Origin of the sequence: Xenorhabdus ehlersii (assembly GCF_003610465.1) — a bacterium.
GTDB classification, from domain to species: domain Bacteria; phylum Pseudomonadota; class Gammaproteobacteria; order Enterobacterales; family Enterobacteriaceae; genus Xenorhabdus; species Xenorhabdus ehlersii.
The window spans coordinates 1-57,671 of the sequence record NZ_RAQI01000007.1 but is presented as its reverse complement, the minus strand read 5'-3'; the positions used below and the strand labels follow the sequence as shown (position 1 = coordinate 57,671).

Genomic DNA, 57,671 nt, shown 5'->3' with positions numbered 1-57,671 from the left:
CTGCCAGAATTTGCTGCCCTGCCCCTAAAGATGGCGTATTTGTCACTGCACCGGAAAAAATACCTAAAATAATGGGTAAAGGAACATCAAACAATTTGTGAATAATTGCAGCAACTAATCCACCAATAATAACAATCAGGACAGCAAAACCATTTAATTTAAGGCCAGAAACTCGCAGGGAAGAAAAAAAGCCCGGCCCAACTTGAATACCAATAGAATAAACAAACAGAATTAAGCCAAATTCCTGAATAAAATGCAGCATGTCATTACTGAGAGACAGAGAATACATCTGGGCAAAATGACCAACTATAATCCCACCAAACAAAACCCCACCAATTCCAAGACCAATATCCCCTATTCGCCAGTTGCCTATCCATAACCCCAATGCGGCAGACAGCGCCAACAAGCTCATTGTTAATGCAATATCACTCATGACCCGCTTCCTTTACCAAAGGTTAATCGTTCGAAAAATTGATCATTTTCCCTTGTCACCCATAAATGATGGCTTACCATCAATTAAATATTGGCACGAATTAACCTCAAGTTATGTGTTTTAAACCACATACTGTGTGCTTTGAACTTAAAAAAGAAATTTAAATTCACATCACAAAAAATTATCAAATTTAGCGATAAATGCTATAGCAAACTGAATATTACCTGACTATAGTAAATAGTATTAAAAGGTAAACAGCTTTAAAGGGTAAACAGTTTTAAAATACCTGTCATGCTTTGGAAAAGTGGCGTTAATAGCGAATAAAGTATTTGGACATTGGCAAATTAACTCATTGAGATCATGGAAACGATGAAAAATTGTAAAGTGCTTCTATTACTATGTACCACATTAGGATGGTTACTGGTTACTGGTTGTTCCAGCATCATGACCCACAGCGGTCCCTATCAAGGTTATTATTCTGGAGCAAAAGCCAATATTGGCATGTTGCAAGATGACAAAACGGGATGGCTTATGAAGCCCTTGCTTGCGATCGATCTGCCGTTTTCTGCCTTCTTAGACACGCTTCTGCTTCCCTACGATTATGCTCGTTCCGATCAAGATAGCGCAAAGCAATCCCCCAAACACCGTATAGAGCAGCTCGATAAAAAGCCAATCGTCATACTGCCTGCACCAGAAACTGTAGACCACGATACTTAGAATAGAAACTATGAGCTATATCAGCGTATTATCGGGCATCACCATTAATCGGCAATGCCCATTCTGCTCTGTTTGTTTTCAGATAATCCCTGTTTCCACCACAAATATCTGTCGGTAACCACCAATATCACGCATAAAAGCAACATAGCGATCATCCGGTGATATCACTATCGCATCAGCGGAAGGTGCATCATCAGTGCGTTCCGTTAAACGCTGAATTTTTCCAGTCTGGCTATCACAAAGGACAACACTATTATCACAAACACAGGCAATCAACCGCCCACGGCTATCCCAGCTAAATGCGGATTGTATACTGTGCTTGCTATAAGTTATCTGCATGGGTTTACCACCATTTGGTGAGACATACCATAGCTGGACAATCCCTTTTTCATCTTTCATCAGAAAACAGATTTTACTGCCATCTGGCGATGTTCTTAGCCAATGACGTGGAACATTCACCACTCCCGGCCAGCGATTATCGTGCGTAAAAGTCAGGCGTTTCTGTTTCACTCCCGCAGGCGGTGCCGGTAATGTTGTTTCTGTACCAGCCAAAAGTTGGTCGCCCGCAATGGCGTATTCATCGTTATTTTCTGGCAGATCAACGAGATAAATTTCCGGTATTTTTTCGCCATTGGTGGCGTATGTATCCCCAATAAAAGCCAGTGCCCAACGTTGCCATTGACCATTATCTTTGCGATATCCTCGCTGCCCAATCCATCCTTCTTCATAAGCTCGACTGATGTCATCACTGCCGGGATGCGGGCAGGCCGTCGTCTCGCTAACCACAACCGAGAAATAGCTACCACCGTATTCTCTCGGATGTTTTTTGGCTGGCATTACAGCTCGCAAAGGAACGGCCACCGCCACATTACGTAAATCAAGCGCAGGATCTAACTCATGCATCACATGATCATTGTAAGTAAAGCTTAGGCGGCTGCCATCGGGGCTGAAAACGTGGACATGTGTTCCACCGCGCAAAGCGCCAGCGGTATAAGGTGGAGTGATATCCATGGCATCAATGTTAATTGCCACATTTGGCTGCATATCGGAAACAATGACACCACGGCGATGATGAAAATCATATTGCCACTGCGCATCGGGTTTTTCCGGGCCATGAATAAAGGCATAACGAACTGGCTCTTGCGGACTCACAGTCACAACACCGACATGCGCGCCATCCTTTGCCTGATAGATAATTTCAGTTTTCCCATGATTAACATGAATTTTTTCTATCGTTAAACCGGTAAAAGATGCACCATCGGGACGAACATCGTATACCAACCATTGGCTGTCTGGCGTCCAAACATTTATATTAGTTATCTGATGGCTACGGCTATCGAATGTAATCTGACGTTCCTTAAAAACCATTTTACTGCCTTATTTTGCGAGGTTTCGGATAATAAAAACTAATTTTATTCAAATTCGGCTAAAAAATTTCAGTCGAGACGTTATTATTTCAACAGTACCCTTTACTTCTACGTTATATTTTATGTAATTAAATTTATGTTACTCAGTGTCCTTTATATCATTGGTATTACGGCTGAAGCCATGACAGGCGCCTTAGCCGCAGGTCGTCGAAAAATGGATGTATTCGGCGTTATCATTATTGCTTCCGTGACAGCCATCGGTGGTGGCACCGTCCGTGATATTATTTTGGGGCACTATCCCCTTGGCTGGGTAAAAAATCCAGAGTATATAGTGACCGTTGCCTGTGCTGCCGTGCTCACTATCTGGGTTGCTCCCATGATGAAACACCTACGCCGTCTGTTTCTCATTCTTGATGCCATTGGCTTAATTGTCTTCTCCATCATTGGTGCACAAATCGCGTTAGATATGCACTATAGCCCGATCATCGCAGCCATTGCCGCCGTCATCACTGGCGTTTTTGGTGGTGTATTGCGCGATATGTTTTGCAATACCATCCCCCTGGTATTCCAAAAAGAGATTTATGCCGGTGTCTCTTTTGCCGCCGCATGGCTTTATATTGCTTTACTACATACGCCATTACCCCCGGACATCGTCATCTTGATTACGCTTGTTGCGGGACTAGCTGCACGATTGATTGCTATTCGTTATCGTCTTGGATTACCTATCTTCAATTACGATGGCACAGACCACTGATACCATAGTGAATAGGAGCAACCTTTTGCCCCTATTCACTTAATATCTCTTGTTTATTCTCAATATCCCGCAAAGACAAAATATGCATTACCGCCTTAATCTCAGGATGCTGTAAAAAAGCCAAGATTTTTTCTCTTTGTTTTACTGTTAATGCGTGTTTCGCCTTTGCGTCGGATAATATCGTTTCCCACTGCCATCCCAGTCTATCTGCTTGCTTATCCGTAAAGTGCTTGGCATAAGGCAGGCCAATGGCTTCGTGCCATAGCGAAAGTGGCTGTAACTTTGCCTGCTGGAATTGGGAGAAGATCAATTTTGCACGTTGAGTTCCAATATTAGTCACGGCCTCAAGCTGTTCCTTATCCAAATCCAACCAATCCGTTAAATTTGCCACCAGCCCATGTTTTACCAAAGCTGACCACGTTCCTTGCCCAATGCCTTTCATTTTCAATTTTTCTCCAAGCCATGTCAGACGGGCGATAAACTGTTGCTGGCAATAATGATCATCATGAGTTTCATTTTGATGTTCGAATGTCAGGCAACTCAGGAAATGATAATCCTGCTCATTAGGTGGTTGAATATCAGGACGTTCCATCATACGCCACACCACTTTATCGAGTTTAGGTATACCATGCCCCGCTAATGCCACCGTAATTTTATCGCCAGGATAGACATTCCACTGCTTCCAACGTTTGATCGAACCGATGTTGACTCGACTCACCTGTCGATCATCCACCTTTACTTTTTCCAGCTCTAATACAACGGTTATTCTCCCTGTCCGGCCTATTGTGAAATTAACACCTTTTACAGCTGTCACTTGCTGCCGCAGTGGATATTTCCATGCAATCGCCCAACTGTTTGATCCGGTTAGCCATTGTCGGCCTGCTGGCTCAATCTCCTGGCGTAACACAACACCATCCGTAGCAAAAGGGAGGCGCCGGACAAAATAATCTTTCCATCTTTTTTCGGCATCTTCTGCTGTGGCAATGAAGTGGCTATATTGCTGTGTAATGGGGAAACCCATTGCAGCCAATTTTTCCAGTTTCACCGCCATTTCATTTGGCCCATCCGGCCAGCCCCAAATAAAAATACCAACTTGTTTCAGTTCCGGTGCTGGAGTTTTACGCATCATTAAGCCCGCAACTTTACTGCGCGCACCTTGACTCCCCGAAGCAAACTGCCGATGTTGTTCCTGCTGCCAGAAAAGCTCACCTTGTAATACCAAATGTTCAGGGGCATTTTTAATCCGCTGAGGAATACTGGGAATAAACTCGCTTTTCTCCATCCAGTCTATTCCTTCAATACCATCCCCACGGCTGATTAACTGCACTAATTGACCTTTTTCATACACCAAAGTCACCGCAACACCATCGATTTTAGGTTGCAGCCACACCCCTGTGCGCCCCTGAAACCACTGTCGAATCTCCTGTATTCCTTTCAACTTATGCAAGCCTGTATGCTGGACAGGATGAAGCTGTTTCCCTGCCTGTATCTCAGAGGAAAACACAGGAATCACAGAAATGTCGGCAACAGGGCTAACAGAGAGTAAAGTGCTGTCTGATCCGTGATTTAAACAACTTTGCCAAATTCTCAAGGTTTCCAATAATTGATCGTAAATTTCATCATCTATTTCACTAATTCCCTGCTGGCGATAAAGATGATCCCACTTAGCCACCTGCTGTATCAGGTGCCTAATTTCATTCTGAAATTTTTCTTGTTGCCAGTCAGGACACTGAACCTTATTTGCAAATGCCATTGGCATACCAGATAGCAATATCCATACTGTTATTAAAAAACTGACGAGAAAATTAAGCATCCTTGCTCCTTGGCTTCCTTAAAACGGCTTCCTAAAAATTGATTCCAAGACACGGACAGAGAATAAAAAGCAGGAGAATTTTTACCAAGTGGCAAAAAAGAAGTTTGCGAGAAGTTTCGAAAAATAAATATGCAATTTCTGCAACCAACTATTTTTGCTGAAAATGTCTCGCAAAAAATCTCATTAATGCCAGTTTGTTAAGAAAATATTTTGGTGAAATACCTGTTGGCATGTATTGTAGCGCTGCATGGATTAATGTATCCGTGTATACTATGCGGGATCTTATATTCCTGCGCTTGCATTTATTTATACCCAATCAGTCAAGAAATCATCATGAACCAAGGAACGTTATATATTGTTTCTGCGCCGAGTGGAGCAGGCAAATCAAGCCTTATTCAGGCTTTATTAAAAACCCAGCCCTTGTATGACACTCAGGTTTCTGTTTCGCATACGACACGGCAAGCTCGCCCAGGCGAAAATCATGGTGAACACTATTTTTTCGTCACGGTGGATGAATTTCAAAATATGATCAACCATGATGAATTTTTGGAATATGCCTGTGTTTTTGGTAACTATTACGGCACATCCCGAAAAGTCATCGAAGATACACTCGCCAGTGGCGTTGATGTTTTTCTTGATATTGACTGGCAAGGTGCACAGCAAATCCGCCAGAAAATGCCAACAGCTCGCAGCATTTTCATTCTTCCACCCTCTAAGGAAGAGTTGCTCCGCCGCCTGTGTGGGCGTGGTCAGGACAGCGAAGAAATCATTGCCAAACGAATGGCTCAGGCTGTCGCGGAAATGGAACATTACAACGAATATGATTACGTCATCATCAATGACGATTTCAATACGGCATTGGCCGATTTACAATCTATTATTCGTTCAGAGCGTCTACGATTAGATCGTCAGACCCAGCGGCATGATGCCTTAATCAGCAAATTATTGGCAGACTGAACCAAGTTTCAGTATTATGCCCAGTCATTTATTTATCTGTGGAGTAGCACTCATATGGCACGCGTAACTGTTCAAGACGCAGTAGAAAAAATTGGTAACCGTTTTGACCTGGTGTTGGTCGCTGCTCGCCGAGCACGCCAATTGCAAGTAGGTGGCAAAGATCCCCTCGTTCCAGAAGAAAACGATAAGATGACTGTTATTGCCCTGCGTGAAATCGAGCAAGGTCTTATCAACAACAAAATTCTCGATGTTCGTGAGCGCCAGGAACAGCAAGAGCAAGAAGCCGCAGAAATCAAAGCCGTTTCTGCCATCGCTGAAGGTCGTCGTTAATTTTACGGTAGGTCTGCCTTGTACCTGTTTGAAAGCCTGAATCAGCTGGTTCTGAAATATTTGCCTGAAGATCAAATTGATCTGCTTAAACAGGCCTATGTGGTTGCGCGGGATGCTCACGAAGGGCAAACCCGTTCCAGCGGTGAGCCATACATCACTCACCCCGTCGCCGTTTCCTGTATTTTGGCTGAAATGCGCCTTGACCATGAAACACTTATGGCGGCACTTTTGCACGATGTCATTGAAGATACTCCTGCAACATTTCAGGATATAGAACAGTTATTTGGCACGGCCGTTGCCGGATTGGTGGAAGGTGTATCCAAGCTGGATAAACTGAACTTCCGCGACAAAAAGGAAGCACAGGCTGAAAACTTCCGCAAAATGATCATGGCGATGGTGCAGGATATCCGCGTCATTTTGATCAAACTGGCAGACCGTACTCACAATATGCGAACCCTTGGCTCCCTGCGCCCCGATAAACGGCGGCGCATTGCCAGGGAAACGCTGGAAATTTATAGTCCGCTGGCTCATCGTCTGGGTATTCATCACCTAAAAACCGAGCTGGAGGAACTTGGGTTTGAAGCCCTGTATCCAAACCGCTATCGCGTAATTAAAGAAGTTGTGAAAGCCGCTCGCGGTAATCGCAAAGAGATGATCCAGAAAATTCTGTCGGAGATTGAAGGCAGGTTAACGGATGCCGGTATCAAATGCACAGTCAGTGGCCGTGAAAAACATCTCTATTCGATCTATCGTAAGATGCGTCTGAAAGAGCAGCGTTTCCATTCCATCATGGATATTTACGCCTTTCGTGTCATCGTCAATAATCTTGATACCTGCTACCGCGTATTGGGGCAAATGCACAGTTTGTACAAACCACGCCCCGGCAGAGTGAAAGATTATATTGCCATCCCTAAAGCCAACGGTTACCAATCCCTCCATACCTCCCTGATAGGCCCGCATGGGGTGCCCGTCGAAGTTCAGATCCGTACCGAAGATATGGATCAAATGGCGGAAATGGGGGTTGCCGCACACTGGGCCTATAAAGAACAAGGGGAATCCGGTACAACTGCGCAGGTTCGTGCCCAACGCTGGATGCAGAGCCTATTGGAACTCCAGCAAAGTGCCGGCAGCTCTTTTGAATTTATTGAAAGCGTTAAATCTGATTTGTTCCCTGATGAGATTTACGTTTTTACCCCTGAAGGACGAATTGTTGAGTTACCGGCTGGCGCGACCCCTGTCGATTTTGCTTATGCCGTCCATACCGATATCGGCCACGCCTGTGTTGGTGCACGCGTTGATCGTCTGCCTTATCCTCTCTCACAAACGCTTAGCAGTGGGCAAACTGTCGAAATTATTACTGCGCCAGGGGCTCGCCCTAATGCTGCATGGCTGAACTTTGTCGTTAGTTCCAAAGCACGTGCCAAGATCCGCCAGTTATTGAAAAATCTGAAACGGGATGATTCCATTAGTTTGGGGCGTCGTTTGCTCAATCATGCACTCGGTAACGGCACCAAAGTTGCCGATATTCCGCAAGAAAATATCAACAAAGAGCTGGCAAGGATGAAGCTCGCTACTTTGGATGATTTGTTGGCGGAAATCGGATTGGGTAATGCCATGAGCGTGGTTGTCGCCCGCAACTTATTATTGGGCTCACCGGAAAAAGGACCGCACAACAACAGCAATACTTCCCGTAAGCTGCCTATCAAGGGCGCTGATGGTATTTTGATTACCTTTGCTAAATGTTGTCGCCCAATTCCAGGCGACCCGATTATTGCCCATATCAGCCCCGGAAAAGGTTTGGTAATCCACCACGAATCCTGTCGCAATATCCGTGGATATCAGAAAGAACCAGAAAAATTCATGCCTGTTGAGTGGGATAAAGATATCAATAGCGATTTTATTGCTGAAATTAAAGTCGATATGTTTAACCATCAGGGAGCATTGGCAAATCTGACTGCTGCCATTAACGATGTAAACTCCAGTATTCAAAGCATGAATACAGAGGAAAAAGATGGCCGTGTCTATTGTGCTTTCATCAGGCTGACGACCAAAGACCGTATCCAGCTGGCGAATATCATGCGTAAGATACGTATCATGCCAGACGTGATGCGAGTCAGCCGTAACCGAAACTAGAGGTTATGAATCCTAAACGTTACGCACGCATTTGCCAGATGATGGCAATGCGTCAACCTGACCTGACAATCTGTTTAGAAGAAGTTCACAAACCCCATAACGTATCCGCCGTTATTCGTACTGCGGATGCTGTTGGTATTCACCAAATCCATGCTATTTGGCCTACTGAGCAATTAAGAACCCAGCTCTCTTCGGCGGCGGGTAGTAATAGCTGGGTTCAGGTGAAAACACATTCCACAACTGAACAGGCTATTCACCAATTTAAATCTGATGGAATGCAAGTGCTGGCGACCCATCTTTCTGATAAAGCCGTCGACTTCCGTCAAATTGATTACACTAAACCTACCTGCATCATTATGGGGCAGGAGAAAAAAGGTATCTCAAAACAAGCCATCGCCCTGGCAGATCACGATATCATTATTCCGATGGCAGGTATGGTGCAATCATTGAATGTCTCTGTCGCCTCTGCCTTGATTCTGTATGAAGCACAACGGCAGCGCCAATTGGCAGACATGTACCAACGGGAGAAAAGCATTCTGCCAGAAGAGGAACAGCAAAGGTTACTGTTCGAAGGAGGATATCCCGTGTTGGCTGCTGTTTCTCGTCGTAAGGGCCTGGAGCAACCTTTGATAGATAAACAAGGGCAAATTATCGCAAGTGAATCATGGTGGTCAGCTATGCAAGCAACATCAGCCGCGCAAAAAACAACTGCACCATCAGCAAGGAAATAAATCACACTGACGGAGAAATCGTATGAAAGGCCAACTACTTGATGCCATCCCCTTAACCACATTGCGTGGTGTTGGAGCCAATCAGGTCACTAAACTCGCTAAGTTAGGGTTGGTCAATCTACAAGATCTGCTTTTGCATATGCCTCTCCGTTATGAGGATCAAACCCGCCTGTATACCATTAATGAATTACTGCCCGGTACTTATGCTACGGTAACAGGTGAAATATTACGCACCAATGTGACGTTTGGGCGTCGGCGCATCATGACCTGCCAAATCAGTGATAGCACAGGTATATTGACCCTGCGTTTCTTCAATTTTACTGCCGCCATGAAAAATAATCTGGCCGCAGGAAAGCACATTGTTGCTTATGGGGAAATTCGTCGCGGCAATCAAGGGCCAGAGATTATCCATCCTGAATATAAAGTCCAGCAACACGCCAGCCGTATCCACCTGCAAGAGACGTTAACCCCCATCTATCCCACGACCGAGGGAGTACGCCAGACGACGCTGCGCAAGTTAATCGATCAGGCATTGGAAATATTAACTACCTGTGCCATAAATGAATTGCTGCCGGAAGAATTTAGCCAGAATATCATTAGCCTGCCTGATGCACTGCGTACATTGCACCATCCCCCGCCGGATACTTCTCTGGCCGATTTGGAGAATAGCCGACATCCAGCCCAGCGAAGGTTGATTCTGGAAGAATTGCTGGCGCATCATTTAAGTATGTTGGCAGTCAGGGCTGGAACCCAGCGCTTTCATGCATCCCCCTTAACGGCAGATGATTCGCTAAAGCAGAAGCTTCTGAGCCAGTTACCATTCTCACCCACAGGCGCACAAGCCCGTGTCGTTGCAGAAATAGAACATGATTTGGCAAAAAATGTCCCCATGATGCGTCTGATACAAGGGGATGTCGGTTCGGGAAAAACATTGGTGGCAGCACTGGCAGCCGTCCGTGCCATTGTTCACGGCAAACAAGTGGCTCTGATGGCACCAACTGAGCTTTTGGCAGAGCAACATGCCAATACCTTCCGTCAATGGCTTGAACCACTCGGTATTCAGGTCGGTTGGTTGGCTGGCAAACAGAAAGGCAAGGCACGTCAGGCACAGCAAGAGGCGATAGCAAGCGGTCAAGTAAGCATGGTTGTCGGTACTCATGCCATGTTTCAGGAGCAAGTAAAATTTGCCGGATTAGCACTGGTTATCATTGATGAGCAACATCGATTCGGTGTTCATCAACGTCTGGCATTATGGGAAAAAGGGCGCGAACAAGGCTTCTATCCCCATCAATTGATCATGACTGCAACCCCTATTCCACGCACATTGGCAATGACCGCCTACGCCGATCTGGATACTTCTATCATTGATGAATTGCCACCAGGCCGAACACCAGTCACAACGGTTGCCATCCCGGATACTCGCCGGAATGACATTATCCAACGTATCAAAAGCGCCTGTCTGGATGAAGGCCGTCAGGCTTACTGGGTGTGTACCTTGATCGAAGATTCGGAAGTAGTGCTAGAAGCGCAAGCAGCGCAAGCAACCAGCGAAGAGCTGACACTGTCATTGCCTGAATTGAAAATCGGCTTAGTGCACGGGCGGATGAAACCGGCAGAAAAACAAACCGTCATGGAGGCGTTCAAACAAGGTGAAATACAATTGCTGGTTGCCACGACAGTAATCGAAGTCGGGGTAGATGTGCCCAATGCCAGCCTGATGATCATCGACAATCCCGAACGGCTAGGGTTAGCCCAGTTGCACCAGCTTCGAGGACGCGTCGGGCGTGGAGCCATCGCTTCTCACTGTGTCCTGCTCTATAAAACTCCACTGACCAATACAGCCAAAATTCGCCTGCAAGTTTTACGGGACAGTAACGATGGTTTTGTGATTGCCCAGAAAGATTTGGAGATCCGCGGGCCAGGTGAATTACTTGGTACGCGCCAAACGGGCAATGCAGAATTCAGGATCGCGGATTTATTACGGGATCAAAGTATGCTTCCTGAAGTTCAGCGTATCGCCCACTATATCCACCAACGCTACCCTGAACATGCCAAGGCGCTAATTGAACGCTGGTTGCCGGAGCGTTCTCAATATAGTCATGCTTAAGTTCCAGCCGCTGAGAATTTCAGCGGCCTATTTCACCAAGATATTGAGCGAACCAAAAGTAAATTAATTTAACCTGCTACAGATGGGAACACCGGTAATAACAGATACAATTTGATGACAGCAGCGTTGACAATATCAAGGAAGAATGCCCCCACCATGGGAACGAGTAAGAATGCCACATGCGATGGTCCAAAACGGTCGGTGATCGCTTGCATATTCGCGATGGCTGTTGGTGTTGCCCCTAAGCCAAAACCACAGTGGCCGGCTGACAAGACTGCCGCGTCGAAATTCTTGCCCATGATGCGGTAAGTGACGAAAACAGCATATAAAGCCATAACCACTGCTTGCACGGCAAGAATGATCAACATTGGCAGCGCAAGGGAAGCCAACTGCCACAGTTTCAGGCTCATCAATGCCATTGCCAGGAACAGCGATAAACTAACGTTACCCAAGACCGACACCGCTCGGTCAAAGACCCGATAAAAACCAAGCAGGGATAAGCCGTTACTGAGAATGACACCAACAAACAGGACACATACGAATGTCGGTAATTCAAAGGCTGTGCCTTGTAGCAGTTTCTCAATAAACTTACCGGCCAATAAGCAAATGGAAACCATAGCAATAGTTTCCACCATCACTAATGGCGTAATAAGCCGACCAGTATAAGGTTTCTCAAATGCCGTCGGCAGCTCGGTATCCTCAGCTCCCAATCCTGGAGTTTTGGTATTTTTCACCAACATGCGGGCAACTGGGCCGCCAATTAAGCCACCTAAAATCAGACCGAATGTTGCACATGCCATTGCCACTTCTGTAGCATTTTCAAAACCATAGCGTTCAGTGAATACCTTGCCCCAAGCGGCTCCTGTTCCATGCCCACCAGACAGTGTAATAGAGCCTGCCAGCAATCCCATTAATGGATCGAGACCAAGCATTTTCGCCAACGCAATGCCTACGGTGTTCTGTACAAATAACAGGCCAACAACCACGCAGACAAAAATGACCAAGAATTTTCCGCCTGCTTTCAGGCTGGCAAGGTTAGCGTTCAAGCCGATGGTGGCAAAGAACATCAACATGAGAGGCTCTTGGAGAGACAAGTCAAAACTGACTTCCCAACCCGTGGATTGTTTAACCGCCAGCAGAACTAGCGCAACCAATAATCCACCTGCGACTGGCTCAGGGATCGTATATTTCTCAAGGAATGGGACTGATTGTACGAGTTTTCTTCCTAGTAGCAAAACCAGTGTGGCAGCAACGAGCGTGCCATAAATATCCAGATGATACATCGATGTACCTCATCCATTGTTAATATTATGTGAATTTAATGTGACGTTATAATCATCCTATAAAAACGCCAAGAGCAGGTAAGGGTTGGATTAGAAAGAAAATTACGCATAAACACAAGTTAAAACATTTAAAAATGTGACGAAATTAATTTGTATTTCATTATGAAAACTTTAAGCAAACGATTGCTTTGATGATAAGAATCGTTAAAATGCACTTTTTGTCTATCTGGAATTTCACAATATGGTCAATTTACCCCGTGAATCCAATTCATCAGAAGTTCCCAATAAATCAAACAATGAACTTATCTATCGCCTGGAAGATAAACCACCGTTCCCACATGCCCTATTTGCTGCATGCCAACATTTACTAGCAATGTTTGTAGCTGTTATTACGCCAGCAATGCTGATTTGCCAGGCTCTGGGGCTTCCAGAACAGGATACCCAACGTATTATCAGTATGTCCCTGTTTGCTTCAGGTTTGGCATCACTTATTCAAATTCGCTCTTGGGGACCCATTGGCTCTGGATTACTTTCAATTCAGGGCACCAGTTTTAATTTTGTTGCTCCACTGATTATGGGTGGCTTAGCATTAAAAAATGGCGGTGCGGATATTCCCACCATGATGGCAGCTCTGTTCGGTACACTGATGCTCGCCTCAATGACGGAAGTGCTGCTTTCACGAGTGCTGCATTTAGCAAGACGGATCATTACACCGCTGGTATCCGGTATCGTGGTGATGATTATTGGCCTGTCGTTAATTCAAGTGGGGTTAACTTCGATTGGTGGCGGTTATTCTGCAATTCAAAACGGCACATTTGGCGCACCTGAAAACCTGCTGCTTGCAGGAACTGTTCTTGCCGTCATCGTGTTACTGAATCGCCAAAATAACCCTTACTTGCGTGTCGCTTCTCTGGTCATTGCCATGGCAGTGGGTTATCTGCTGGCCTGGTACATGGATATGTTGCCCGTTTCAACACCAAAAGAAGGTACACCAATCATCACCGTCCCTTCGCCACTCTACTATGGTTTGTCTTTTGACTGGAATCTGTTGATCCCACTGATTCTGATTTTTATGGTGACATCACTGGAAACGATTGGTGATATCACAGCTACCTCAGATGTCTCTGAACAGCCTGTCAGTGGTCCGCTCTATATGAAACGTATCAAGGGCGGTGTGCTGGCAAATGGCCTCAATTCTATGGTGTCAGCCGTGTTCAATACATTTCCAAACTCCTGTTTTGGCCAGAACAATGGTGTGATCCAGCTAACCGGTGTTGCCAGTCGCTATGTTGGTTACATGATTGCTTTAATGTTAATTCTATTGGGGCTGTTTCCCGCTGTGGCTGGTTTTGTACAACATATTCCTGAGCCTGTTCTGGGAGGGGCGACGATTGTGATGTTTGGTACTATCGCCGCATCTGGTGTCAGAATTGTTTCTCGTGAACCTCTGAATCGACGTTCCATTATGATCATCGCACTGTCCCTGGCCGTCGGGTTAGGTGTCTCTCAACAACCGCTGATTTTACAGTTTGCCCCTGATTGGGTGAAAAATTTACTCTCTTCAGGTATTGCCGCAGGTGGGTTAACCGCCATTCTGCTTAACCTAATTTTTCCCCAAGATAAATAATTAGCCGTTTTTTATATGATACTTTTCTCCCGCCTTACTCGCGGGAGTTTTCTTTTTTAGCTAAATCCTCTATTGAGTGCTGCTCTATTTTACGGCATAAAAGGACTTCTATTGGAAGGTCACACTGTTGAGGTGAAATATGAGGTGGTTAGGGAAATTTTTTGTCACTCTTCTATTAGTGCTAATTTTGGCAATCATAGTTATTTATGTTGTTGCCCAGACGCATTGGGGAGCCAAACAGTTAAGCCAATGGCTCAGCAGACAAGGACATTATCAAGTCAGTATTGAACACATCAGCCATAGCTGGCAGCAGCCTGCTACCATATCACTTAACTACATTGACATTAGTGACAAACAAAGTCCTTTCTCACTCAATGCCGATACCATTAATCTCGATTTCAAATGGCAGCATTTACTGTCCCCCCAAAATCTCCGTCGTCTGACATTGCAACAAGGGACATTGATACTCTCTGGAAATCAGCTTCCTCCTCTTTTACAAGCGGATATCCTGCAACTAAACCAGATGAATATTCAGCTAGAGAGTCCCAACACGCGTATCCAGGGGGAGAATATCACAGGCGGAATTACACCTTGGGTTCCTGCTGTGGGCAACCCATTTGGTAATGGAAAATATCAATTCAGTGCCAGTACGATCCGTTTAAATGACATATCTGTTAAAAACGCCGTTGTACAAGGTAGTTACCAGAATAAAGCCCTGACTATCGACTCTTTTGGCGCAACATTTCTGCGAGGCGCCATTTCTGGCGATGGTCAGCAATTGCCGGACGGCAGTTGGCGCTGGAACAATATCCTGCTCAGTGACATTCGCTGGCAAACACCAATGACACTGGGTGAGTTGAAAGAAAAAATCAGCCATCTGCCGGCTATGTATATCAAAAATCTCAATATCACTAATGCCAAACTGCAAGGGCAAAATTGGTCTGTTGATTATCTGGATAGCGCCATCAAAAATTTAGGCTTAGTCAACGGCAGTTGGAGCGCCGAAGATGGGTTGATTGATTTTAATGCGATGAACATGACGTTGGATAATGCACAGTTCAGCGACACGCTTGGAAAATTCCGCTTTTCTGGTGATACCTTTACCATCGCAAACCTGACAACCCACTATCAAAAAGGGTTGTTCAATATCCAGTCTCAATGGGATCGCAAAAGTCGGCTCCTTACCCTCAAAGAGAGCTCTGTAACAGGGCTGCTTTATGCTCTGCCACCAACATGGCTCAACTATTTCAAACAGCCTGCGCCAGAATGGATTTCAGGAGTAAAACTCAATGATATTACTATCAATAATACGCTGCTGATTGATACCAATCCCAATTTCCCGTTCCAGCTCACCACTCTTTCAGCCCATATTGACAATATGGATATCTTGAAAAATGGCAAGTGGGGATTGTGGAATGGTCAGGCATCGCTGCAAGCGGCTGCGGGAACATTTAACAAAATCGAAATAACCCGTCCTTATCTGCAACTACACGCCACCGACGGCAAAGTCATCATTGATAAATTGAATGGCTTTACACATGAAGGACTGCTGCAAGTTACTGGCTCGGCGGAACAACAAACTGCTCATACGCCTTTTAACCTCAATTTCAAAGGTATGAATGCGGATTTGAACATCTTGCCACAATGGGGTTGGATACCGCTTAAGATTCAGGGAGAAGGAAATTTCTCACTCGCTATCACGGGAGATCTCTCCGCTGACGATGTGAAGGGAACAATAACCGGGACATTAGTTGCTGAAGATAAATCATCGGACAAAGAGTCACAATCTGTTGAGCAAGGTTTGATCTCAACGAACCGCTGTACCCTAACAGTCCCCTCTTCCGTAGATAACCCTGAAGCTGGGAACTCAACAACAGGCCATTCTACGGAGAGCCAAACCTGCGCAAAAATCAAGCTTTAGTAAGACGTTCGGGAGGCAGGACGATATAAGTACCGGTGAACACACTACCTACGCCATGTTCACCGCTAACCTGCACTTCCACCGTTACGCGGGCTTTATTGCCGCGGGCAAGACGGGCAAGGTCTCCGCTCATATTATTGAAATCGGCAGTTGCACAGGGGCGCCCTGTAATCGGTCGCCGATAACGAATATTGGCATCCACCAAAACGATATCTCCCCCTAACTGGCGCTCCTGTAGCAACAACCAAATCAATCCCCATGCCGTTAAGGTGGCCTGAGAAAATAAGCTACCGGCGAAAATAGTATGATGTGGATTCTGGTTTCCGGCTTCGGGCATCGTTGTGATGAAATGTTGCCCGGTATATTGGGTGATCCTCAGCCCCATCTTTTCACTCAAAGGGATTTGCTTATGCCATGCCTGCTGCAACTCTGCACACCAATCAGGACGGTGCAAGATATCATCAAGGCTTATTATCGGTTTTATCATGAGGAAGTGGTTAATCGGTGACGCCTTAGCACCATTGATCAAACCACGGTTTTGAAAACCCAACTTGTCGAAGAAATCAACCGCATCTTCCCGTGCGCCGCAAACAATTCGTTTCACACCTTCCTGTCTGGCTACCGATTCCAATGCCATCGCAATCAGTGTCCCCAAACCTTTTCGTTGCACATGGGGATGAACAGCCAGAAAACGAATAGCGCCTTCATTATCCGCGTTTATATATAAACGCCCAACAGCCAGCGGATTACCCTGTTCATCCACCACCATTTGGTGATGAGCCATCGAATCGTAACCATCTTTCTCTGATCCGACGGGCTGATGAAGCGGTTTACGCAACATCTCCCAACGAAATTGGTAATAAATTTCCAACTCTTGTTCTGTTTGAGGTACTCTCAGATGGTACATAGAAACAACCCCTTTCTTGAAACACATCATACTTGCAACCAGAAAGTTACCGGCCCGTCATTTGTCAAACTGACTTTCATGTCTGCCGCAAATTTCCCCTTTTCTGTTTTTACACCAGTTACACGGCACTGTTCAACAAAATCGCGATAAAGCTCTTCTGCTTTTTGTGGCTCAGCACCGCCAGAAAAGCTGGGTCTTAAGCCTTTCTGTGTGTCCGCGACTAATGTAAATTGCGATACCACCAACAAACTACCGCCAGCCTGCTGAACATTAAGGTTCATTTTTCCCTGCTCATCGCTGAATACCCGATATCCCATTACCTTGTCGCATAAACGTTGCGCTTTCTGTGGGGTATCGTCTTTTTCAACCCCCAGCAACACCAGCAACCCTTGTCCAATTTCTCCAATCGTCTCACCTTCAACAACAACCTTTGCCTGTGTTACACGCTGAATTAATGCGATCATTTCTCTTGCCTGTTATTCCGTTGCAATAAGCAAACGATGTTAATTTTTTGAGGGAAGCGAGAAATCATGTGACTGAAAATAATCAGGGATTACACTCCTGTCAGCCACATGAATTGCATTGATGCCTGATTTTTTTGCTGCTTCGACGTTTTCTAAAAGATCATCAAAGAATATGGCTTGATCTGCTGTCACGCCTTCCACTGCAAGCACATAGTTAAAAATATCAAGATTGGGTTTACGCATCCTCAATTCGTGGGATAGGTAAAGGAAATCCGCTGATACTGCAATCTCAGGATAATGCACTGAGCAGTAATCAATATGCAGACGATTTGTATTTGACAACACAACCACACGATGCCCTTGAGCACGCAATTTATTCATTAACTCAATGACTTCCTGCCTGACACCGATAAAGATTGTATTCCAGCCTTCCGCAAATTGTTCAAAACTGAGTGAGACCTCCATTTCATCACACATCATTTCTGCAAATTCAGTGTCACTAATTTGTCCACACTCATGTTTTTCAATAGTCTCTCCCTGAGAAAATTTTGGGGTCAATGTTGCCAGTGGTGTCCCACTCAGATTACTCCAAACAGCCAGTACTCTTTTAAAATCAATATCAATAATCACGTTACCCAGATCGAAAATATACAGCATAATCCCTCCTGACTGACGCTTATTGTTTAGTACTTTTATCATACTTTTATTAAGAAAAAAGAATGAAGAGATAAAAAAACAAATAAATTGTTCTTCTTATGAAGCGTCTTATAAATCGTCGTTGAAGCTCTTGACTGGCTACCGACCGATCAGTAGGAATAGATAACAAAATGGTTGGAAGGGGATATCATAAAAGAACTCAGGGCACCGAAGCGCCCTAAGCCGTTGATGTTCAAACTGTCATATGCAACGCATAATCCAGAAATTAAACTTCTTTGCTACGATTTGCACGACGGCGATCGTTTTCGGTCAAATGACGCTTACGCAAGCGAATTGACACTGGAGTTACTTCAACCAACTCGTCGTCGTCAATAAACTCCAACGCCTGCTCCAATGTTTTCTTAATATGTGGAGACAGTGTTGTTGCTTCATCCGTACCTGATGCACGCACGTTAGTCAGTTTCTTACCGGTCAGACAGTTAACAGTCAGGTCATTTGAACGTGAGTGAATACCAATAATCTGGCCTTCATACACTTCAGTACCATGACCCAGGAACAATTTACCACGCTCCTGCAAACCATACAGCGCGTAAGCAACTGCCTTGCCTTGTCCGTTGGAAATCAGCACACCATTTTGGCGACGGCCAATCTCACCTGGGCGGATGTCATCATAGTGGCTGAATGTGGCATACAACAAACCAGTACCCGAAGTCATGGTCATGAATTCAGTACGGAAGCCGATCAGGCCACGGCTTGGAATGACGTAATCAAGACGAACGCGACCTTTGCCATCTGGCAGCATGTCACGCATTTCACCTTTACGCTCACCCAATGCCTGCATTACATCGCCTTGATGCTGTTCTTCAATATCCAGAGTTACCTGCTCGAAAGGCTCCTGCTTACGGCCATCAATTTCACGGAAAATAACTTTTGGACGGGAAACCGCTAACTCGAAACCTTCACGACGCATGTTCTCGATCAGAACGGACAGGTGCAGTTCACCACGGCCTGATACACGGAAGGCGTCTGGATCTTCAGTTTCTTCAACACGCAGTGCTACGTTATGAACCAGCTCTTTTTTCAGACGATCAAGGATCTGGCGAGAAGTCACGTACTTACCTTCACGACCACAGAACGGTGAAGTATTAACACAGAAGTACATGCTTACGGTAGGTTCATCAACTGCCAGTGCTGGCAACGCTTCAACCGCATTGACTTCACACAGGGTATCGGAAATGTTCAGATCACCCAGGCCGGTAATGGCGATGATATCACCAGCTTCCGCCTTATCAGACTCAATACGCTCCAATCCCAGATGGCTAAAGACCTTGCCGACTTTACCGTTGCGAGTTTTACCTTCGCTGTCGATGATAGTGATATTTTGGTTTGTTTTTACCATACCACGCTTAATGCGACCGATACCGATAACCCCAACATAGTTGTTGTAATCCAACTGCGAAATTTGCATCTGGAATGGGCCATCAAGGTCAACCTTAGGTGGCTCAACATGATCAACGATTGCCTGATACAGCGGAGTCATGTCTTCAGCCATATCGGTATGCTCGTTACCAGCAACCCCCATCAACGCAGAAGCATAAATGATTGGGAAATCCAACTGTTCATCGGTTGCACCGAGATTCACAAACAAATCAAACACCTGATCCACCACCCAGTCAGGGCGAGCACCAGGACGGTCAACCTTGTTGATCACCACAATAGGCTTCAGGCCGTGAGCAAACGCTTTCTGGGTTACAAAGCGAGTCTGTGGCATTGGGCCATCCATCGCATCAACCAGCAACAGGACACTGTCTACCATTGACATTACACGCTCAACCTCGCCACCAAAGTCGGCGTGGCCTGGGGTGTCTACGATATTGATACGATAGTCATTCCATCTGATGGCAGTGTTCTTTGCAAGGATGGTAATACCACGTTCTTTTTCCAGATCATTGGAATCCATCACACGCTCAGTTGTTGCAGCACGCTCCCCAAAGGTACCGGACTGCTGCAGGAGTTTATCAACCAGCGTGGTTTTGCCATGGTCGACGTGAGCAATAATTGCTATATTTCTTAATTTACTGATTTCATTTGACATTTAAAAATTCCAATAATGCTAAAATCATTTATGTACTCAGATTGAGTACACAAAAAGAATTCTGTTTTACTTGGCCGCCGCCGAACAAAAGTGCAGCATTATACACTTTGGATGGTTGCACTGGTATTAAAAGTTGTACAGTATTGGTGGTTTTCTCTTTATTTAGAAACATCGTTGGAATCTATACCTATTGAGGTATAAAGAGGCATCCATCTGGCTGGAAATCAAGCTCAGTAGCGTCACCAGTGACCTGCTAGAACAGGGGGTGAGCTGGATTGATTATGTAGTTCAAGTCACGCGGGACAACTACGTTTACGTTGGGGAGAGCCAAATAGTCAATTGATATAGTATTAACATATCAATTGATGACGTAACGAGCAAGTTCACGAAATTTCAGTCGGCCAGTCGCACTATAATAATGCAATCACGCTGCCATTATTCACCACTTTGGTGCAAAACGCCTAAAACCACACACTTATCTTATTCACTTTTTTCTCTTCCCCCCGCCATATATTTTTATCATATTGATATTAAATATTTTTTAAATATTGGCACACTTTTCGCATTTATTCCTGGCAATAGTGGTTTCATAAAATTGATCACACAGAGATCCACAATTGTCCTTAACTTTTAAGATAAAACAGTTTATTTCTTGCCCTGTTTTATCAGGCCGACGTAACCAGGAGAGCCAGTATGTCCGCTGAACATGTTTTGTCCATGATTGAAGAACATCAGGTGAAGTTTATTGACTTACGTTTTACCGACACTAAAGGTAAAGAACAACATATCACTATTCCTGCCCACCAAGTTGATGAAGACTTCTTTGAAGATGGCAAAATGTTTGACGGTTCATCTATCGGTGGCTGGAAAGGTATCAATGAATCCGACATGGTGCTAATGCCAGATCCGAGCACCGCGATGCTTGATCCCTTCTTTAATGATGCCACCCTGATCCTGCGTTGTGATATCCTCGAACCTGGCACCATGCAAGGCTATAGCCGCGATCCTCGCTCCATTGCGAAACGCGCCGAAGATTTCCTGCGGGCAAGCGATATTGCTGATACCGTTTTATTTGGGCCAGAACCCGAATTCTTCTTGTTCGATGATATCCGTTTCGGCAGCTCCATCTCTGGCTCTTACTACCATATTGATGATACGGAAGCTGCATGGAACAGCGGCACACGTTATGAAGGCGGTAACAAAGGCCATCGTCCTGGCATTAAAGGAGGGTATTTTCCTGTTCCTCCTGTGGACTCTTCCCAAGACCTGCGTTCAGCCATGTGCTTAACAATGGAAAAAATGGGTTTGGTAGTTGAAGCCCACCACCATGAGGTCGCAACTGCCGGACAAAACGAAATTGCCACCCGCTTTAATACCATGACCAAAAAAGCGGATGAAACCCAGATTTATAAATATGTGGTTCATAACGTTGCCCATAAATTTGGTAAGACCGCCACATTTATGCCAAAACCGTTGGTGGGCGATAATGGTTCAGGTATGCACTGTCACATGTCACTGTCCAAAAATGGCACTAACCTGTTTGCGGGTGACAAGTACGGCGGCCTGTCCGAAATGGCGCTTTACTATATCGGCGGCGTCATCAAACACGCCCGTGCGCTAAATGCCTTTACCAACCCAACCACTAACTCGTACAAACGTCTGGTACCTGGTTTTGAAGCCCCGGTTATGCTGGCGTATTCTGCTCGTAACCGCTCTGCTTCTATCCGTATTCCTGTGGTCGCCAGCGCCAAAGCTCGCCGTATTGAAGTGCGCTACCCTGATCCCGCAGCGAACCCTTATCTGGCCTTCTCTGCGCTGTTGATGGCAGGTTTGGATGGCATCATCAACAAAATCCATCCAGGTGATGCAATGGATAAAAACTTATATGACCTGCCCGCAGAAGAAGCCCAAGAGATCCCAACTGTGGCCTCTTCTTTGGAAGAAGCGCTGGCCGCATTGGATGCAGACCGCGAATTCCTGACACGCGGTGGTGTTTTCACTGACGACACGATTGATGCTTATATCAATTTATTGAATGGGGAAATTGAACGTGTCCGCATGACACCACATCCCCTGGAGTTTGAACTGTATTACAGTGTGTAGTGCCTTATCAGGTAATGCCCCATAACGTGATGGCATTACTCTTGTTTTTTTGTTGCCGTGAAACTTTTGGCCCATCCTTGGATGGGCTTTTTTCCTCATATATACACAATTGTATTACCCATGAGGATATATGCTGAGCGGAAGGATTTATCAAACTATGCTTGAATAAGCTACAATGCACCAAAAAAGTGCAGGAACTGAATGACAATGGTTAGTTTGCCCAAAGCAGAACAGATTCTCGACTCACAGATAAACAGCGTCCTGGTACTGGATAATGATTTGGTTATTCGCTACGCCAATCATTCTGCTATGCAACTTCTGGCACAAAGTTCCCGTAAATTATTCGGCACGCCTCTTCCCATCCTGTTTAGCTATATTTCACTGGATACAGAATTGATGCGTTCCAGTTTGATCAACGGTCATGGCTTTACCGATAACGAAGTCATATTAGTGATCAATAATCACTCTCATGTGATGTCGCTCAGTGCCCAACCAATTTCCGAACAGTTTATCCTGCTGGAACTGGCATCTATGGACAGTCAACGCCGGTTAAGCCAAGAGCAGATCCAACAAGCACAGCAGGCGGCTGCGCGGGAACTGGTTCGGGGGCTGGCACATGAAATCAAGAACCCTCTTGGCGGATTGCGGGGAGCCGCACAGTTGCTTGCCAAAGCACTGCCAGATCCGGCCTTGAGGGAATATACCCAAGTGATCATTGAGCAGGCAGACAGGCTACGCAACCTCGTTGATCGATTATTGGGGCCACAGCATCCAGGCTCCCAAACCCGCCAAAGCATTCACCATGTAGTCGAACGGGTCTATCAACTGGTCTCACTGGAAATGCCTGCCAATGTCACGCTGATTAAAGATTATGATCCGAGCTTGCCTGAGCTGGCACATTATCCTGACCAAGTTGAGCAGGTATTACTGAATATCACCCGCAATGCCCTACAAGCACTGGGTGAGAAGGGAGGGATTATCACCCTGAGAACACGAACAGCATTCCAGATTACCTTACAGGGTGAACGTTACCGATTGGCAGCCCGAATTGATATTGAAGATAATGGGCCAGGTATTCCTCCCAATATTCAGGATACGCTTTTTTACCCGATGGTCAGCGGGTATGCAGGAGGAACTGGACTTGGCTTATCCATAGCACGTAATCTTATCGACCAACATGCTGGCAAAATTGAATTTACCAGTTGGCCAGGACATACGGAATTCTCCATTTACCTGCCGATCAAGAAATAACCGTTAAGTAGGGGGTGACAATGCAACGAGGAAAAGTCTGGATCGTTGATGATGATAGTTCTATCCGCTGGGTACTTGAACGGGCGCTGAGTGGCGCTGGCATGGAGTGTATCAGTTTTGAAAATGCCGATGCCGTATTAACCGCGCTAGGACAAAGTAATCCAGAGGTTATTCTGTCGGATATCCGTATGCCAGGATTAGACGGACTTAGTTTACTCAACCAGATAAAGCAGAGCCATCCACAGCTTCCGGTCATCATTATGACTGCCCATTCTGATCTGGATGCCGCTGTCAGTGCCTATCAACACGGTGCATTTGATTATCTGCCAAAACCTTTTGATATTGATGAAACTGTTGCATTGGTTGAACGGGCACTAAGTCATTATCGGGAACAACATCAATCAGCTTCGAGTCCGCAGTTGCCGGTATCAGTTTCAGATATGATCGGAGAAGCCCCTGCCATGCAGGAGGTATACCGGATTATCGGCCGCCTTTCCCGTTCCTCCATCAGTGTGTTAATCAATGGTGAATCCGGCACAGGAAAAGAGCTGGTTGCCCATGCCCTTCACCGTCATAGTCCACGCGCTTCTGCACCATTTATTGCCCTGAATATGGCGGCAATCCCGAAAGACCTGATTGAATCTGAACTCTTTGGTCACGAAAAAGGCGCGTTCACAGGTGCAAATCAAGTACGTCACGGTCGTTTTGAGCAAGCCAATGGTGGCTCACTGTTTTTGGATGAAATTGGTGATATGCCGCTGGATATCCAAACTCGCCTACTGCGAGTGCTGGCCGAAGGACAATTCTATCGAGTCGGGGGCTATGCACCCGTGAAAGTTAATGTCCGTATTATCGCCGCCACTCACCAGAACCTTGAGCAACGTGTTGCAGAAGGTAAATTCAGGGAAGACCTCTACCATCGCCTGAATGTGATTCGTGTTCAGTTACCCCCTTTGCGGGACAGAGTGGAAGACATTCCTCGTCTGGCACACCATTTCCTGCAACAAACCGCCAAAGAACTAGGTGTTGAAGCCAAAGTGCTGCATCCTGATACTGAACTTGCCTTGATGCGCCTGCCGTGGTCAGGCAATGTCCGCCAGTTGGAAAATGTTTGCCGCTGGCTGACCGTGATGGCGGCAAGCAAGGAGGTGCTGGTACAGGATCTACCCGCTGACCTGATTGGCAACCAACTCGCAGGGCAGGCAGGGAACGCCTCTGTTACACGCTCTACATCACCATCGGAGGATTGGCCACAACTGCTGGCTGAATGGGCGCAACATGCCTTAAAAGAGGGAAAAACCGATCTTCTTGCCGATGCTCTGCCATTGCTGGAACGCACTCTGCTTAATTGCGCACTGGAATATACAAATGGACATAAACAAGAAGCCGCTCGCCTGCTGGGCTGGGGAAGAAATACAATAACGCGGAAATTGAAGGAACTGGGGTTGTGATACATGTTGCTTTGCTATCCCAAGTGACCGTCAGGTTAAAGATTAACCCCGTCGAGAGACCAATTCTCATAGTTGCAGCTCACGCTGGATACTGTTCGTATTTAGTACAAATCAGCAACACACTCAACCCTATTCTCACTGATATTTATATCACCCGCGAAAATTGCCGCTGTCTCATCTGATTACGTAGATAACTATCAAAACACATACAAACATTACGTATCAACAAGCGGCCTTTCGGGGATACTTGGATCTGCGATTCGGTTACTTCAACCAACCCATCTTCTGCCAATGGTGCCAATAATTGCAGATCTTCGGCAAAGTAACCCGCGAAATTCAGCCCATAATGCTGCTCAATATCCGCAAAATTCAGCCGAAAGTTACAGATTAACGCCTTAATCACATCACGACGAATGCAATCATCCTGTGTCAACGCTAAACCACGCCACAAAGCATGGCCTTGTGCTGCCACCGCAGCGTAGTAGGTTTTCAGGTCTTTCTGGTTCTGGGCATAGCTATCTCCCAGCATACTGATCGCAGAAACGCCCATACCAAGTAAATCGCATTCCCCCTGCGTGGTATATCCCTGAAAATTTCGGTGTAAGATGCCTTGGCGTTGGGCAATTGCCAATTCATCATCAGGGCGAGCAAAGTGATCCATACCAATAAACTGATAGCCATCACTTGTCAGGGTCACAATCGTTTCGTGCAAAATATTTAGCTTCTGTGTTGCAGTTGGTAAATCCTGTTCCTTAATCTTGCGCTGTGCCGCAAATAAATCCGGTAAGTGAGCATAGTTAAATACACTTAAACGATCAGGAGACAATGCCAATACCCGCTGCAATGTAAAAGCAAAACTTTCAGGTGTCTGTTTCGGCAGACCATAAATCAAATCAATGCTGGTGGATGTAAAGCCTGTTTCACGAGCACGTTTGATCAGTTCGAAAATAAATGCTTCATCTTGCTCTCGATTAACCAAGCGCTGCACATCTTTATTAAAATCCTGCACGCCCATACTCAGGCGGTTAAAGCCTTCGTGATGCAAATGATCAATGACATCAAGCTCAATTTCACGCGGATCAATTTCAATGGAAAGCTCAGCATCGGGCAGAAAATGGAAATGGTTGCGCAGCATCGACATCAATCGGCTGATCTGTGTTTTATCCAGATAGGTTGGCGTGCCTCCGCCCCAGTGCATCTGGCTAATTTTCCGCTGGGAAAATAATTTGGCACGGGCAGCAATCTCTTTTTCCAACACATTCAGATATTCATCCGCCTTGTGCTTTTGGCGCGTAACCAGCTTATTGCAACCACAGAAATAACAAAGCTTATGGCAGAACGGGATATGAATATAGAGGGAAAGCGGGCGCCCAGGATAACGGGCAGCGGCCTGTGCAAAAGCAGTCGCATCGTACTGTTGATTAAACTCCAATGCTGTTGGATACGACGTATAACGAGGCCCTGAATAGTTGTATTTTTGGATCAAAGGCAGATCCCAAACAATGGCTTGCTCTGACATGCTTATTCCTTCCGCTGTTTTCGCCCATCAAAACGCAACATTTTCGTGGAACTGAAATGCCGTGCCATGATGATCGTGCGCAACCGACACTTACGTCGCGATAGCTGCCATAGTTTACCCAATAACCACAATAAATAACATACTAATACTGTGGTTATTAATATCATGGTTATCAGTATGAACCCGCCTTTTACGATCACAATTCATTGCTTGAAGGTGTTACTTACCCTTCAGTAATTGCATGATATCTTCCTGTGGTTCTTCTTCACTGTCCTCTTCTTCCAGCTCGATGCCCAACTCTTCCATCAGGGTATCAATGCGATCGAGCGTATTGTCGACATAAGCATTGTCTTCCTGGGACAGTTTTTCACCTTGCTCAAGACGTGCCAGCAAGTCATCCAATCGCTCATCATGTTCCAGCATTTCCAGCTCTTCCTGTGGGGACAGGCGAGGTTTCTGTTGCTCTATAGCCGGCTTAGTCGTTGGTTTCACCGTTGGTGCTTTTTCACCTGCGACTTTCCCATCAACGAACAGAGGAACCGGAACTTTACTACCGATACGTGGATCTTTTTCCTGTTTGACTACTGAACGCTTTTTATTGCTGCCATTATCGCTCTGACGGCTACCGGTCGGATTACCATTACCACGACGTTTCTTCTGGCGCTTACGCTCGCGTCCTTCTGCATCCAGCTCTGCACGACTTTTTCTTTTTTGCTTTTGCTGACCAGCGGAAAACTTCGCTGGTGATTTTTTCTTTAACGGGCTCATAGCTTGTGACTCAACTCATTTTTATCAAGATATTTTCGGCGGAATCTAACAGAAACTCCCTTTAACATCCAATGTCATTCACCTATAGTTTAAATTTCGTCTAGTATTCTAGATAGATTTAACTCAAATAATATGATCATCAGACTACCATGCGTTTTTTTGATACTCCTTCTTATCGCATACCATTGTATCTTTGGGTCACTGGTTATGCCGTTTTGTGGATAATAGCAAGTTACTCTCTCGATCCCACCGTTCCTTATGATGCCGTAGAAGCTTTAAACTGGGGCATTAATGGGGAATGGGGTTCGCCCAAAAACCCATGGCTAGTGGGAGCTATTATGCTACCCGCTATCTCTATCAGTGACATTTCTCTCAATTTTTATTGGTATTTCACCCACTTTGTTGCTATTGCCATCGGTATGCTTGGGGTTTGGCAACTGGCTTTCCGGTTGACGGGCAAAGTTGTACTCGCATGGCTTGCTATGCTGACTTTGAACCTATCCGGTGTCATCAATTTTGATATCATTCCTTATAATGATAATTACCTTTTAGTTATGCTCTGGCCTTGGGCATTGCTGTTTTTTCTGCGGGCCATTGACGATCACCCCAAATGGTGGCTGGCATTCGCCCTTACCACAGGGCTGGCAACAATGGCAAAGTACTCTTCGCTTGCTATCGTCGGCTCGGTCTTTTTGCTCTCCCTGTTTGTGCCTAAAATACGCCGCAACTATCGGGAGCCACTGTTTTATCTCGCCATTGTCATCTGGTTCGCGCTGATACTGCCGAATGTTTGGTGGCTGGTGCATAACGACTTTGTCGCATTTAAGTGGGTAGGTTCCCAAATTCAGAAAGGATTCAACTTACATACTACACGCGCCCTATTTTCCGTGTTCTACCCGTTAATTATCCTCAGTGTCATTATTTATCTGCTGGGTGGCCGGATTGGCTGGCCCAGGCAGCAATCCAATGCGCTGGCTAATATCGTGATACTGCTGCCTCTGCTGATTATTTACGGCTGGTTCTCCTTCAATCAGGGTGGACGTATGACCGAATGGGTACAACCTTTTATGGTCGTTTCGCCAGCACTGTTGGTGGGATCGATAACGGTCTTTCCCAACAAACCCCTGCGAGGCACATTACGAGCATTGACCGTGTTTGGGGTATTCGTGTTGATTGGTTATGTCGGTGTAATGATGGCAAATGTCCGTGATGCGGGGCAAAAATTTGTTGGTATAAAAACCTTTGCCAGCCAACTTGATCAACGTTGGAACGAACTGTATCCAACACCATTACGTTATGTTGGTGGCGAATATCTGCATCAATGGCTGACATTTTATAGCCACTATCACCCAGAAACGATACAACCCTGGGAATTAGATAATGGTGCGCCACCGAATATCTATAACCGCCATATCAAACAGGACAATATTGTGAAATATGGTGCCTTGCTAGTGGGAGAGCGAGGAAAGAGTTGTGCAGAGGAAGATTTTCAACATACGCTTGCAGAATGGCCATCATTGGTGCTCAGTCACAAAGAAGAGTTCTCCTTCCAAGCCCAACCAAATGCTGAGTTAGATACTGTTTGCATTGGCTTTGTCGCACCTAAAAATATTCAATGATAAGTTGCAAGCCTGACATAAATTGCTGTCAGGCTTTCTCTTAACCACTGTTTCGGTCGTGATCAGTAGGCATCCACAAACACCATTTTCAATACAAACAATAGTGTCACGACAAAAACACATGGGCCAACTTCACGCCATTTGCTCGTGCCCAATTTCATGGCACAGTAGGCGATAAAACCCAGTGCAATGCCTTCGGTAATGGAGAAGCTAAATGGCATCATCACTGCGGTAATAAAAGCAGGGACGGATTCAGTCAGATCGTTCCATTTCACCCTTGTCAGGCTGGAAGTCATCAAGACGCCCACATAAATCAAGGCTCCCGCTGTGGCATAGGCAGGCACCATGCTTGCCAGTGGAGAGATAAACATGACCAGCAGGAATAAAATACCCACGACAATCGCCGTCAAACCCGTCCGACCACCAACAGAAACGCCCGAAGAACTTTCAATATAAGCGGTAACCGAAGACGTTCCAATGTAAGAACCCGCCACCGAACTGATACTGTCCACGTATAAGGCTTGTTTCATGCGTGGGAATTTGCCATTACTGTCAGCAATACCCGCTTTATCCGTCACACCAATCAATGTGCCGGAAGAATCAAATAAGTTCACCAGCATAAATGAGAAAATAACGCCAGCCAAAGCGACATCCAATGCGCCTTTTATATCAACGTTACCCACCACGCTCATCACATTAGGCGGCAGATCAAAAATACCGTGATATTCCACATATCCCATCATCAACCCAATGCCGGTTGTCACAATAATCGAAACCAACACCGCAGCATGGAAATTACGTGCCGCTAAAATGGCAATAATGAAAAAGCCCAATGTTCCCAACAAAACGTTATGGGAAGCAAAGTTACCGATTGAGACAATCGTGTCGGGATTAGGCACGATAATACCCGCATTTTTCAGCCCCATCATGGTAATGAAAAGACCGATACCACTGGTAATACCCACACGCAGGCTCAATGGAATATTAGCGATCATCCAGTAACGGATACGAAAGAGAGTCAATATAAACAACCCCACTGCACCCCAGAAAATGGCCCCCATCGCCACCTGCCATGAAAGCCCCATCGCACCGACCACAACAAAGGCAAAAAACGCATTCAGTCCCATCGCAGGTGCAACAGCAACAGGCAGATTCGCCATCAATCCCATCATAATGCTGCCAACTGCGGTGATTAAACAGGTCGTGACAAATACCGCTTTAATATCCATGCCTGCAACCGCCAGAATTTGCGGGTTAACAAAGACGATATAAACCATCGTTAGAAAAGTTGTCAGCCCGGCAATTATTTCAGTACGAACTGTTGTGCCATGTTCCCCTAATTTAAACACGCGCTGAAGCAAGCCCTGACGATGAGCAGAGCCAGAATTTATTGTGCTCATGTAATATTGTTTCCCAAAAAAAGCGAAGTTTTCGACCTATCCTACAGGAAACCCATATAAATCGTTACCCTGAAACAGCAAAAAAAGAAAACGTTTGCGACACGTGTAATCAATAGGTTAAATAACATTATGATTCTTGAGGGAATTCATTTTGTGACGATATTTTATTCGATTAGTCCGTTATTGGTCTTGCAAAAAAAATTCAGGGTGACATAGCAGCAAGAATGTCGTTAAAGATATTTCCCCACTCATCTTCTGTCATATCCATTAAACCGAAGAAACGCAGAACGAATGCCCCCTCTGTCGCTAAAAATGCCAAACGCGCCTGCCGACCTTCTTCCGTCGTTGTGTCCAAGCCTGCTATGCGTTGTCGATACCAGATACGGGTTGATTCGAGATGTTCTGGTGTTTGTAATAAAGTAGCCATCAAACCAGCCGCCTTTGCGGTCGATGCTTCATCAGATCGCTTGGTTGCTTCAATATGCGCACGCACGGCTGTTAGAGGGTGGGGATCATTCCCGGCAATTTCATGAAACTGTTTATCATAACTCGCCTCCCAACGCTCAAACATCGCATCAATAAGGCCATCTTTTGTGCTAAAACTGTATTGCACTCCCCCCTTGGTAATGCCAACCGCCTTCGCCAGCGCATCAATCGTGAGAGCCGCAGCACCATGTGTTGTGACAATATGTTCCGCTGCATCCAGCAGAGCTTCCCGGTCAATTGTTTTACGTCGTCCCATGCGAATCCCTTTTCATTAAATACGCATGTATTTATAATGATCGCCAACAATTTAGTCAAGGTTCGGCAAAGTTGCCGAACCGCATTGGTGAATTTGCTTATGAAATCGAATATCCGCTGGCTTGTACTTGCTATTATTTCCAGTGCACTTTTCTTAGTTGTTATTGATATGACCGTGCTATACACCGCTTTGCCACGGTTGACACATGATTTACATGCTTCTGCTTCAGAGAAATTGTGGATCATGAATGCCTATACGTTGACCATTGCAGGGTTACTTCCCGCTATGGGGGCGTTGAGTGACCGTTTTGGTGCAAAGAAACTGTTTACTAACGGGTTAGCCATTTTCGGTGTTGCATCGCTGATGGCTGCATTTTCCCCCAATCCTGCCACCCTGATTGCTGCACGTGTGGTGCTTGCTTTTGGCGCGGCAATGATGATGCCTGCGACACTCGCGATAGTCCGGCAAGCGTTTGAAGATCCAAACGAAAGGGCACTTGCCATTGGCATCTGGTCTGCCATAGCTTCAGGCGGGGCCGCACTTGGTCCGGTTATCGGCGGATTCCTGCTCGAATATTACTGGTGGGGTTCGGTTTTCCTGATCAACATCCCGATTGCCCTCATTGCATTTGGCTTTGCACTGGTCGTTATTTCTAAAAGCCCAAACAATCCAGACCATTCCTTTGACCTTATTGCTTCTGTGCAAATCATGATTGGCCTGGTAAGTATCACCTATGCGATCAAGGAGTTAAGCAAACCAGTACCTTCATTAGTAACTGCCGCGACAGTGGGCATTGTAGGCATTATTTTTACGGCCATATTCATTCGTCGCCAGTTAAGTTCATCAACCCCCATGATCGATTTCAAGCTTTTCCGCAATCGTACTTTCACCGCGGGAGTTGCCGCTGCTTTCGTTTCCACTGCAGCACTGGTCGGTATGGAACTTGCTGTTAGCCAACGCTTCCAACTCGCCATAGGCCTATCTCCCTTGCTGGCGGGATTATTTATTCTGCCCATTCCGATTGCCTCTTTTATTGCCGGCCCCCTGGCTGGGATTGCGATACCAAAATTTGGCTCTGAGCGGATCATGTGGCTCTCGCTCGCCTTTGCCGGACTGGGGATCTTTGTTTATCTCGCTGGCCTGCAATCCAGGCTTTTCGTGCAAATCACTGCATTTTGCATAATTGGATTTGGTATTGGTGCGGCAATGACCGCCGCTTCCACATCCATCATGCTGAATGCACCAGAAAACAACGCAGGCACCGCCGCCTCTATCGAAGAAGTCGCCTATGAGTTGGGAAGCCTAATTGGGATAGCCGTTCTCGGCAGCCTGATGGTCGCAGTTTATTCTGCCTCATTCACCCTTCCAGCTGCTATGAGCATCCCAGAATTGGCACGAAACAGTATTGATGAGGCTCTTATTGTCGCAGAAGGGCTAAAGGAGGGAGAGGCCGCACTGTCGCTGATCCAAGCAGCAAAACAGGCTTTCAATCACTCATTCCTGTCGGTATTGATCGCAGCAGGGACATTGCTGTTGTTGTCCTCTGTGCTCATTGCTGTGTTTGGAAAAGAGAAACGCCATTAATTGAATCAATTAGGTAATTTTCTAAATAATGTTTCTTTAATCTGTTAACTTAAATAATTTTATTATTCTTAAAAACATTATAAATATAACCAAATAATATTTGGTGTATTCTTCATAACCTACCATACTACAAATAATAACATCATGATATTATATCATTAAAAATAGTCACAATTAAATATAATAAGATTCATATATTTTAGATATTGTTTTTTCTCTACATTCAATGAACTATAAAAGAGGTAATATTATGAACACATTAGAACAAAATGAAATAAAACTAAAACTTATTGAAAATTTTAAACAAACTATGCAAGGGAAGCTAGAACCCAAACTTATTGATGAAGCTACAAAAAGAATGGCTTCTTCAGGAATAGATGCATATTCAGCTGGAGGCCAAGTAGAAAGCTTTATTTTTTATCTAACGTTTTACCTACACCTAGATTTTGTTGGTAAAAAAGCTTTTCGCGGGAAAGCAGGAGGGTTGACGACTCCCGGCCTTGCAACTATACAAGGATTTGTTCTTACAGACAATTTAGACACACTTTATTCTGATACTGTAAGTTTCGCGTTTCAGGCATCGCCCGTAACCTTTAGTTTACATTTCTTTGATTCACATAGCCGTGCGCTTGGCTCCTTCGCCGGTCTCGCAATTTCCCTTATAACAGGCGTCGGTGGTGGAACGGGTTCATGGAGTTAATTATTTTTATAATAAATAACCTCAACCGGAGTACAATGATTAACAGAATACTGCGCTCTTGCTGTGTAATACTTTACACAGCAAGGCTTATTGTTATGAATTAATTAGCATTAAACTGAATAATGAAATTATATTTTTTAGCTTTTGTTCTGAATTTTATGAAATAAAAATAAAGTGGTAAATAAAAAATCCCTGCCTCACAGCAGGGAATGAATGCAATAACGAAAATACCTGCCAGATATTAATTTTGAGACACCACGGTCAAAAATTTTACGTTATAACCCGAAGATTGCTTGTTCTTTCACGCCTCACTGAGAAGTGGCGGGCAACATAATTGGCAATCAACTCCAGTGATAAACACATCACAAAATAAACCAGCGCAACGAATAAGAAGACTTCCATTGGATAGACCATACTGCGGTTATTCACTTGGGTCGCCAGAAATGACAATTCTGCGACGCCAACGATATAAGCCAATGAGGTATCCTTAATTAACGCAATCCACTGATTGATAAATGAAGGCACCATCATACGCAATGCCTGCGGCAAAACGATATGCCAAAGCACTTCCCAACGATTAAAACCCAGTGATAACCCTGCCCGCCATTGACCATCACCAATCGCTAAAATTCCCGCTTTGACGCCATGTGCTAAATAAGCCGAAGTAATTAATGCCAGCGCACAGACAACGGTCGTAATTTCAGGGATCTCCATCCCCAATACGACAGGCAACAAGAAATACGTCCAGAAAATCAGCATAATGACCGGAATGGCGCGAAAGAAGCCCAGTATTGCCGCCAATAGATTGCCCCAAAAGCCGCGCAGCATCGCCAGAGCAACACCACCCAGAATACCCAATACAATGGAGATCGTCCCCGCTATGATACTGATTACCAGCGTCAATGCCGCCCCTTCCAATGGCCCATCAGGAAAGGTTCCCAATAGCAAATAACGCCAGTTTTCTGCAATAACAGTAAAGTCCATATCAATACCCTCTCGCCAATGTTCTCTGTTGGCGCCATTGTCCCCAACCTTCCATCACAGCAATAATAGCGATGTAGAGCACTGTCGCCACACCAAATGCCTCAAAGGTTTGTAAGGATTGGGTTTCCACCTGACGAGAAGCATAAGAGAGTTCTGCCACACCAATCGCCATGGTTAATGATGAATTTTTGACAATATTCATGTATTGCCCCAATAAGGGTGGCATGGCTATTTTCAGTGCCTGTGGCAATACAATGTGACGCATGGCCTGCCAGCCCGTTAAACCCAATGCATGGGCAGCATATTTTTGCCCGCGTCCGACTCCTTGGATGCCCGCCCGCAATTCTTCTGCAACAAACGGAGCTGAATAAAGAGTTAATCCGATAAATCCCGCCAGAAATTCAAAGGATGGCCATTCCAGTGTCAGGCCAAAAATCATTGTGTCATGGGGCGTATTCAGCCACATCATCGCCGCTTGCGGCAAAATTTGCCCAGAAGCGAAGTACCAGAAAAACAGTTGCACCAACAGAGGCGTGTTACGAAATACAGTAGTGTAAACCGTAACCAGCCAGCACAGTAGCTTGATTTGGCTATCCCGTACCGCCGCAATCACAAAGCCCAATAAAGTGGAGGAGGCAATGACACAGACAGAAAGCCACAAGGTGATCAGAAATCCCTGCCAAAGCCATTGCAGATATTCAGGAGCCAGTAAGTGCTCGGTAATAAATTGCTCAAACATATCATTCACCACATAAACAAACAGCAAAGCCCCGAAATAACGGGGCTAATCAATTTGTGTTTTTAAATGGAAGCACTAAACAGAAACTGCTAAACGAACATTACTGTTTTGCCTGATCCTCTAACGGAGCAAATTTAAAATCACCACGCGGCTGAGCGGATTTAGTGTCTGGGCCAAACCAGCGGTTATAAATGCTCTCTGCTTCACCCTCTTTTTCCAATTTCAGTAAGGTTTGGTTAACCGAATCAACCAATCGCGTTTCCCCTTTGGAAGCCGCGACTGCTTGATATTCACGAGTAATGCTGAAAGGGGAAATTTCAAAATCGGCTTTCTGGGCTTCTGGTACGTTTGCCAGCAAACCAACCAGTTTCGCATCATCTTGCGTGATCGCCTGAACATTACCATTTCTCAGAGCCGCAAATGCCAACGGTGTATCATCATAAGAGATCACTTTGGCGGTTGGATAACGCTCACGCAAGGTAATTTCCTGTACAGTTCCCTTGTCTGCACCAATACGCAGTTTGGCAATATCGTCCGGATTGGTCAGAACACCTTTACGGGCAATAAATTTCTGACCAGTCGCAAAATAAGGGATGGAAAAATCAACTTGTTTTGCGCGTTCGTCAGTGATTGTGAAGTTAGCAGCAATTAAGTCAATTTTCTTAGAAGAAAGCAGAGGGATACGGTTTGCTGGGTTCGTTGGACGCAGTTCCAGCTTTACCCCCAAATCATTGGCAATTGCATTGGCGATATCGACATCATAGCCTGCCAATTTTTTCGTTTGAGGATCGATAAAACCAAATGGTGGGTTACTGTCAAATACCGCAATACGTACCGTGCCAGCTTTTTTAATGTCATCAAGTTTATCTGCTTTTGCCACTCCTGAAACCAATGCCAAGCTGGTCAGCAGCGCAGTAATCGCTACGCGAGAGTTGTTGCGAATCTTCATTGTACACCCCTGTTAGTTATTAATTTTTATATATCAACAAAAGCTATCAATTTCGATATAGCACATGAAATAATATAAAATACTATATTTATTCAATTTTGGAATAAATACTATTCTTTTTGGGTCAGTAATTTTTCCAGATTATCACCACCAATATGGCGGAAGTCCTGCCCTTTAACGTAGTAGAAGATAAATTCACAAATATTCTGGCAACGGTCACCAATGCGCTCAATAGAACGGGCACAAAAGAGAGCCGTCATGACATTCGGAATCGTTCTGGGATCTTCCATCATGTAGGTCATTAGCTGGCGGATAATACTTTCATATTCCTGATCCACTTTTTTGTCTTCACGGTAGATACGTATGGCTTCTTGTAGATCCATACGGGCAAAGGCATCCAACACATCATGCAACATTTGGATCGTATGACGCCCTAATGATTCTAAGCTGACCAGCAAAGATTGCTGTTGATGTGAAAATCTTTCAAGCGCGGTCTGGCAAATCTTATTGGCAACATCGCCAATACGCTCCAGTTCAGCAATAGTCTTTGAAATAACCATGATCAGACGCAGATCACTGGCCGTCGGTTGGCGTTTTGCAATGATGCGGACACACGCTTCATCAATCGCCACTTCCATCATATTGACCTTCTGGTCATCCTCAATCACTTGCTGTGCCAATACTTCGTCTTGGTTGTGCATCGCCAGAATCGCCTTACTGAGCTGTTCTTCCACCAGCCCACCCATTGTCATCAATTCTGTACGAATATGTTCCAGTTCAGCAGTAAACTGACCGGAGATATGTTTGCTGAGATTCAGATTGTCCATCTAATGCTATGCCCCCGTACCTTCTATACCCTGTATTAACCATAACGGCCGGTAATATAATCTTCGGTCTGTTTCATCTTCGGTGTGGTGAACAATCTATCAGTATTGCTAAATTCAATCAGTTCACCAAGGTACATAAACGCCGTGTAATCCGAACAGCGAGCCGCCTGCTGCATATTGTGGGTGACGATCACTACGGTATATTCTGATTTCAGTTCGCTGATCAATTCTTCAATGCGTCCTGTCGAAATGGGGTCAAGTGCTGAACAGGGTTCATCCAACAGCAAGACCTCAGGACGAATAGCAATACCACGGGCGATGCATAAACGCTGTTGCTGGCCACCGGAAAGGCTATGCCCACTCTGATGCAATTTATCTTTGGTTTCATTCCACAATGCCGCTTTGGTCAACGCCCATTGGACTCGTTCATCCATCTCTGTTCTGGGCAGTTTTTCAAACAGGCGCACCCCGAAAGCAATATTGTCGTAAATGGACATCGGGAATGGTGTTGGTTTTTGGAAAACCATCCCAACTTTGGCACGTAGCAAGGCAATATCTTGCTTGTCTGTCAGGATATTGGTGCCATCCAGAATAATCTCACCTTCAGCGCGCTGATCACCGTACAATTCATACATTTTGTTGAAAGTACGTAGTAACGTGGACTTACCACAGCCCGATGGCCCGATGAATGCCGTTACCTTATTTTGTGCGATATCCAGCGTAATATTTTTCAGTGCATGAAACTTGCCGTAATAGAAATTCAGATCACGTACCTGAATTTTACTTCCTGCGATTTTATTTACTGCCATATTGTTTACTGAAATAACCTCATTAGCCTTATTCATCAGTATTTGTCTCTTTAATACCTTCTGCTTTTGTTCCTTTGAAAAAAATATTAGTGCTTTTTCTTCGCAAACAACGCACGCGCCACAATGTTAATTAGCAGTACACATAGGGTGATCAGTAATACCCCCGCCCATGCCAACTGCTGCCAGTCAGAGAATGGACTCATAGCAAACTTAAAAATAGTAACAGGTAAGTTTGCAATCGGCTGGCTGAGATCGGTGCTCCAGAACTGGTTAGAAAGCGAGGTAAACAATAGTGGAGCCGTTTCACCAGCGATACGGGCAATAGCCAGCAATACACCGGTCATAATGCCTGATATCGATGCCTTTAAAGTAATAGCAGAGATCATTTTCCATTTCGGTGTGCCCAATGCATAAGCGGCTTCACGCAAGTTATCCGGCACTAATTTCAGCATGTTTTCTGTCGTGCGAATAACGATAGGGATCTGCAACAGTGCTAACGCAATTACCCCTGCCCAACCCGAAAAGTGTTGCACCTTTGCCACCACAACCGTATAGACAAATAATCCGACAACAATCGAAGGGGCTGAAAGCAAGATGTCATTAATAAAGCGGATAATTTCTGCCAACCATGAACGGCGACCATATTCCGCCAGATAAATTCCCGCCATAATCCCCAATGGCGTACCAAACACCGTCGCCCAGAAGATCAGCAAGCCGCTACCAACAATGGCGTTTGCCAGCCCACCGCCTTCGGTATTGGGAGGTGGCGTCATTTCAGTAAACAACGCCAGCGACATACCATCGATACCTTTAGTGACGGTGGAGATTAAAATCCAGCCCAGCCAGAATAAACCGAATGCCATTGTCATCATGGATAGCATCAGCGCCAGCCGATTTTTCTGACGACGCCATAACTGCATACGGCGACGGCTTTTCATCTCCGCTTCGTTTACTGTATCGACTAAATGTGAAGGTTGCCCATTGATGGTTGTCATCTCAGCGCTGCCCCTCATTTTTTGCCAGACGCATCATCATTAATTTTGACAACGCCAGAACAATAAAGGTGATGGCAAATAAAATCAGTCCCAGTTCCATCAATGCGGCGGTATGCAGGCCAGATTCAGCCTCAGCAAATTCATTTGCCAATGCAGAAGTAATACTGTTCCCCGGCATGTACAGAGACAAACTATCAAGTTGGTAGGTATTACCGATAATAAAGGTAACTGCCATTGTTTCTCCCAATGCCCGGCCAAGCCCCAACATTACGCCACCAATCACACCATTCCTGGTATAAGGCAAGACGATATGCCAAATCACTTCCCATGTTGTACAACCGATGCCATAGGCAGACTCTTTCATCATTACAGGGGTCTGTTCAAACACATCACGCATGACAGAAGCGATATAGGGGATAACCATGATGGCAAGAATGATACCCGCTGCCAGAATACCAATACCAAAGGCAGGACCAGAGAACAGCGCCCCCACGATGGGAACGCTGGAAAGCACGTCACCAACGGGTTGCTGGAAATAGGTGGCAAATAGTGGAGCAAAGACAAACAATCCCCACATGCCATAAACAATGCTGGGGATCGCCGCCAATAACTCAATCGCCACACCCAACGGACGTTTTAACCAGTTTGGGGACAACTCCGTCAGAAACAGGGCAATGCCAAAACTTACTGGAACCGCAATGATCAGGGCAACTAACGAAGTCATCAATGTGCCATAAATCGGTACTAATGCGCCAAACAACCCTGCCGGTGCATCCCATTCTTTGCTCCATAAGAAAGCAAAACCAAATGCTTGTATACTCGGCCAGGAAGCAATGATCAGCGAAATGATAATGCCTCCCAGCAAAAATAAAGTTAACAGCGCTGCTAACTTAACCAGAGCGCTGAAGATAATGTCACCATTTTTGCCCGGTGCTTTCAGTGCCGTTTTACGTTCGGCCATACGCTTCATTCCCATTTTAGGTGATTTCCCCTTAATAAAAGGGGAGGTTGCTCTTCCATGCTGCACGTACCTGGTTGACCACTTCTTCCGGCAGGGTGGCATAATCCAGTTCCTTCGCCTGTTGTTTGCCGTTGTCATAAGCCCAATCGAAGAATTTTAGCACTGCGATACCATTGGCAGCGTTTGCCTGTTGCTTGTGGATGAGAATGAATGTAGTAGCGGTAATTGGCCACGCATTATCGCCTTTCTGGTTTGTCAAATCCTGCGCAAAGCTGCTGTTCCAATCCGCACCTTTAGCCGCCGCACTAAAGTTTTCTTCGGTAGGTACTACCACAGCACCATCCGCGGAGACCAGCTTGGTATAAGCAAGGTGATTCTGCTTCGCATAGGCATATTCGACATAACCAATCGAACCCGGCAGACGCTGAACAAATGCAGCAATCCCGTCATTGCCTTTACCGCCCAATCCGGTTGGCCATTTGACGGTCGTGCCAGCTCCTACTTTTTGCTTCCAATCGCTGTTAACTTTGGACAGGTAACTCGTGAAAACGTAGGAAGTCCCTGAGCCGTCAGCACGACGAATCACGGCAATGTTTTGTTCTGGCAGTTTGAGATCCGGATTCAACTTTGCAATTGCCGGATCATTCCATTTCTTGATATTACCCAGATAGATGTCACCAAGGGTTTTACCATCCAGAACCAACTGACCAGATTTAATACCGGTAATGTTCACTGCCAACACAATCCCACCGATTACCGTTGGGAACTGGAACAAGCCATCAGTCGCCAATTTTTCATCAGAAAGCGGGGCATCAGATGCACCAAAATCAACGGTATTGGCAATAATCTGTTTTACACCACCAGAAGAGCCGATGCCTTGATAATTGATTTTGTTACCCGTTTCTTTCTGATAAGAATCCGCCCACTTGGTATATATCGGTGCAGGAAATGTCGCACCTGCCCCCGTCAAGCTGGTGGCCGCGAATGAAGACAGGGATGTCATGGCAAATACAGCAACCATGATGCTCGCCACAGTGGTACGCATTGATTTCATACTATCTCCTGTTGGGTCTTCTACTGAGATACGCATCATTAATGAAAAACAAATGACAGGTATCGCTGACAATCTGATTTTCAGGTAATAAAATGATTCGAGAAGGAAAATAGGTGAATTCAATGACAATAAAATGTATGAATTATGACATTTTTATGACAGGCGGTTTCGGCTGTGCCTTATTTTGCGTTCAATGATGTTCTCATATTTCACTCAACGGAATATATACGCGAATGGACAGCCCCTGTTTTTCACTGCTCCCCACCTGAATATCTCCCCCGTGGCTATCAATGATACGGCGGATGATCGCCAGCCCCAGCCCCACGCCACTATTTATTTCACGTCTATTATTTATTTCACTTCTATTATTTCCCTGCATAAAAGGCTGGAATAAAACAGCGGCTTCTTCTTTCGTCATTCCAGTGCCGTTATCCTCAACTTGAAACCAGCCAAATTTTTCGGTTGAGCCACTACTGATGCGGATCCACCCATTACCATAACGCCGGGCATTAGTGAACAGATTGACCAGCACCCGTTTGATGGAAAAGGGATGGGCTAAAATGAAAATCGAACTTGTCACTAAGCGATTTTCAATATCTGTATCTGACGTGCAACGCTGCTCTGCTGTAATCACCTCTTCAAGTAACCCATTCAATTCACAGCATGTCATCAGCATATCCTGCCCTGCCCGCTGATAATCAATGAATTGATCAATCATGGCATTGCACTCTTCAATGTCCTGATGGACAGATTCTGTCAGAAAATCATCTTTTCCCACCATCATTTCCATCGCCAGACGAATACGGGTAAGTGGAGTACGCAAGTCATGGCTCACGCCAGCCATTAATACCGCCTGATCGCTCTCCTGTGATTTCAGCTCCACCGACAATTGGTTAAGCGCCCTAATCACGGAACGAATCGCGGGCATCCCCATTTCAGGCACTGATGAGTCTCTTCTTCCTTTTCCCATGTCGATAACTGCTTTCTGCATGGCTTTCAATGAATGTTTCTGGACAGCGGAATATCGCCCGAACACCATGAACACCGACAATGCCACCGCAAAAACACTGATAAAGAGATAGGGAAATACCGCGTTAAAAGGGAGTTCTTCTAATACCACCAGCAGTAAGGTAACCAGAGAGCTGAACAGCAAGCTGCCCAGCACTAAGTACAGGACACGGAAAAACAAAGTACGCAGAGAAAGCCAAAACTTTTTCACACCGGGCTTTTTCATACCTTGTTTCCATCAGGAACAAAAACGTATCCCAACCCCCAAACCGTCTGGATATAACGCGGATGGGAAGGATCTTCTTCAATCAGCCGACGCAGACGGGAAATCTGGACATCAATGGAACGCTCCATTGCACCATACTCTCGTCCCCGAGCCAAATTCATCAATTTATCCCGTGATAATGGCTCACGTGGGTGAGAAACCAACACCTTCAACACGGAAAATTCCCCACTGGTCAAAGGTAACAATCCATCTTGATGGAACATTTCACGCGTTCCAAGATCAAGTTTAAATTTCCCAAACTTGATCACCGCATCATCCGGCGTCGGCGCCCCCGGCAATTCCTTCGCCTGTCGCCGCAGGACAGCACGCATACGTGCCAACAATTCACGTGGGTTAAAAGGCTTGGCAAGATAATCATCAGCGCCAATTTCAAGCCCAACAATCCGATCAATCTCTTCCCCTTTCGCGGATATCATGATGATCGGGATCGAATTATGCTGACTTCTCAGCCTTCGACAGATAGACAACCCATCTTCGCCCGGCAACATTAAATCCAGGATAATCAATTGGATGGATTCTCTGGTCAATAAACGATCCATCTGTTCTGCATTTGCTACGCTGCGCACCTGGAACCCCTGTTCGGATAAATAGCGTTCCAGTAACGCCCGCAAGCGCATATCATCATCAACAACAAGGATCTTATAACTCTCTTGCATGTTTCAGCTCCCAAGATGCTCCATGCCCGCAACATCCATCACTTTCACAGAAAACCCATAACCCCAATAGAAACTTAACCGCATGTATTTTAAGACGACTTATGCCAAAGGCTGATAGCTAATTTCCAATATCCAGTAAGTCACCACGCCATTCGGTGTCATCACCGTGACTTCATCATCAACCTGCTTACCCAATAATGCCCTCGCCACCGGAGAATCAATGGAGATCCACTTTTTAGCAGGATCGAATTCATCCGGTCCCACCAAACGAAACATGTATTCTTCTTCATTCTCGTTTTCAACTTTTACCCATGCCCCAAAAAAGACTTTCCCTTCTTGTCGCGGGTCAGGATCGACAATTTGCAGTACATCCAGACGTCTGGACAAAAAACGTACTCGGCGGTCAATTTCCCTTAATCTTTTCTTACCATAAATGTACTCGGCATTCTCTGAACGATCCCCCAATGCAGCAGCATCTGAAACAGCTTGGGTAACTTTGGGGCGTTCAACTTTCCAGAGATATTTCAATTCCTGATCAAGCGCATGCCAACCCTCTCGGGTAATATAATGACTCTTGGCCATGAGAAACTCACTTGAGAAAAGATGATTAATGGCGGAGTACTATATCTCATCAACTCTCATCAACCCAATCCCAACCTAGAAGATATTTGATGAATTCTGTTGCAACATGATCGAAATATCGCGCTAAACTGGAAATTATCGCGCTCAGCACGTATAAATGGAGCCAGTTTGAACCATGCCGATACTGTTTCAGATGAAATTTGATCTTATCCGGCTCTGTCTGACGATGTCTCAGGATATCTACAGGCCCTAAAGAAGTTGAAGAAAACAGACCATGAATGAATCTTTAAGTCGAATCATTGCCGGTGAGCTACAGGCTCAACCACAGCAAATCCTAGCTGCTATCACCTTGCTCGATGAGGGGAATACGGTTCCCTTTATCGCCCGTTACCGTAAAGAGGCCACCGGTGGTCTGGATGACACACAGCTCCGCCAACTCGAAAGCCGTCTCGGTTATCTGCGTGAACTGTCCAACCGCCGTCAGACTATCCTGAAATCGATTGAGGAACAGGGAAAGCTAACCGTTGAGCTGGCAGAAGCGATTAACGCTACACTGAGCAAGACTGAGTTGGAAGATCTGTACCTGCCTTATAAACCTAAACGCCGTACTCGTGGACAAGCTGCCATCGAAGCCGGATTGGAGCCTCTGGCCGACCTGCTATGGCAAGATCCGCAGCAAGAGCCAGAACTGGCGGCGGCTGCCTATGTCAATGCTGACAAGGGCGTTGCTGATACCAAGGCAGCATTGGATGGCGCACGTTATATCCTGATGGAACGTTTTGCCGAAGATGCAACCCTGCTGGCAAAGGTACGTGAATATTTATGGAAAAATGCCCATTTGGTTTCCAAGGTTGTCGAGGGTAAAGAGGAAGAAGGTGTTAAATTCAGCGATTACTTCGACCACCACGAAACCATCGCCACTGTTCCTTCCCACCGCGCCCTTGCCATGTTCCGTGGACGCAATGAAGGCACCCTGCAACTTTCTTTGAATGCTGATCCACAATTTGAGGAAGCGCCAAAAGAGAGCTACTGCGAACAAATTATTACCGATCACCTGAACCTGCGCCTGAACAATGCACCGGCTGACAATTGGCGCAAAGCCGTGGTGAGCTGGACATGGCGCATCAAGGTGCTGCTGCATCTGGAAACCGAACTGATGGGTACACTGCGCGAGAAGGCCGAAAATGAGGCTATCAACGTCTTCGCCCGTAACCTGAATGACCTGCTGATGGCTGCCCCTGCGGGTATGCGCTCAACAATGGGTCTGGACCCAGGTTTGCGCACAGGGGTAAAAGTCGCCGTTGTTGACGCGACAGGCAAACTGATTGCCACCGATACCATTTATCCGCACACCGGACAGGAAAACAAAGCGGCTGCCATCGTCGCAGCCCTGTGCACCAAACACCAAGTGGAGCTGGTTGCCATTGGCAATGGCACCGCATCCCGTGAAACAGAACGTTTCTTTGTCAACGTTCAGAAACAGTATCCTGACGTCACGGCACAAAAAGTAGTGGTCAGCGAAGCGGGAGCTTCTGTCTATTCCGCATCTGAATTGGCTGCGCTAGAATTCCCTGATCTGGATGTTTCCCTGCGTGGTGCGGTCTCCATCGCCCGTCGCCTGCAAGACCCACTGGCTGAGCTGGTGAAAATCGAACCCAAATCCATCGGCGTGGGTCAATATCAGCATGATGTTAGCCAGACTCTGCTTGCCAAAAAACTGGATAACGTGGTTGAAGACTGTGTAAACAGCGTCGGCGTTGACCTGAATACCGCCTCTGTCGCCTTGTTGACTCGCGTTGCTGGCCTGACTCGTACTGTTGCTCAAAATATTGTTAACTGGCGTGATGAAAATGGTCGTTTCGGCAACCGTAATCAACTATTGAAGGTGACCCGTCTGGGACCAAAAGCCTTCCTGCAATGTGCAGGCTTCCTGCGCATCAATCAGGGCGATAATCCGCTGGACGCTTCAACCGTTCACCCAGAAGCCTATCCAGTGGTTGAGAAGATCCTGGCAACAACCCAGCAAACCCTACCTGAACTGATGGGTAATCCGGCTAATTTGCGTAACCTGAGCGCCCAGGAATTCACGACTGAAAAATTTGGTATTCCGACCGTCACCGATATCCTGAAAGAGCTGGAAAAACCAGGTCGCGATCCACGTCCTGAATTCAAGACAGCCACATTTGCCGATGGCGTTGAAACCATGAACGATCTGCAAGCGGGTATGATTTTAGAAGGTACTGTCACTAACGTAACCAATTTTGGTGCATTTGTGGACATCGGTGTCCATCAGGATGGTCTGGTTCATATCTCCTCCCTATCCGACCGCTTTGTGGAAGATCCACACACCGTCGTCAAAACAGGTGATATCGTGAAAGTGAAGGTGATGGATGTTGACCTCAACCGCAAGCGTATTGCATTGACCATGCGTCTTGATGAGCAACCAGGTGAAACACAAGCACGCCGTAGCTCCCAAGAAGGTAACCGTCAGGATCGCAATAATCGTAACAGCAATGGCAGAAACCGTCCTATTTCACGTTCAGGTTCTGCGCCTTTAGCTAATAGCGCTATGAGTGATGCATTGGCCGCTGCCTTTAATAGAAAACGTTAATTAATAAAAAACGTTAGATAACTTAAAATGATTTCCTGAACTGGCTCAATTATGCCAGTTCAGGGTATTTAAATTTGTGTTTATATTTCTCTAATTGCATTTAACACAACCTCAATATCATGAATTGATAATTTTTTAAAAACTTAACCTAAAGAGGCTTATTTTTTATTCCTTCCTTGATAAGTCCTTAGCTAAAATTATCAATGTCTTAAGTTATTAAAAATAATTATTACGTGATAACTATTTTTAATAACGCAAAAATAAAATACACCACTATTATCACAATAGGACTAGATTCGAATTATTTAATATGAGGTGTATTAATATGTTATCATATATTGGCAAGGTCATGTTTTTACTCTTTTTTCTTTACACGTTATTAATACCTTATACGATAATGGATTCCTTTGCAGAGGGGGATATTACAACTGAAAGATATACGAAAAAAGCAGATGAGAACGATAATATTGGCGTGCGAGTGAATGGATCAGGTAAAAAATATTTGAATTCGGATACGCATAAAAAAAACAATCACACCTCAGATGCTGATACACAAAATGTTATTGATAAAAACCTCCAAATGGCCGGTAATCTTCTGTCATCTTCACCTTCAGAATTGGCCGCACAAGCCAAATCCTATGCGTTAGGGCAAGTTAACGGCATGGTAACGTCTGAGGCACAAAAATGGTTATCACAGTTTGGTACTGCCAGAATTAATTTTGGGCTGGATAAAAAGGGAACGCGAAAAAACAGCTCACTCGATCTTTTACTGCCGCTTTATGATAATAAAGTGGATTGGCTGTTCTTTTCCCAACTTGGCTATCGCAACAAAGACAGTCGGAATACCATGAATCTGGGATTAGGTGGACGTTATTTTTATCAGGACTGGATGTATGGCCTGAATACTTTTTATGACTACGACCTGACCGGCAAAAATCAGCGTCTTGGGCTGGGCGGAGAAATGTGGGGAGACTACATTAAACTGGCCGCTAATACCTATTATCGTTTAAGTAACTGGAAAGACTCACGGGATTTTGCCGGTTATTACGAACGCCCAGCTAACGGTTATGACATTAGTGGGGAGTTTTTCTTACCCGCCTACCCTAATCTGGGTGCCAAACTGACTTATGAGCAGTATTTTGGCGATGAAGTTACTTTATTCGATCGTGACACCAAACAGAAAAACCCCGTTCTGGCTACACTGGGGCTGTCTTACACCCCTGTTCCGCTATTTACTCTGGGTGTGGATTATAAACAAGGGGGAAGCGGGCACAGCGAAACGCAGTTTTTGGCAAATTTAAGCTATAAATTGGGTGTTCCCCTGAGTGTGCAGTTATCGCCAGAAAACGTGGCGACGGCGAGGACATTAGCGGGCAGCCGTTATGACCTGGTAGAAAGAAATAATCATATCGTGCTTGAGCATCAGGCAAAACCAGCTGCCCAATTGTCGCTGCCGGATAATATCATCGGGTACAGTGGGAATCAGCAGGACGTTACAGTCAAGTTCTCTTCTGACTCTCCGCTCAAGCAGATTCGTTGGGCAACCAACAAAGATTTTGAACAGCACGGCGGGAAGCTCTCTTCCCAGACCGGCAACACAATCAAAGTTACCCTGCCAACCTATCTATCCGGCAGTAACCAAAATAACAATTACCCCATTTATGCCGTTGCTGAATGGGAAAATAATCAAAAATCAGCACCTGCTGAAATGCGTGTCATTGTCAGGCCCTTTATGCTGAAAAAGCAGGAACGATCTAACTTTATCCCAGCAGGACCATTACCTGCGACGGGGGATAAAAAGGACGGATATACGTTTGACCCTGTGATTACTTTTGATACGGTTAATAATGCACCGATAAAAAATGCCACCATTAACCATGTTCAGTGGATAACTGATCCTAAAATCGGCCCGGATACTGGGTTGCAATGGAGTAATTGGGCAGCCTCAGATTCTGTGGCGCTTGATGAAAACGGGCATTTCAAACACAAACCGGTCTTAGTGAGTAACCGACCCCATAAAGATGTCAAAGTGTACCTGCAACTGGATAGCCAGCCGCCACAATTAGTGGGCGAAGTCAGCTTTGATGAAAACCTGGCCAGTTTCCACGTCGATAAAGTTGAGGTTTCACCGGCAGTACCATCACTGATAGCCAATCGTTCTCAGACTTACACCTACAGTGCTGTGGTGTTAGATGGTAATAACAATCCGATGAAAAACCAGAAAATCACCAATGTGAATTGGAGTAAGGACAAAAATCAGGGTGGACTTATTTGGAATCCATCGAATGGTGACGTCACAACAGATGAAGAAGGGAAATTAAAAGCAACTCTGGCTAGTGAAGAAGCAATAAAAGATGTCACGGTTTCACTCACCATTGGCGGCCACAAACCGGTGTCGGCAAAGCCTGTCTCTTTTACTGCGGATACGTCGAAATATCATGTTTCCTCTGTGAAAGTTAACCCGACAACGTCTTTGGTTGCGAACAACCGGGATGCTTACACCTATACGGCTACCATCTTAGATGGTCACAAGAATCCCGTACATCAGCAGAAAATTGGCAAGGTGACATGGAAAATTACGCAGGGTAGTCAGGACGTGAGCCTCACCGATCCGGATATCAAATTTACGCATGGAGATACAACGAATCAGGCTGGGGAATTAACGGCAACATTGAGCAGTCAAAAGGAAATGAAAGATGTGGTAGTTTCACTTTCCATTGAAGGTCAGGCTGCTGTTGCTGCAAAAGATCCGGTTATCTTTACTCCGGATACGTCGAAATATCATGTTTCCTCTGTGAAAGTTGACACGACAAAACCTTTGGTTGCGAACAACCAGGATGCTTACACCTATACGGCTACCATCTTAGATGGACAAAATCAGCCTGTGCATCAGCAGAAAATTGGCAAGGTGACATGGACAATTACGCAGAATAGTAAGGAAGTGAGCCTCAACGATCCGGATATCAAATTTACGCATGGAGATACAACGAATCAGGCTGGGGAATTAACGGCAACATTGCGCAGTAAAAAGGAAATGAACGATGTGGTAGTTTCACTTTCCATTGAAGGTCAGACTGCTGTTACTGTAAAAGATCCGGTTACCTTTACTAAGGATACCCAAGATTATCGTATTAGTCAGGATGGTATTAAGTCCGAGAAATTAAAGACCTTATCGTCTGATGGTTACCAACAATATCAATTTATGGCGACTATCAATGATATTTCTGGCATGCCTGTTAAAGGAAAGGCCATTAGTGGTGCAGAGTGGCATATAGTTAAACCATTAAATGCCGATAATCTTGGAATAACACTAAACCCAGAGACTACAACAGATAATCAAGGAAACTTAAAGGCAATCATAAGCAGTACTAAGGCATACCAGGGGAATGTAGTTGTTTCACTCAAGGTTGGGAACAATCAGCCTGTTCAGTCATCAACGTATACGGTAGATTTCCACTCAGAGATATCGCCAATAACACAGGACCCACAAGGCCCTATAGTTGTAGGTCAATCTTATAACTTGTCATTCACCGTTAAGGATAATAATGGTCAACCGTTACTTAATAAGGCAGTTCAGTGGCATATAGACTCAGCTGATAAGGACCAGACAAAAGTAACAATTTCCCCAATTGATCCGGCCACCACAACTGGCGGTAAAGCTACCGCAACATTAACCAGTAGTACGGAGCAAAATGTTACAGTAACAGCTACAGTGGATGGCATTACAACGGCTCCTTTGACGGTGAGATTCCAATGGCCAACGTTCAGTAACCCAATACTGGCCGAGCGAGGGACGCATGGTAATAAGCCTAATCCTACGGCGAATGGTAGCGATTATTATGCATTTGAAGCGATAATGAAGGATCCTAACAAGTTCGCTTACAAAAATCCGCCAAAAGGTCAGCCAGGTCATATATCTATTAAATGGAAGCCATTGCATACTAATAATAACCTCGTGTTTACATCTCAACCGACCTCAATACAGGGACAGGTAGTAGTTCAAGTGACTACTAATACACCTACGTCGTTTATCCCATGTGTTGGCATAGATGAACCAGTAGGGGCAGGACAGGAGCTGCCATCACAAAGCTGTTCAACCGACACCTTTAAATTTGATGCCCCTTAATTTTAACTTTGCTTAAGGATAACTATTTTATCACCACGTAAATGTAGACTCGGCTTTTTAGGTTCAGTAAAAAGCCGAGTCTTTTTCACTTTCTATCACAAAATGCTTTTTAACAGCCACTTATCTCAAAGTGATTTCACCTCTTAAATAAAACACCGATCAATTAGCAGTAAACTTTGAATTTACACGCCAGCGCATCACTCACCCGACGAATAGATAGATTTTATTATGCTAAACCCGATTTTAGTGTGTATTCATTGCTATATTATTACCGCTTATTGAGATAAAAATTTAACTTAAGTAATATGATTTGGCGGTTTAGCCGTAGGATGAAATAACCTTGAACTTTAATGAATATAAGCGAGGTGTTTATGTCTAACGTTAATCAGCAAGAAAAGCAGAAGCTAGATTCCACATCGGAACTTAATGCGAAAATAAGAGTGATTCCATCAAGCCCAGTATCGATGAATGGGCTTTATACTATGGGTGTCAAAGTTACGAATAAAGATAATAAAGGGGTACCTAACCAGAGAGTTAAATTGAGCGTAACCGATCCACAGGGGAAACCCGTATTGGGCGAGGATGGCAAACCTCAAGTATACACCAATGCTGCTGAGGGTTATGATGAGCCATTAACCTATAGTGATGGTTGGATTTACTTTACACCGTATCTTATGCTTAACAACTACCAAACTCAAGCTGGAGTATACACAATAGAGGCCTATGTGGAAGGCGCAGGAATAAAACCTGTGCAGAAGCAGGTGGAATTTATCAAATAGTTAAAGAAAGTCACTGTTCAAACTGATTTATTATCACGTAAATGTAGACTCGGTTTTTATTAAAAAACCGAGTCTGTTATAGTTTCTATCACAAATTATATTTCTTTATCACTGGTTCGAGTTATTGAGTATCTTTTTTCATGCCAATATGATATATGTTCTGTTTGTGTGATAAGTTGATTTAATTTTAATATGTGAAATTTTTATCTTAATTATTTTATCTGTTTTAATTTTTTGTTTAGATAAAATAAAATTAATCACACATTAAGTAATTATATTACCATTAAAAATAATATTTACGATCAATGAGGTTATTATCACTGCATTGTGCATTTAGGAAAATATCAGCAGTAAATTTTGAATTTACAACCCAGCAGGTTATTCACTCTGAATGAAAACAGATTTTATAATGTTAAGCCAGATATTAATGCGTATTTGTGGCTATATGACTGCATCCCATTGAGATAAAAGTTTTACTTAAGTAATATTAGCCAGCGATTTAGCCATAAGATGAAATGACCTTTTACTTTAATGATCAATAAGTGAGGAAATTATGTCAGTAATAAATAAATTAGACAGTAATATTGCTCAATAATGTTCATTTACCCCTGATCAATTCAAGGTTAACGTCACAACTAAAATTGATAATGATATCACTGCACCTATTGGCTCTTCTCCGTGGGCACTAATTCAGGTGTATTTAGGCAAGAAAGTGTATAGACGTAATTGGAGCTATCCTGTTGAATACATACATCTTGTATCTGATAGCTCGCCTTTAATTGAGAAGCGCGAGCAAGACAATATTACCGCTTGGCAGCCAACACCAGAAGATTTAACAGCTTGTGACTGGGAATTACAGGGGGACCCCAATCTGGAATTTGATCTTGAAGTGGGAAAAGAAATGTATGACGATAGCCAATTCTTTGGATATTTTAATATAAATAGTTCTTCTTCATCTACTTACATTGGTACCTTAGATCTAATCAAGAATAATTCAGATATTAAGAACATAACAATGTTCTATTTTATTGAAGATTCAAAATTATCTATTCAAGCCTCCTCTGATAACAACGAAGAGAGTTATCAAAAAATGGAGGAATTGTTTAGTAAAAAACTCACTGTAATGGTTGATGATGTACATTATGTTCTTGATTATCTTCAAGCTAGACACGATAACGAAACCACATACGTATTATCCAGAGTCTATGACAGTCATATAAATAAAAACCTAAAAAAATTAGGTGACCTGTTGAAACAAAACGTAGGTAAAACACTTCGTATTCGCTTAGTGTGGAATGATCATTAATTTATAGTCTAAATTCAAGGCTATGCTTCCGGCATGGCCTTTTTGTTTTTCTATTATAGGGTAAGCAAGTTATAAATGAGAAATTAACCGTGATTATTTCTAGTTTAGATATAAAGAACGCATTCATACTGTTGAGGAAAAACCATTAGGTGAACTGATTTATCCTCCAAAAAGCTAATTCAAGCCAATAATTTGTTAAATTAATAATGAAATAAAAATCAATAAGTCCTGTTCATTAACATAGCTTATCAATAAAGAATTTTTCCAAATATTAAATAATTTTGATAATGGCTTATTTTCAATAAAACCACCATTAATTTGATAAATATCAATTCATTCCCATCTTATCCAATATAAATAGCCGATATCGCAGTTGCGTATTATTATCATTAGCAACTATAATTCAGAGGAATTACCATACTTTTTTCTTGTGGTTCTCCCATTATTGAGGATAATAATTCTTATAATCACTTATTTTTTCAGTTAGAGCGGAGATTTATATGGTTCTTATTCCAGAACGTAGATATAAAATTCTGGGATTTTCTCCAGAAATTACCCCAGCTTACCGACAAAAATTATTGTCACTCGGTATGTTACCTGGCTCAACATTTCAGGTCATTCGCTTCGCTCCATTGGGCGATCCAATACAAATCGAAACACGCAGAGTTAGCCTTACCCTTCGTAAACAAGATTTAGCATTTCTTGTATTGCATGAAGATCTGAATTAACAAAGCTCTAAGACGATTTGGTTCAGAATAACCATCTTCCATACACTTTTTATAACCCGATAGAACCAGAGTACTGAACGTATAGCTAAGGTACGAAATTCGCTTTACTGATTGGCAGAAAGTATGATGAAACAATTAACTATAGGCCTGATTGGTAATCCCAATGCCGGCAAAACAACGCTTTTTAACCAGCTCACTGGCTCCCATCAACGTGTGGGAAACTGGGCTGGCGTTACCGTAGAACGCAAAACCGGCCACTTTACTACCGATAACCATCAGGTCGAACTTGTCGACCTCCCTGGCACTTATTCGCTTACCACCATTTCTGAGCAAACTTCTATTGATGAGCAAATCGCCTGCCACTATATTCTCAGTGGTGAAGCGGATATGCTGATCAATGTTGTTGATGCATCTAATCTGGAGCGTAACCTTTATCTCTCACTGCAATTGATTGAACTGGGTGTTCCCTGCATCATTGCACTGAATATGCTGGATATCGCCCAAAATCAACGCATCAATATTGATATTCCTGCACTGGAGAAACGCCTTGGCTGTCCGGTCATCCCGCTGGTTTCAACCCGTGCCACAGGGATAGATGCACTCAAAAAAACCCTCGATAATTACCCAAAGAAATCTAATCCTGTACAGGTTAATTATCCTGATGCGTTATTGCGGGAAATTTCCCACCTTTCCAGCCAGATCACAGAAAAATTCACACCACAACAGCGCCGCTGGCTGACTTTGCAAGTCTTGGAAGGGGATATTTACAGCCGTGGGGTATCCAACCTGACCGACGCACAACTGGCTGAAAGCAAAGAACGCTTGCAAAAACAACAAATTGAAGAATCCGATCTCATCATTGCCAGCTCACGCTATCAAACCATCAGTGAAATTTGTCTGGCGGTCATTGATACCCGCGCCGCCACACCCAACAAACTGACTCAAGTGTTAGATACCGTTATTCTGAACCGCTGGTTGGGTTTGCCTATCTTCCTGTTTATCATGTACTTGATGTTTGTGCTGGCTATCAATATTGGAGGAGCCTTACAGCCTATCTTCGACGGTGCTTCCGCTGCCATTTTCATCGATGGAATGCAATGGCTCGGCCATACTCTCCATTTCCCGAATTGGTTAACGGTGTTCCTTGCTCAGGGCATTGGTGGCGGCATCAACACGGTACTGCCGCTGGTTCCCCAAATCGGCATGATGTACCTGTTCCTCTCCTTTCTGGAAGATTCCGGCTACATGGCACGGGCGGCATTTGTCATGGACCGGCTGATGCAAGCCATAGGGTTGCCAGGTAAATCCTTTGTGCCCCTGATTGTTGGCTTTGGTTGTAATGTACCTGCCGTGATGGGCTCAAGGACACTGGATGCCCCTCGTGAACGCTTGATTACCATCATGATGGCACCGTTTATGTCCTGCGGGGCAAGGTTGGCGATCTTTGCCGTCTTCGCTGCGGCGTTCTTCGGCAAAAATGGGGCAAGCATTGTTTTCTCCCTGTATATCCTGGGGATTGTCATCGCCATCCTGACAGGATTGCTGCTCAAATTCACGCTAATGCGTGGTGAAGCATCACCATTTGTCATGGAACTACCGGTCTATCACGTTCCCCATGCCAAAACCCTGCTGCTCCAAACATGGCAGAGGCTGAAAGGTTTTGTCATACGCGCAGGTAAAGTGATTGTCGCAGCGAGCATGTTGATTGGTGCCCTGAACAGTTTTTCCTTCTCCGGTAAGACCGTTGATAATATCAACGAATCGGCACTGGCCTCCGTCAGTAAAGTACTCACACCTGTCTTGCAACCTATCGGTGTGCATGCCGATAACTGGCAAGCAACCGTCGGGCTTATCACTGGAGCGATGGCAAAAGAAGTGGTTGTAGGAACTCTCAATACCCTCTATACCGCAGAAAATATTACCCAAGAGTCATTCAACCCAGATGAATTTAATTTACTGGATCAACTAAAAGATTCTGTCGCCGAAACGTGGGATAGCCTGAAAGAAACCTTCACCTTGAGCGCACTTTCTAACCCGATTGAAGCCAGCAAAGGTGATGGCAACATGGATCGTAGCTCTATGGGAACAATGAGCGCCAAATTTGGCTCAGCCATTTCCGCTTACAGTTACCTGATTTTCGTGCTGCTGTACGTGCCTTGCGTTTCCGTGATGGGAGCTATTGCCCGTGAAACCAGCCGTGGCTGGATGATATTCTCGATTCTGTGGGGATTAAACGTCGCTTATTCTCTGTCAGCACTGTTTTATCAAATCACAACGTTTTCAGCCCATCCACAAAGTAGCCTGATAACCATTCTGGCCGTGATCCTGTTTAACATTCTGATAGTTATTGGTTTACGCCGCGCACGCAGCCGAGTCACTGTGACATTCAACAACACCGCTGACCGCAGTTGCGAATGCTCAAACAATAGCTGTCACTAGCTGGAACCATGAGGAACCATAAATGATTAACCTGCTGAAAATCAGAGATGCGGTTGCCCTCAACGGGCGTACTGATGCCAGATCATTAAGCCATCAGTTTTCAGCACCGCTGCCAATGGTGGAAGCCATGCTCAAGCAGCTTGTCATAATGGGTAAACTGGAGGAAGTGGATACTTCCTCCTGCCTCAGCGGGGGCTGCAAACAGTGCCCGGAAACACAGAAATGTGACACTAAAGCGTATCAGCTTACGGTCAAAAAATAAGGAATTACCTGCTTTATGGAATAGGCGATTAAAAATATCCTATCGCTGTGATTATTCTGTAGGAAAATTCCTTATTAATGAGTCCATAAAATAATAAATAGATTAATTGTAGCTATCTCTCTATTATCTGATATGGGGTATCCCTATATTAATAACCTGAGGATAGTAATATGCCTAAAGAGTTATTCACTGCAAAAGTTGAGTCGGTTGGCAATCTCAAAATGAAATGCTCATCGCGAAATTTTACCTTCCATGTAGATGAACCCAAAAGTCTCGGTGGAACCGATGAAGCGATGAATCCAGTGGAAGCGTTACTTTCTGCATTTGGTGCATGTCAGTGCATTGTGGCAAAAAGCTTTGCCCGCAAGCATAAAATCAATTTGATCGATATTCAGGTTAAAATGGAAGGAGAACTGGATACCGATGGCTTCACAGGTAGAAATAAAAACGCCAAAATGGGATTTTCAAAAATCACCTCCAAATTTTATATTAAAGCAGATAATACCGAACAAGAGATCCGCGATTTTATTACTTTTGTCGAAAGCAATTGCCCTGTTCTCGATACTATCGTGAATACGCCAGAAATTGTGACTGAGGTTTATCCGAATAAATAAATAGTGATAACAAGGTGGTAAACATTTTTATTACCGATTGAATTGCATCAGGAATGGAATAAACATATAAGTTGTGCAGTTTATTCCATTTATTAGTCATCATAGTAGGGCTATATTTAGCTATCTGTGCAGGCTGCTTTTAAATCTGTAAGTGTGGCCATCAGTAACATGGGATCTAAAGGTGATGATTCAAATCTGGTAGCTTGATAAAATGATTTTGCTTCATATGAGAGTGCATGAATTATCATGCCACGAACTCCAATAAGATCCGCAGCTTGTATTACCCTTAAAGCAGCGTCTTTCACTAATGCCCGTCCGATTCCTCTTCGCTGCAATCAGATTCCGAATTTCTGGTTTGATACGAATATTCAATGTGTCACGTTTTGTTGATTGCATAATTCACCTCGGAGTGAATGAGTTGTGGTTAAGAATGCCACTCACTATTGTAATATCAAAATCATTACAATGTTTGTTTTTATGACCGGATTTATCGTTTAAGATCCCTCCCTACTATTGCTCAGATTACCCATAGTTTATGTGCTAACGCCAGAGAGGGAGAGTAGTTATCGATAATTACCATCCAATATCAGAAGCAAAATTAGTTAATACTTCAACAAATTCATCAGGATGGGAAATAAAAGGGGCATGGGCAGCGTTGCGCATAATAACGGAATGCGTATGTGGCCATGCCTTGTCAAGCTGTGAAGCAATCTTACGCGGTACTAAACCATCAAGATAACCATATAGACGCAGGAAAGGTAATTGAAGTTGGGACAATTCTTCTCTTAAATCATCAATGCGCAGGATTTCCAAACCGGCATTAAGTACCTCGACTGTCGGCATCGGCTGGTTCAGGATCACTGATTTCAATACACGGGCATCCCGCCGTGCACTGTCTGTCCCCAAGGTCTGCAAAGCCAGAAAACGTTCGATAGTCTTTTGAAAATCAGCACTCAATTGATGCTCAAATGCCTTCAAGACCTCTGGCTTAATCCCCGGCCAGTCGCCATCAGCACTAAATCTTGGCGAAGAAGCTACGGTTATCAAGCCCGCAACTTGTGCCGGATGATCCAAAACAATCCGGCTAGCCACCAATCCGCCTAAAGACCAACCTAGCCACAAGGCATTTACTGGCGCTTGCTGCCATACAATATCTGCCATGTCCGTCAATGACATAGCCGAATACGCTTGGCTACGCCCATAACCCGGCAAATCCACCAGATGCAAACGAAAATGCGAAGCCAATCGCGTTTCCACTGAACGCCAAACCTCAGCGTTTAGACCCCATCCGTGCAGCATCACAAGATCACGTGGTGCATCGCTAATTGTCTGCCAAAACAACTGATTCATTGTTATTCTCACTTTATTTGTCACCAAGGAAGGAAACTATGCTAACAATGGTTGGATACTGTTGGCTATGCCATCAAAATTTGTATTTTGCCCATCATGGGATCTGCTACATCTGCCACTGTCACTTAAGGCGGCTGCAACATGTCTGTCCACGCTGTGCACTGCCTTCTGAA

Annotated in this window: 46 protein-coding genes and 2 pseudogenes (1 of these 48 running past the window's edge); 23 read left to right on the top strand and 25 right to left on the bottom strand. The window is 44.8% G+C overall.

The genetic code is table 11. The features are described from left to right. On the bottom strand, positions 1-433 hold the 5' portion of the coding sequence (locus BDE27_RS17840) for a putative transporter (protein ID WP_099131753.1). It extends 1,229 nt beyond the left edge of the window; 433 of the gene's 1,662 nt are visible here — the first part of the coding sequence; the start codon lies at positions 431-433; its stop codon lies off the left edge, out of view. 369 nt (positions 434-802) lie between these two features. Here BDE27_RS17840 and BDE27_RS17835 point away from each other — a divergent pair, with 369 nt between their 5' ends. Beyond that, the gene (locus tag BDE27_RS17835) at positions 803-1,150 is read left to right on the top strand and encodes a YceK/YidQ family lipoprotein (RefSeq protein ID WP_167450636.1); all 348 of its coding nucleotides are present in this window, start codon (positions 803-805) and stop codon (positions 1,148-1,150) included. Positions 1,151-1,228: 78 nt separating this feature from the next. On the opposite strand, the gene BDE27_RS17830 is transcribed toward BDE27_RS17835, so the two are convergent. Next, the gene (locus BDE27_RS17830) at positions 1,229-2,518 is read right to left on the bottom strand and encodes a YidR family protein (protein WP_099131755.1); all 1,290 of its coding nucleotides are present in this window, start codon (positions 2,516-2,518) and stop codon (positions 1,229-1,231) included. Positions 2,519-2,653: 135 nt separating this feature from the next. Between BDE27_RS17830 and BDE27_RS17825 the strand changes: the two genes are divergently transcribed. Further along, the gene (locus BDE27_RS17825) at positions 2,654-3,271 is read left to right on the top strand and encodes a trimeric intracellular cation channel family protein (protein ID WP_074020083.1); all 618 of its coding nucleotides are present in this window, start codon (positions 2,654-2,656) and stop codon (positions 3,269-3,271) included. Between the two features lie 31 nt (positions 3,272-3,302). On the opposite strand, the gene ligB is transcribed toward BDE27_RS17825, so the two are convergent. Continuing rightward, positions 3,303-5,084 carry an NAD-dependent DNA ligase LigB gene (gene ligB / locus BDE27_RS17820; RefSeq protein WP_099131756.1) on the bottom strand — a complete coding sequence of 594 codons (1,782 nt, stop codon included), beginning with the start codon at positions 5,082-5,084 and terminating at the stop codon, positions 3,303-3,305. 333 nt (positions 5,085-5,417) lie between these two features. Between ligB and gmk the strand changes: the two genes are divergently transcribed. The 5 genes from gmk to recG are packed head-to-tail and all read left to right on the top strand — an operon-like array spanning position 5,418 to position 11,342. After that, entirely contained in the window at positions 5,418-6,041 is a 624-nt protein-coding gene (gene gmk, locus BDE27_RS17815) for a guanylate kinase (protein ID WP_099131757.1), read from the top strand. 54 nt (positions 6,042-6,095) lie between these two features. Beyond that, the gene (rpoZ, locus tag BDE27_RS17810) at positions 6,096-6,371 is read left to right on the top strand and encodes a DNA-directed RNA polymerase subunit omega (RefSeq protein WP_074020086.1); all 276 of its coding nucleotides are present in this window, start codon (positions 6,096-6,098) and stop codon (positions 6,369-6,371) included. A gap of 18 nt (positions 6,372-6,389) precedes the next feature. After that, a complete protein-coding gene (gene spoT / locus BDE27_RS17805) occupies positions 6,390-8,504 on the top strand; it encodes a bifunctional GTP diphosphokinase/guanosine-3',5'-bis pyrophosphate 3'-pyrophosphohydrolase (protein ID WP_099131758.1) in 2,115 nt (704 codons plus the stop codon). Between the two features lie 5 nt (positions 8,505-8,509). Continuing rightward, positions 8,510-9,235, top strand: coding sequence for a tRNA (guanosine(18)-2'-O)-methyltransferase TrmH (gene trmH, locus BDE27_RS17800; protein ID WP_099131759.1), 726 nt, complete (start codon positions 8,510-8,512; stop codon positions 9,233-9,235). Between the two features lie 22 nt (positions 9,236-9,257). Beyond that, positions 9,258-11,342 carry an ATP-dependent DNA helicase RecG gene (recG, locus tag BDE27_RS17795; RefSeq protein WP_099131760.1) on the top strand — a complete coding sequence of 695 codons (2,085 nt, stop codon included), beginning with the start codon at positions 9,258-9,260 and terminating at the stop codon, positions 11,340-11,342. A gap of 68 nt (positions 11,343-11,410) precedes the next feature. Here recG and gltS read toward each other — a convergent pair whose 3' ends face one another. Then, positions 11,411-12,625, bottom strand: coding sequence for a sodium/glutamate symporter (gene gltS / locus BDE27_RS17790; RefSeq protein ID WP_099131761.1), 1,215 nt, complete (start codon positions 12,623-12,625; stop codon positions 11,411-11,413). A 241-nt stretch (positions 12,626-12,866) separates the two neighbouring features. On the opposite strand from gltS, the gene BDE27_RS17785 reads away from it, so the two are divergent. Together BDE27_RS17785 and BDE27_RS17780 are read left to right on the top strand one after the other, a co-directional pair. Further along, on the top strand, positions 12,867-14,252 hold the full coding sequence (locus BDE27_RS17785) for a nucleobase:cation symporter-2 family protein (RefSeq protein ID WP_099131762.1): 1,386 nt from the start codon (positions 12,867-12,869) through the stop codon (positions 14,250-14,252). A gap of 139 nt (positions 14,253-14,391) precedes the next feature. Further along, a complete protein-coding gene (locus BDE27_RS17780; protein ID WP_099131763.1) occupies positions 14,392-16,173 on the top strand; it encodes a translocation/assembly module TamB domain-containing protein in 1,782 nt (593 codons plus the stop codon). On the opposite strand, the gene fabY is transcribed toward BDE27_RS17780, so the two are convergent. From fabY to typA, 4 genes are all read right to left on the bottom strand, one after another. Further along, positions 16,163-17,080 carry a fatty acid biosynthesis protein FabY gene (gene fabY / locus BDE27_RS17775; RefSeq protein WP_099131764.1) on the bottom strand — a complete coding sequence of 306 codons (918 nt, stop codon included), beginning with the start codon at positions 17,078-17,080 and terminating at the stop codon, positions 16,163-16,165. The two genes, BDE27_RS17780 and fabY, sit on opposite strands and share 11 nt — an antisense overlap. A 26-nt stretch (positions 17,081-17,106) precedes the next feature. Continuing rightward, positions 17,107-17,544: a D-aminoacyl-tRNA deacylase gene (gene dtd, locus BDE27_RS17770; RefSeq protein WP_099131765.1), complete on the bottom strand. Its 438-nt coding sequence runs from the start codon at positions 17,542-17,544 to the stop codon at positions 17,107-17,109. 39 nt (positions 17,545-17,583) lie between these two features. Continuing rightward, entirely contained in the window at positions 17,584-18,201 is a 618-nt protein-coding gene (yihX, locus tag BDE27_RS17765; RefSeq protein ID WP_099131766.1) for a glucose-1-phosphatase, read from the bottom strand. Positions 18,202-18,466: 265 nt separating this feature from the next. Continuing rightward, positions 18,467-20,296 (bottom strand): ribosome-dependent GTPase TypA, encoded by a 1,830-nt coding sequence (typA, locus tag BDE27_RS17760; protein ID WP_099131767.1) that lies wholly within the window; start codon positions 20,294-20,296, stop codon positions 18,467-18,469. Positions 20,297-20,989: 693 nt separating this feature from the next. Here typA and glnA point away from each other — a divergent pair. The 3 genes from glnA (at position 20,990) to glnG (ending at position 25,101) form a co-directional block, all read left to right on the top strand. Continuing rightward, on the top strand, positions 20,990-22,399 hold the full coding sequence (gene glnA, locus BDE27_RS17755) for a glutamate--ammonia ligase (protein WP_099131768.1): 1,410 nt from the start codon (positions 20,990-20,992) through the stop codon (positions 22,397-22,399). Positions 22,400-22,600: 201 nt separating this feature from the next. Continuing rightward, the gene (gene glnL / locus BDE27_RS17750) at positions 22,601-23,650 is read left to right on the top strand and encodes a nitrogen regulation protein NR(II) (protein ID WP_099131769.1); all 1,050 of its coding nucleotides are present in this window, start codon (positions 22,601-22,603) and stop codon (positions 23,648-23,650) included. 20 nt (positions 23,651-23,670) lie between these two features. After that, positions 23,671-25,101 (top strand): nitrogen regulation protein NR(I), encoded by a 1,431-nt coding sequence (gene glnG / locus BDE27_RS17745; protein WP_099131770.1) that lies wholly within the window; start codon positions 23,671-23,673, stop codon positions 25,099-25,101. A 145-nt stretch (positions 25,102-25,246) separates the two neighbouring features. Here glnG and hemN read toward each other — a convergent pair whose 3' ends face one another. Together hemN and yihI are read right to left on the bottom strand one after the other, a co-directional pair. After that, positions 25,247-26,620: an oxygen-independent coproporphyrinogen III oxidase gene (gene hemN / locus BDE27_RS17740; protein ID WP_099131771.1), complete on the bottom strand. Its 1,374-nt coding sequence runs from the start codon at positions 26,618-26,620 to the stop codon at positions 25,247-25,249. 219 nt (positions 26,621-26,839) lie between these two features. Next, positions 26,840-27,388, bottom strand: a complete 549-nt coding sequence (yihI, locus tag BDE27_RS17730) for a Der GTPase-activating protein YihI (protein WP_099131773.1) — start codon at positions 27,386-27,388, stop codon at positions 26,840-26,842. 149 nt (positions 27,389-27,537) lie between these two features. Here yihI and BDE27_RS17725 point away from each other — a divergent pair, with 149 nt between their 5' ends. Next, a complete protein-coding gene (locus tag BDE27_RS17725; RefSeq protein ID WP_099131774.1) occupies positions 27,538-29,007 on the top strand; it encodes a glycosyltransferase family 39 protein in 1,470 nt (489 codons plus the stop codon). Positions 29,008-29,069: 62 nt separating this feature from the next. Here BDE27_RS17725 and BDE27_RS17720 read toward each other — a convergent pair whose 3' ends face one another. Together BDE27_RS17720 and BDE27_RS17715 are read right to left on the bottom strand one after the other, a co-directional pair. Beyond that, complete coding sequence (locus tag BDE27_RS17720; RefSeq protein ID WP_099131775.1) at positions 29,070-30,407, bottom strand: NCS2 family permease; 1,338 nt, start codon at positions 30,405-30,407, stop codon at positions 29,070-29,072. Positions 30,408-30,609: 202 nt separating this feature from the next. Further along, on the bottom strand, positions 30,610-31,149 hold the full coding sequence (locus tag BDE27_RS17715) for a TetR/AcrR family transcriptional regulator (RefSeq protein ID WP_099131776.1): 540 nt from the start codon (positions 31,147-31,149) through the stop codon (positions 30,610-30,612). Between the two features lie 99 nt (positions 31,150-31,248). On the opposite strand from BDE27_RS17715, the gene BDE27_RS17710 reads away from it, so the two are divergent. Both BDE27_RS17710 and BDE27_RS17705 read left to right on the top strand, forming a co-directional pair. Continuing rightward, positions 31,249-32,733: an MFS transporter gene (locus tag BDE27_RS17710; RefSeq protein WP_099131911.1), complete on the top strand. Its 1,485-nt coding sequence runs from the start codon at positions 31,249-31,251 to the stop codon at positions 32,731-32,733. Positions 32,734-32,983: 250 nt separating this feature from the next. Continuing rightward, complete coding sequence (locus BDE27_RS17705; RefSeq protein ID WP_167450634.1) at positions 32,984-33,433, top strand: VapA/VapB family virulence-associated protein; 450 nt, start codon at positions 32,984-32,986, stop codon at positions 33,431-33,433. 270 nt (positions 33,434-33,703) lie between these two features. Here BDE27_RS17705 and BDE27_RS17700 read toward each other — a convergent pair whose 3' ends face one another. From BDE27_RS17700 to greB, 11 genes are all read right to left on the bottom strand, one after another. Then, a complete protein-coding gene (locus BDE27_RS17700) occupies positions 33,704-34,417 on the bottom strand; it encodes an amino acid ABC transporter permease (protein ID WP_099131778.1) in 714 nt (237 codons plus the stop codon). Position 34,418: 1 nt separating this feature from the next. Next, on the bottom strand, positions 34,419-35,156 hold the full coding sequence (locus tag BDE27_RS17695) for an amino acid ABC transporter permease (protein ID WP_099131779.1): 738 nt from the start codon (positions 35,154-35,156) through the stop codon (positions 34,419-34,421). Between the two features lie 100 nt (positions 35,157-35,256). Beyond that, positions 35,257-36,105, bottom strand: a complete 849-nt coding sequence (locus tag BDE27_RS17690; protein WP_099131780.1) for an ABC transporter substrate-binding protein — start codon at positions 36,103-36,105, stop codon at positions 35,257-35,259. Positions 36,106-36,215: 110 nt separating this feature from the next. Continuing rightward, complete coding sequence (gene phoU, locus BDE27_RS17685) at positions 36,216-36,932, bottom strand: phosphate signaling complex protein PhoU (RefSeq protein WP_099131781.1); 717 nt, start codon at positions 36,930-36,932, stop codon at positions 36,216-36,218. Positions 36,933-36,967: 35 nt separating this feature from the next. Beyond that, on the bottom strand, positions 36,968-37,741 hold the full coding sequence (pstB, locus tag BDE27_RS17680; RefSeq protein WP_099131912.1) for a phosphate ABC transporter ATP-binding protein PstB: 774 nt from the start codon (positions 37,739-37,741) through the stop codon (positions 36,968-36,970). 86 nt (positions 37,742-37,827) lie between these two features. Further along, entirely contained in the window at positions 37,828-38,736 is a 909-nt protein-coding gene (pstA, locus tag BDE27_RS17675) for a phosphate ABC transporter permease PstA (protein ID WP_099131782.1), read from the bottom strand. A gap of 1 nt (position 38,737) precedes the next feature. Next, positions 38,738-39,697: a phosphate ABC transporter permease PstC gene (gene pstC, locus BDE27_RS17670; RefSeq protein ID WP_099131913.1), complete on the bottom strand. Its 960-nt coding sequence runs from the start codon at positions 39,695-39,697 to the stop codon at positions 38,738-38,740. Between the two features lie 31 nt (positions 39,698-39,728). Then, on the bottom strand, positions 39,729-40,751 hold the full coding sequence (gene pstS / locus BDE27_RS17665; protein ID WP_099131783.1) for a phosphate ABC transporter substrate-binding protein PstS: 1,023 nt from the start codon (positions 40,749-40,751) through the stop codon (positions 39,729-39,731). Between the two features lie 202 nt (positions 40,752-40,953). Continuing rightward, complete coding sequence (locus tag BDE27_RS17660; protein WP_222941623.1) at positions 40,954-41,985, bottom strand: ATP-binding protein; 1,032 nt, start codon at positions 41,983-41,985, stop codon at positions 40,954-40,956. Beyond that, a complete protein-coding gene (gene ompR / locus BDE27_RS17655) occupies positions 41,982-42,701 on the bottom strand; it encodes an osmolarity response regulator transcription factor OmpR (RefSeq protein WP_099131784.1) in 720 nt (239 codons plus the stop codon). Before ompR ends, BDE27_RS17660 begins: the two co-directional genes overlap by 4 nt. Before the next feature lie 99 nt (positions 42,702-42,800). Continuing rightward, positions 42,801-43,283 carry a transcription elongation factor GreB gene (gene greB / locus BDE27_RS17650; protein ID WP_099131785.1) on the bottom strand — a complete coding sequence of 161 codons (483 nt, stop codon included), beginning with the start codon at positions 43,281-43,283 and terminating at the stop codon, positions 42,801-42,803. Between the two features lie 274 nt (positions 43,284-43,557). Here greB and BDE27_RS17645 point away from each other — a divergent pair, with 274 nt between their 5' ends. The 8 genes and pseudogenes from BDE27_RS17645 (at position 43,558) to BDE27_RS17610 (ending at position 56,148) form a co-directional block, all read left to right on the top strand. After that, on the top strand, positions 43,558-45,894 hold the full coding sequence (locus BDE27_RS17645; protein ID WP_099131786.1) for a Tex family protein: 2,337 nt from the start codon (positions 43,558-43,560) through the stop codon (positions 45,892-45,894). Positions 45,895-46,219: 325 nt separating this feature from the next. After that, entirely contained in the window at positions 46,220-50,020 is a 3,801-nt protein-coding gene (locus BDE27_RS17640; protein ID WP_167450633.1) for an inverse autotransporter beta domain-containing protein, read from the top strand. 371 nt (positions 50,021-50,391) lie between these two features. Next, a complete protein-coding gene (locus BDE27_RS17635; protein WP_143707516.1) occupies positions 50,392-50,799 on the top strand; it encodes a hypothetical protein in 408 nt (135 codons plus the stop codon). A 553-nt stretch (positions 50,800-51,352) separates the two neighbouring features. Beyond that, positions 51,353-52,105, top strand: a pseudogene (locus BDE27_RS17630) (Thoeris anti-defense Tad2 family protein). Between the two features lie 500 nt (positions 52,106-52,605). Continuing rightward, entirely contained in the window at positions 52,606-52,833 is a 228-nt protein-coding gene (gene feoA, locus BDE27_RS17625; RefSeq protein ID WP_099131790.1) for a ferrous iron transporter A, read from the top strand. A gap of 126 nt (positions 52,834-52,959) precedes the next feature. Further along, positions 52,960-55,272 (top strand): Fe(2+) transporter permease subunit FeoB, encoded by a 2,313-nt coding sequence (gene feoB / locus BDE27_RS17620; RefSeq protein ID WP_099131915.1) that lies wholly within the window; start codon positions 52,960-52,962, stop codon positions 55,270-55,272. Positions 55,273-55,294: 22 nt separating this feature from the next. Beyond that, entirely contained in the window at positions 55,295-55,534 is a 240-nt protein-coding gene (locus tag BDE27_RS17615) for a FeoC-like transcriptional regulator (protein ID WP_099131791.1), read from the top strand. Positions 55,535-55,704: 170 nt separating this feature from the next. Then, a complete protein-coding gene (locus tag BDE27_RS17610) occupies positions 55,705-56,148 on the top strand; it encodes an OsmC family protein (RefSeq protein ID WP_099131792.1) in 444 nt (147 codons plus the stop codon). Between the two features lie 116 nt (positions 56,149-56,264). Here the strand turns inward: BDE27_RS17610 and BDE27_RS20085 are convergent. Further along, positions 56,265-56,483 (bottom strand): annotated as a pseudogene (locus BDE27_RS20085) (GNAT family N-acetyltransferase); the annotation flags it as partial. Positions 56,484-56,721: 238 nt separating this feature from the next. Beyond that, entirely contained in the window at positions 56,722-57,498 is a 777-nt protein-coding gene (bioH, locus tag BDE27_RS17595) for a pimeloyl-ACP methyl ester esterase BioH (RefSeq protein ID WP_099131793.1), read from the bottom strand. Between the last annotated feature and the right edge of the window lie 173 nt (positions 57,499-57,671).

What these genes read in the sequence shown, in the direction of transcription:
- rpoZ (WP_074020086.1), top strand. Translation starts at nt 6,096, where the DNA reads ATGGCACGCGTAACTGTTCAAGACGCAGTAGAAAAAATTGGTAACCGT.
- BDE27_RS17660 (WP_222941623.1), bottom strand. Translation starts at nt 41,985, where the DNA reads ATGAAAAAGCCCGGTGTGAAAAAGTTTTGGCTTTCTCTGCGTACTTTG.
- BDE27_RS17645 (WP_099131786.1), top strand. Translation starts at nt 43,558, where the DNA reads ATGAATGAATCTTTAAGTCGAATCATTGCCGGTGAGCTACAGGCTCAA.
- trmH (WP_099131759.1), top strand. Translation starts at nt 8,510, where the DNA reads ATGAATCCTAAACGTTACGCACGCATTTGCCAGATGATGGCAATGCGT.
- pstA (WP_099131782.1), bottom strand. Translation starts at nt 38,736, where the DNA reads ATGACAACCATCAATGGGCAACCTTCACATTTAGTCGATACAGTAAAC.
- BDE27_RS17785 (WP_099131762.1), top strand. Translation starts at nt 12,867, where the DNA reads ATGGTCAATTTACCCCGTGAATCCAATTCATCAGAAGTTCCCAATAAA.
- yihI (WP_099131773.1), bottom strand. Translation starts at nt 27,388, where the DNA reads ATGAGCCCGTTAAAGAAAAAATCACCAGCGAAGTTTTCCGCTGGTCAG.
- greB (WP_099131785.1), bottom strand. Translation starts at nt 43,283, where the DNA reads ATGGCCAAGAGTCATTATATTACCCGAGAGGGTTGGCATGCGCTTGAT.
- fabY (WP_099131764.1), bottom strand. Translation starts at nt 17,080, where the DNA reads ATGTACCATCTGAGAGTACCTCAAACAGAACAAGAGTTGGAAATTTAT.
- glnG (WP_099131770.1), top strand. Translation starts at nt 23,671, where the DNA reads ATGCAACGAGGAAAAGTCTGGATCGTTGATGATGATAGTTCTATCCGC.
- BDE27_RS17725 (WP_099131774.1), top strand. Translation starts at nt 27,538, where the DNA reads ATGCGTTTTTTTGATACTCCTTCTTATCGCATACCATTGTATCTTTGG.
- BDE27_RS17640 (WP_167450633.1), top strand. Translation starts at nt 46,220, where the DNA reads ATGTTATCATATATTGGCAAGGTCATGTTTTTACTCTTTTTTCTTTAC.
- pstB (WP_099131912.1), bottom strand. Translation starts at nt 37,741, where the DNA reads ATGGCAGTAAATAAAATCGCAGGAAGTAAAATTCAGGTACGTGATCTG.
- BDE27_RS17700 (WP_099131778.1), bottom strand. Translation starts at nt 34,417, where the DNA reads ATGGACTTTACTGTTATTGCAGAAAACTGGCGTTATTTGCTATTGGGA.
- ompR (WP_099131784.1), bottom strand. Translation starts at nt 42,701, where the DNA reads ATGCAAGAGAGTTATAAGATCCTTGTTGTTGATGATGATATGCGCTTG.
- BDE27_RS17615 (WP_099131791.1), top strand. Translation starts at nt 55,295, where the DNA reads ATGATTAACCTGCTGAAAATCAGAGATGCGGTTGCCCTCAACGGGCGT.
- hemN (WP_099131771.1), bottom strand. Translation starts at nt 26,620, where the DNA reads ATGTCAGAGCAAGCCATTGTTTGGGATCTGCCTTTGATCCAAAAATAC.
- glnL (WP_099131769.1), top strand. Translation starts at nt 22,601, where the DNA reads ATGACAATGGTTAGTTTGCCCAAAGCAGAACAGATTCTCGACTCACAG.
- yihX (WP_099131766.1), bottom strand. Translation starts at nt 18,201, where the DNA reads ATGCTGTATATTTTCGATCTGGGTAACGTGATTATTGATATTGATTTT.
- gmk (WP_099131757.1), top strand. Translation starts at nt 5,418, where the DNA reads ATGAACCAAGGAACGTTATATATTGTTTCTGCGCCGAGTGGAGCAGGC.
- BDE27_RS17825 (WP_074020083.1), top strand. Translation starts at nt 2,654, where the DNA reads ATGTTACTCAGTGTCCTTTATATCATTGGTATTACGGCTGAAGCCATG.
- pstC (WP_099131913.1), bottom strand. Translation starts at nt 39,697, where the DNA reads ATGGCCGAACGTAAAACGGCACTGAAAGCACCGGGCAAAAATGGTGAC.
- dtd (WP_099131765.1), bottom strand. Translation starts at nt 17,544, where the DNA reads ATGATCGCATTAATTCAGCGTGTAACACAGGCAAAGGTTGTTGTTGAA.
- feoA (WP_099131790.1), top strand. Translation starts at nt 52,606, where the DNA reads ATGGTTCTTATTCCAGAACGTAGATATAAAATTCTGGGATTTTCTCCA.
- BDE27_RS17720 (WP_099131775.1), bottom strand. Translation starts at nt 30,407, where the DNA reads ATGAGCACAATAAATTCTGGCTCTGCTCATCGTCAGGGCTTGCTTCAG.
- BDE27_RS17705 (WP_167450634.1), top strand. Translation starts at nt 32,984, where the DNA reads ATGAACACATTAGAACAAAATGAAATAAAACTAAAACTTATTGAAAAT.
- phoU (WP_099131781.1), bottom strand. Translation starts at nt 36,932, where the DNA reads ATGGACAATCTGAATCTCAGCAAACATATCTCCGGTCAGTTTACTGCT.
- ligB (WP_099131756.1), bottom strand. Translation starts at nt 5,084, where the DNA reads ATGCTTAATTTTCTCGTCAGTTTTTTAATAACAGTATGGATATTGCTA.
- pstS (WP_099131783.1), bottom strand. Translation starts at nt 40,751, where the DNA reads ATGAAATCAATGCGTACCACTGTGGCGAGCATCATGGTTGCTGTATTT.
- BDE27_RS17695 (WP_099131779.1), bottom strand. Translation starts at nt 35,156, where the DNA reads ATGTTTGAGCAATTTATTACCGAGCACTTACTGGCTCCTGAATATCTG.
- recG (WP_099131760.1), top strand. Translation starts at nt 9,258, where the DNA reads ATGAAAGGCCAACTACTTGATGCCATCCCCTTAACCACATTGCGTGGT.
- bioH (WP_099131793.1), bottom strand. Translation starts at nt 57,498, where the DNA reads ATGAATCAGTTGTTTTGGCAGACAATTAGCGATGCACCACGTGATCTT.
- BDE27_RS17610 (WP_099131792.1), top strand. Translation starts at nt 55,705, where the DNA reads ATGCCTAAAGAGTTATTCACTGCAAAAGTTGAGTCGGTTGGCAATCTC.
- BDE27_RS17690 (WP_099131780.1), bottom strand. Translation starts at nt 36,105, where the DNA reads ATGAAGATTCGCAACAACTCTCGCGTAGCGATTACTGCGCTGCTGACC.
- BDE27_RS17715 (WP_099131776.1), bottom strand. Translation starts at nt 31,149, where the DNA reads ATGGGACGACGTAAAACAATTGACCGGGAAGCTCTGCTGGATGCAGCG.
- BDE27_RS17780 (WP_099131763.1), top strand. Translation starts at nt 14,392, where the DNA reads ATGAGGTGGTTAGGGAAATTTTTTGTCACTCTTCTATTAGTGCTAATT.
- BDE27_RS17710 (WP_099131911.1), top strand. Translation starts at nt 31,249, where the DNA reads ATGAAATCGAATATCCGCTGGCTTGTACTTGCTATTATTTCCAGTGCA.
- feoB (WP_099131915.1), top strand. Translation starts at nt 52,960, where the DNA reads ATGAAACAATTAACTATAGGCCTGATTGGTAATCCCAATGCCGGCAAA.
- glnA (WP_099131768.1), top strand. Translation starts at nt 20,990, where the DNA reads ATGTCCGCTGAACATGTTTTGTCCATGATTGAAGAACATCAGGTGAAG.
- BDE27_RS17835 (WP_167450636.1), top strand. Translation starts at nt 803, where the DNA reads ATGAAAAATTGTAAAGTGCTTCTATTACTATGTACCACATTAGGATGG.
- BDE27_RS17635 (WP_143707516.1), top strand. Translation starts at nt 50,392, where the DNA reads ATGTCTAACGTTAATCAGCAAGAAAAGCAGAAGCTAGATTCCACATCG.
- BDE27_RS17830 (WP_099131755.1), bottom strand. Translation starts at nt 2,518, where the DNA reads ATGGTTTTTAAGGAACGTCAGATTACATTCGATAGCCGTAGCCATCAG.
- gltS (WP_099131761.1), bottom strand. Translation starts at nt 12,625, where the DNA reads ATGTATCATCTGGATATTTATGGCACGCTCGTTGCTGCCACACTGGTT.
- typA (WP_099131767.1), bottom strand. Translation starts at nt 20,296, where the DNA reads ATGTCAAATGAAATCAGTAAATTAAGAAATATAGCAATTATTGCTCAC.